General features: G+C 45.5%; 73 protein-coding genes. 25 read left to right on the forward strand and 48 right to left on the reverse strand.

What is annotated here, in order from left to right:
• From Q0600_RS03085 to Q0600_RS03135, 11 genes are all read left to right on the forward strand, one after another.
• The coding region (locus Q0600_RS03085; protein WP_298756778.1) for a hypothetical protein at window positions 1-335 on the forward strand (335 nt) is incomplete at its 5' end.
• A 713-nt stretch (window positions 336-1,048) separates the two neighbouring features.
• Window positions 1,049-1,750 (forward strand): cytochrome-c oxidase, encoded by a 702-nt coding sequence (locus Q0600_RS03090; protein ID WP_298756780.1) that lies wholly within the window; start codon window positions 1,049-1,051, stop codon window positions 1,748-1,750.
• A gap of 412 nt (window positions 1,751-2,162) precedes the next feature.
• Complete coding sequence (locus Q0600_RS03095; protein WP_298756783.1) at window positions 2,163-3,398, forward strand: hypothetical protein; 1,236 nt, start codon at window positions 2,163-2,165, stop codon at window positions 3,396-3,398.
• A 252-nt stretch (window positions 3,399-3,650) separates the two neighbouring features.
• Window positions 3,651-4,013: a hypothetical protein gene (locus Q0600_RS03100; RefSeq protein ID WP_298756786.1), complete on the forward strand. Its 363-nt coding sequence runs from the start codon at window positions 3,651-3,653 to the stop codon at window positions 4,011-4,013.
• Window positions 4,014-4,097: 84 nt separating this feature from the next.
• Window positions 4,098-5,537 carry a hypothetical protein gene (locus Q0600_RS03105; protein WP_298756788.1) on the forward strand — a complete coding sequence of 480 codons (1,440 nt, stop codon included), beginning with the start codon at window positions 4,098-4,100 and terminating at the stop codon, window positions 5,535-5,537.
• 16 nt (window positions 5,538-5,553) lie between these two features.
• Window positions 5,554-6,105, forward strand: a complete 552-nt coding sequence (locus Q0600_RS03110) for a hypothetical protein (protein ID WP_298756790.1) — start codon at window positions 5,554-5,556, stop codon at window positions 6,103-6,105.
• A 157-nt stretch (window positions 6,106-6,262) separates the two neighbouring features.
• A complete protein-coding gene (locus Q0600_RS03115; RefSeq protein WP_298756792.1) occupies window positions 6,263-6,610 on the forward strand; it encodes a hypothetical protein in 348 nt (115 codons plus the stop codon).
• Between the two features lie 253 nt (window positions 6,611-6,863).
• Window positions 6,864-7,577 (forward strand): hypothetical protein, encoded by a 714-nt coding sequence (locus Q0600_RS03120; protein ID WP_298756794.1) that lies wholly within the window; start codon window positions 6,864-6,866, stop codon window positions 7,575-7,577.
• A gap of 84 nt (window positions 7,578-7,661) precedes the next feature.
• A complete protein-coding gene (locus Q0600_RS03125) occupies window positions 7,662-8,087 on the forward strand; it encodes an ecotin family protein (RefSeq protein WP_298756797.1) in 426 nt (141 codons plus the stop codon).
• Window positions 8,088-8,272: 185 nt separating this feature from the next.
• A complete protein-coding gene (locus Q0600_RS03130; protein ID WP_298756800.1) occupies window positions 8,273-8,974 on the forward strand; it encodes a YbaK/EbsC family protein in 702 nt (233 codons plus the stop codon).
• 195 nt (window positions 8,975-9,169) lie between these two features.
• Complete coding sequence (locus Q0600_RS03135; RefSeq protein ID WP_298756803.1) at window positions 9,170-9,787, forward strand: hypothetical protein; 618 nt, start codon at window positions 9,170-9,172, stop codon at window positions 9,785-9,787.
• A gap of 460 nt (window positions 9,788-10,247) precedes the next feature.
• Here Q0600_RS03135 and Q0600_RS03140 read toward each other — a convergent pair whose 3' ends face one another.
• Window positions 10,248-10,538 carry a DUF5339 domain-containing protein gene (locus tag Q0600_RS03140; RefSeq protein WP_291936556.1) on the reverse strand — a complete coding sequence of 97 codons (291 nt, stop codon included), beginning with the start codon at window positions 10,536-10,538 and terminating at the stop codon, window positions 10,248-10,250.
• 257 nt (window positions 10,539-10,795) lie between these two features.
• Complete coding sequence (gene hisD, locus Q0600_RS03145; protein WP_298756805.1) at window positions 10,796-12,085, reverse strand: histidinol dehydrogenase; 1,290 nt, start codon at window positions 12,083-12,085, stop codon at window positions 10,796-10,798.
• A gap of 157 nt (window positions 12,086-12,242) precedes the next feature.
• Here hisD and Q0600_RS03150 point away from each other — a divergent pair, with 157 nt between their 5' ends.
• Entirely contained in the window at window positions 12,243-13,715 is a 1,473-nt protein-coding gene (locus tag Q0600_RS03150) for an SEL1-like repeat protein (RefSeq protein WP_298756808.1), read from the forward strand.
• A 337-nt stretch (window positions 13,716-14,052) separates the two neighbouring features.
• Here Q0600_RS03150 and Q0600_RS03155 read toward each other — a convergent pair whose 3' ends face one another.
• From Q0600_RS03155 to Q0600_RS03170, 4 genes are read right to left on the reverse strand one after another with little or no spacing between them, the layout of a single operon-like run.
• Window positions 14,053-15,075, reverse strand: a complete 1,023-nt coding sequence (locus Q0600_RS03155) for an OmpA family protein (RefSeq protein ID WP_298756810.1) — start codon at window positions 15,073-15,075, stop codon at window positions 14,053-14,055.
• Complete coding sequence (locus Q0600_RS03160; RefSeq protein ID WP_298756813.1) at window positions 15,062-16,351, reverse strand: MotA/TolQ/ExbB proton channel family protein; 1,290 nt, start codon at window positions 16,349-16,351, stop codon at window positions 15,062-15,064. The genes Q0600_RS03155 and Q0600_RS03160 overlap by 14 nt, the downstream gene beginning before the upstream one ends.
• A 1-nt stretch (window position 16,352) precedes the next feature.
• Window positions 16,353-17,417: a class II fructose-bisphosphate aldolase gene (gene fbaA / locus Q0600_RS03165; RefSeq protein ID WP_298756816.1), complete on the reverse strand. Its 1,065-nt coding sequence runs from the start codon at window positions 17,415-17,417 to the stop codon at window positions 16,353-16,355.
• A 14-nt stretch (window positions 17,418-17,431) separates the two neighbouring features.
• The gene (locus Q0600_RS03170; protein WP_298756819.1) at window positions 17,432-18,241 is read right to left on the reverse strand and encodes a peptidyl-prolyl cis-trans isomerase; all 810 of its coding nucleotides are present in this window, start codon (window positions 18,239-18,241) and stop codon (window positions 17,432-17,434) included.
• Between the two features lie 106 nt (window positions 18,242-18,347).
• Here Q0600_RS03170 and nth point away from each other — a divergent pair, with 106 nt between their 5' ends.
• Complete coding sequence (gene nth / locus Q0600_RS03175; RefSeq protein ID WP_298756822.1) at window positions 18,348-18,983, forward strand: endonuclease III; 636 nt, start codon at window positions 18,348-18,350, stop codon at window positions 18,981-18,983.
• A 412-nt stretch (window positions 18,984-19,395) separates the two neighbouring features.
• On the opposite strand, the gene Q0600_RS03180 is transcribed toward nth, so the two are convergent.
• From Q0600_RS03180 to Q0600_RS03210, 7 genes are all read right to left on the reverse strand, one after another.
• Window positions 19,396-19,764, reverse strand: a complete 369-nt coding sequence (locus Q0600_RS03180) for an ASCH domain-containing protein (protein WP_298756825.1) — start codon at window positions 19,762-19,764, stop codon at window positions 19,396-19,398.
• The gene (locus Q0600_RS03185; RefSeq protein WP_298756826.1) at window positions 19,742-20,770 is read right to left on the reverse strand and encodes a GNAT family N-acetyltransferase; all 1,029 of its coding nucleotides are present in this window, start codon (window positions 20,768-20,770) and stop codon (window positions 19,742-19,744) included. Before Q0600_RS03185 ends, Q0600_RS03180 begins: the two co-directional genes overlap by 23 nt.
• Before the next feature lie 141 nt (window positions 20,771-20,911).
• Entirely contained in the window at window positions 20,912-21,325 is a 414-nt protein-coding gene (locus Q0600_RS03190) for a DUF5675 family protein (protein WP_298756827.1), read from the reverse strand.
• A 10-nt stretch (window positions 21,326-21,335) separates the two neighbouring features.
• Entirely contained in the window at window positions 21,336-22,319 is a 984-nt protein-coding gene (locus tag Q0600_RS03195; RefSeq protein WP_298756829.1) for a phage tail protein, read from the reverse strand.
• The gene (locus tag Q0600_RS03200; protein ID WP_366517538.1) at window positions 22,313-22,510 is read right to left on the reverse strand and encodes a tail protein X; all 198 of its coding nucleotides are present in this window, start codon (window positions 22,508-22,510) and stop codon (window positions 22,313-22,315) included. The genes Q0600_RS03195 and Q0600_RS03200 overlap by 7 nt, the downstream gene beginning before the upstream one ends.
• 12 nt (window positions 22,511-22,522) lie before the next feature.
• Complete coding sequence (locus Q0600_RS03205) at window positions 22,523-22,906, reverse strand: phage tail protein (RefSeq protein ID WP_298756833.1); 384 nt, start codon at window positions 22,904-22,906, stop codon at window positions 22,523-22,525.
• A 3-nt stretch (window positions 22,907-22,909) separates the two neighbouring features.
• Entirely contained in the window at window positions 22,910-25,033 is a 2,124-nt protein-coding gene (locus Q0600_RS03210) for a phage tail tape measure protein (RefSeq protein WP_298756834.1), read from the reverse strand.
• A gap of 50 nt (window positions 25,034-25,083) precedes the next feature.
• On the opposite strand from Q0600_RS03210, the gene Q0600_RS03215 reads away from it, so the two are divergent.
• A complete protein-coding gene (locus Q0600_RS03215; protein WP_298756836.1) occupies window positions 25,084-25,263 on the forward strand; it encodes a hypothetical protein in 180 nt (59 codons plus the stop codon).
• A gap of 141 nt (window positions 25,264-25,404) precedes the next feature.
• Here Q0600_RS03215 and Q0600_RS03220 read toward each other — a convergent pair whose 3' ends face one another.
• From Q0600_RS03220 to Q0600_RS03295, 16 genes are read right to left on the reverse strand one after another with little or no spacing between them, the layout of a single operon-like run.
• Window positions 25,405-25,629 carry a phage tail assembly protein gene (locus Q0600_RS03220; RefSeq protein ID WP_298756837.1) on the reverse strand — a complete coding sequence of 75 codons (225 nt, stop codon included), beginning with the start codon at window positions 25,627-25,629 and terminating at the stop codon, window positions 25,405-25,407.
• 3 nt (window positions 25,630-25,632) lie between these two features.
• Window positions 25,633-26,142, reverse strand: coding sequence for a phage major tail tube protein (locus Q0600_RS03225; RefSeq protein WP_298756839.1), 510 nt, complete (start codon window positions 26,140-26,142; stop codon window positions 25,633-25,635).
• 33 nt (window positions 26,143-26,175) lie between these two features.
• The gene (locus Q0600_RS03230) at window positions 26,176-27,339 is read right to left on the reverse strand and encodes a phage tail sheath subtilisin-like domain-containing protein (protein WP_298756841.1); all 1,164 of its coding nucleotides are present in this window, start codon (window positions 27,337-27,339) and stop codon (window positions 26,176-26,178) included.
• Between the two features lie 14 nt (window positions 27,340-27,353).
• Window positions 27,354-27,893, reverse strand: coding sequence for a hypothetical protein (locus Q0600_RS03235; RefSeq protein ID WP_298756843.1), 540 nt, complete (start codon window positions 27,891-27,893; stop codon window positions 27,354-27,356).
• Window positions 27,894-27,895: 2 nt separating this feature from the next.
• Window positions 27,896-28,150: a hypothetical protein gene (locus Q0600_RS03240; RefSeq protein ID WP_298756845.1), complete on the reverse strand. Its 255-nt coding sequence runs from the start codon at window positions 28,148-28,150 to the stop codon at window positions 27,896-27,898.
• A gap of 9 nt (window positions 28,151-28,159) precedes the next feature.
• The gene (locus tag Q0600_RS03245) at window positions 28,160-28,708 is read right to left on the reverse strand and encodes a hypothetical protein (RefSeq protein ID WP_297897729.1); all 549 of its coding nucleotides are present in this window, start codon (window positions 28,706-28,708) and stop codon (window positions 28,160-28,162) included.
• Between the two features lie 10 nt (window positions 28,709-28,718).
• Window positions 28,719-29,468 carry a hypothetical protein gene (locus Q0600_RS03250; protein WP_298756847.1) on the reverse strand — a complete coding sequence of 250 codons (750 nt, stop codon included), beginning with the start codon at window positions 29,466-29,468 and terminating at the stop codon, window positions 28,719-28,721.
• A gap of 9 nt (window positions 29,469-29,477) precedes the next feature.
• A complete protein-coding gene (locus tag Q0600_RS03255; RefSeq protein ID WP_298756849.1) occupies window positions 29,478-30,023 on the reverse strand; it encodes a phage tail protein I in 546 nt (181 codons plus the stop codon).
• Complete coding sequence (locus Q0600_RS03260) at window positions 30,020-31,105, reverse strand: baseplate J/gp47 family protein (protein ID WP_298756851.1); 1,086 nt, start codon at window positions 31,103-31,105, stop codon at window positions 30,020-30,022. Before Q0600_RS03260 ends, Q0600_RS03255 begins: the two co-directional genes overlap by 4 nt.
• On the reverse strand, window positions 31,102-31,386 hold the full coding sequence (locus Q0600_RS03265) for a GPW/gp25 family protein (RefSeq protein WP_298756853.1): 285 nt from the start codon (window positions 31,384-31,386) through the stop codon (window positions 31,102-31,104). Before Q0600_RS03265 ends, Q0600_RS03260 begins: the two co-directional genes overlap by 4 nt.
• Before the next feature lies 1 nt (window position 31,387).
• Window positions 31,388-31,993: a phage baseplate assembly protein V gene (locus Q0600_RS03270; RefSeq protein WP_298756855.1), complete on the reverse strand. Its 606-nt coding sequence runs from the start codon at window positions 31,991-31,993 to the stop codon at window positions 31,388-31,390.
• On the reverse strand, window positions 31,983-32,276 hold the full coding sequence (locus tag Q0600_RS03275; RefSeq protein WP_298756857.1) for a hypothetical protein: 294 nt from the start codon (window positions 32,274-32,276) through the stop codon (window positions 31,983-31,985). Before Q0600_RS03275 ends, Q0600_RS03270 begins: the two co-directional genes overlap by 11 nt.
• A 3-nt stretch (window positions 32,277-32,279) precedes the next feature.
• Entirely contained in the window at window positions 32,280-32,462 is a 183-nt protein-coding gene (locus Q0600_RS03280) for a hypothetical protein (protein ID WP_298756859.1), read from the reverse strand.
• Window positions 32,462-32,593 (reverse strand): hypothetical protein, encoded by a 132-nt coding sequence (locus tag Q0600_RS03285; protein WP_298756861.1) that lies wholly within the window; start codon window positions 32,591-32,593, stop codon window positions 32,462-32,464. Before Q0600_RS03285 ends, Q0600_RS03280 begins: the two co-directional genes overlap by 1 nt.
• 55 nt (window positions 32,594-32,648) lie before the next feature.
• Window positions 32,649-32,957 carry a hypothetical protein gene (locus Q0600_RS03290; protein ID WP_298756863.1) on the reverse strand — a complete coding sequence of 103 codons (309 nt, stop codon included), beginning with the start codon at window positions 32,955-32,957 and terminating at the stop codon, window positions 32,649-32,651.
• Window positions 32,938-33,378 (reverse strand): glycoside hydrolase family protein, encoded by a 441-nt coding sequence (locus tag Q0600_RS03295; protein ID WP_298756865.1) that lies wholly within the window; start codon window positions 33,376-33,378, stop codon window positions 32,938-32,940. Before Q0600_RS03295 ends, Q0600_RS03290 begins: the two co-directional genes overlap by 20 nt.
• Window positions 33,379-33,557: 179 nt before the next feature.
• Here Q0600_RS03295 and Q0600_RS03300 point away from each other — a divergent pair, with 179 nt between their 5' ends.
• The 10 genes from Q0600_RS03300 (at window position 33,558) to Q0600_RS03345 (ending at window position 42,038) form a co-directional block, all read left to right on the forward strand.
• A complete protein-coding gene (locus Q0600_RS03300; RefSeq protein WP_297894844.1) occupies window positions 33,558-34,001 on the forward strand; it encodes a hypothetical protein in 444 nt (147 codons plus the stop codon).
• 38 nt (window positions 34,002-34,039) lie between these two features.
• Window positions 34,040-34,873, forward strand: coding sequence for a phage protease (locus Q0600_RS03305; RefSeq protein ID WP_297915377.1), 834 nt, complete (start codon window positions 34,040-34,042; stop codon window positions 34,871-34,873).
• A 1-nt stretch (window position 34,874) separates the two neighbouring features.
• Window positions 34,875-35,201 carry a hypothetical protein gene (locus Q0600_RS03310; protein WP_297893903.1) on the forward strand — a complete coding sequence of 109 codons (327 nt, stop codon included), beginning with the start codon at window positions 34,875-34,877 and terminating at the stop codon, window positions 35,199-35,201.
• Between the two features lie 12 nt (window positions 35,202-35,213).
• Window positions 35,214-36,185 (forward strand): major capsid protein, encoded by a 972-nt coding sequence (locus Q0600_RS03315; protein ID WP_298756870.1) that lies wholly within the window; start codon window positions 35,214-35,216, stop codon window positions 36,183-36,185.
• 130 nt (window positions 36,186-36,315) lie between these two features.
• On the forward strand, window positions 36,316-36,711 hold the full coding sequence (locus tag Q0600_RS03320) for a phage protein Gp36 family protein (protein ID WP_297893908.1): 396 nt from the start codon (window positions 36,316-36,318) through the stop codon (window positions 36,709-36,711).
• Window positions 36,704-37,186 (forward strand): DUF1804 family protein, encoded by a 483-nt coding sequence (locus Q0600_RS03325; RefSeq protein WP_297893911.1) that lies wholly within the window; start codon window positions 36,704-36,706, stop codon window positions 37,184-37,186. The genes Q0600_RS03320 and Q0600_RS03325 overlap by 8 nt, the downstream gene beginning before the upstream one ends.
• Before the next feature lie 8 nt (window positions 37,187-37,194).
• Window positions 37,195-38,838, forward strand: coding sequence for a phage terminase large subunit (terL, locus tag Q0600_RS03330; protein WP_298756874.1), 1,644 nt, complete (start codon window positions 37,195-37,197; stop codon window positions 38,836-38,838).
• Window positions 38,835-40,187, forward strand: coding sequence for a DUF935 family protein (locus Q0600_RS03335; protein ID WP_297893914.1), 1,353 nt, complete (start codon window positions 38,835-38,837; stop codon window positions 40,185-40,187). Before terL ends, Q0600_RS03335 begins: the two co-directional genes overlap by 4 nt.
• Window positions 40,180-41,439: a phage minor head protein gene (locus tag Q0600_RS03340; protein WP_298756877.1), complete on the forward strand. Its 1,260-nt coding sequence runs from the start codon at window positions 40,180-40,182 to the stop codon at window positions 41,437-41,439. Before Q0600_RS03335 ends, Q0600_RS03340 begins: the two co-directional genes overlap by 8 nt.
• 119 nt (window positions 41,440-41,558) lie before the next feature.
• Window positions 41,559-42,038 (forward strand): phage virion morphogenesis protein, encoded by a 480-nt coding sequence (locus Q0600_RS03345; RefSeq protein WP_297893918.1) that lies wholly within the window; start codon window positions 41,559-41,561, stop codon window positions 42,036-42,038.
• A 27-nt stretch (window positions 42,039-42,065) separates the two neighbouring features.
• Here Q0600_RS03345 and Q0600_RS03350 read toward each other — a convergent pair whose 3' ends face one another.
• The 19 genes from Q0600_RS03350 to Q0600_RS03440 all read right to left on the reverse strand — a co-directional run bounded on the left by Q0600_RS03350 (window position 42,066) and on the right by Q0600_RS03440 (window position 52,283).
• Window positions 42,066-42,698: a phage minor head protein gene (locus Q0600_RS03350; RefSeq protein ID WP_297893921.1), complete on the reverse strand. Its 633-nt coding sequence runs from the start codon at window positions 42,696-42,698 to the stop codon at window positions 42,066-42,068.
• A 51-nt stretch (window positions 42,699-42,749) separates the two neighbouring features.
• Window positions 42,750-43,028: a Mor transcription activator family protein gene (locus Q0600_RS03355; protein ID WP_297893923.1), complete on the reverse strand. Its 279-nt coding sequence runs from the start codon at window positions 43,026-43,028 to the stop codon at window positions 42,750-42,752.
• Window positions 43,015-43,500, reverse strand: a complete 486-nt coding sequence (locus Q0600_RS03360) for a phage protein GemA/Gp16 family protein (RefSeq protein WP_297893925.1) — start codon at window positions 43,498-43,500, stop codon at window positions 43,015-43,017. Before Q0600_RS03360 ends, Q0600_RS03355 begins: the two co-directional genes overlap by 14 nt.
• Window positions 43,487-44,458 carry an AAA family ATPase gene (locus tag Q0600_RS03365; RefSeq protein ID WP_298756881.1) on the reverse strand — a complete coding sequence of 324 codons (972 nt, stop codon included), beginning with the start codon at window positions 44,456-44,458 and terminating at the stop codon, window positions 43,487-43,489. Before Q0600_RS03365 ends, Q0600_RS03360 begins: the two co-directional genes overlap by 14 nt.
• Before the next feature lie 103 nt (window positions 44,459-44,561).
• Complete coding sequence (locus Q0600_RS03370; protein ID WP_298756884.1) at window positions 44,562-44,981, reverse strand: YopX family protein; 420 nt, start codon at window positions 44,979-44,981, stop codon at window positions 44,562-44,564.
• 10 nt (window positions 44,982-44,991) lie between these two features.
• Entirely contained in the window at window positions 44,992-45,783 is a 792-nt protein-coding gene (locus tag Q0600_RS03375) for a phosphoadenosine phosphosulfate reductase family protein (protein WP_298756887.1), read from the reverse strand.
• A gap of 82 nt (window positions 45,784-45,865) precedes the next feature.
• Window positions 45,866-46,336 (reverse strand): hypothetical protein, encoded by a 471-nt coding sequence (locus Q0600_RS03380; protein WP_297916034.1) that lies wholly within the window; start codon window positions 46,334-46,336, stop codon window positions 45,866-45,868.
• 50 nt (window positions 46,337-46,386) lie between these two features.
• Window positions 46,387-46,530, reverse strand: a complete 144-nt coding sequence (locus tag Q0600_RS03385; RefSeq protein WP_297916036.1) for a hypothetical protein — start codon at window positions 46,528-46,530, stop codon at window positions 46,387-46,389.
• 12 nt (window positions 46,531-46,542) lie between these two features.
• Complete coding sequence (locus tag Q0600_RS03390) at window positions 46,543-47,031, reverse strand: host-nuclease inhibitor Gam family protein (RefSeq protein ID WP_298756890.1); 489 nt, start codon at window positions 47,029-47,031, stop codon at window positions 46,543-46,545.
• A complete protein-coding gene (locus Q0600_RS03395) occupies window positions 47,018-47,434 on the reverse strand; it encodes a hypothetical protein (protein ID WP_298756893.1) in 417 nt (138 codons plus the stop codon). The genes Q0600_RS03390 and Q0600_RS03395 overlap by 14 nt, the downstream gene beginning before the upstream one ends.
• The gene (locus Q0600_RS03400) at window positions 47,401-47,544 is read right to left on the reverse strand and encodes a hypothetical protein (protein ID WP_298756896.1); all 144 of its coding nucleotides are present in this window, start codon (window positions 47,542-47,544) and stop codon (window positions 47,401-47,403) included. Before Q0600_RS03400 ends, Q0600_RS03395 begins: the two co-directional genes overlap by 34 nt.
• A gap of 10 nt (window positions 47,545-47,554) precedes the next feature.
• A complete protein-coding gene (locus tag Q0600_RS03405; protein WP_298756899.1) occupies window positions 47,555-47,908 on the reverse strand; it encodes a hypothetical protein in 354 nt (117 codons plus the stop codon).
• 75 nt (window positions 47,909-47,983) lie between these two features.
• Entirely contained in the window at window positions 47,984-48,316 is a 333-nt protein-coding gene (locus Q0600_RS03410; RefSeq protein WP_298756903.1) for a hypothetical protein, read from the reverse strand.
• A complete protein-coding gene (locus Q0600_RS03415; protein WP_298756906.1) occupies window positions 48,289-48,546 on the reverse strand; it encodes a sigma factor-like helix-turn-helix DNA-binding protein in 258 nt (85 codons plus the stop codon). Before Q0600_RS03415 ends, Q0600_RS03410 begins: the two co-directional genes overlap by 28 nt.
• Entirely contained in the window at window positions 48,527-48,691 is a 165-nt protein-coding gene (gene nrdD / locus Q0600_RS03420) for an anaerobic ribonucleoside-triphosphate reductase (protein WP_298756909.1), read from the reverse strand. Before nrdD ends, Q0600_RS03415 begins: the two co-directional genes overlap by 20 nt.
• 63 nt (window positions 48,692-48,754) lie before the next feature.
• Window positions 48,755-48,943, reverse strand: coding sequence for a hypothetical protein (locus tag Q0600_RS03425; RefSeq protein WP_298756912.1), 189 nt, complete (start codon window positions 48,941-48,943; stop codon window positions 48,755-48,757).
• 28 nt (window positions 48,944-48,971) lie between these two features.
• A complete protein-coding gene (locus tag Q0600_RS03430) occupies window positions 48,972-49,901 on the reverse strand; it encodes an AAA family ATPase (protein ID WP_298756915.1) in 930 nt (309 codons plus the stop codon).
• Between the two features lie 85 nt (window positions 49,902-49,986).
• Window positions 49,987-52,050 carry a DDE-type integrase/transposase/recombinase gene (locus tag Q0600_RS03435; protein ID WP_298756918.1) on the reverse strand — a complete coding sequence of 688 codons (2,064 nt, stop codon included), beginning with the start codon at window positions 52,048-52,050 and terminating at the stop codon, window positions 49,987-49,989.
• The gene (locus Q0600_RS03440) at window positions 52,050-52,283 is read right to left on the reverse strand and encodes a hypothetical protein (protein WP_297916870.1); all 234 of its coding nucleotides are present in this window, start codon (window positions 52,281-52,283) and stop codon (window positions 52,050-52,052) included. Before Q0600_RS03440 ends, Q0600_RS03435 begins: the two co-directional genes overlap by 1 nt.
• Window positions 52,284-52,478: 195 nt before the next feature.
• On the opposite strand from Q0600_RS03440, the gene Q0600_RS03445 reads away from it, so the two are divergent.
• Window positions 52,479-53,102 (forward strand): S24 family peptidase, encoded by a 624-nt coding sequence (locus tag Q0600_RS03445; protein ID WP_297893821.1) that lies wholly within the window; start codon window positions 52,479-52,481, stop codon window positions 53,100-53,102.
• Window positions 53,103-53,275: the final 173 nt, after the last annotated feature.

The following is a 53,275-nucleotide window of genomic DNA, read 5'->3' on the forward strand; positions in this document are numbered from 1 at the left end:
CTTGGGATATATTTTGTTTTTATGGGATTCAGTATATTGAACTGTTTAAAAACGAAAAAGCTGATTTTGGTGTTGGATTTTTCCTAAGCGGAGATAAAAAATTTATTAATGATTATATAAAATTCTCAAAAAGACGAATAGTAGTAATAAACCATAGAGAAAAAACATTTCAAGCCATTGCAGACATAAAAGAGCTAGATAAGTTATTATACGAAAATTGCTTTAACAATACTCTACCTCCAGGGTATGTTAAGCATAAAAATCTTATAGCATTATCGCTTATATTAAAAGAATATGCTGAAAAGAGAGTAAAAGAATTGAAGCTGGCATTATAACTAACTAAGTTACTAGCGATTAGTTGTGCATTTCTACAAATCACTATGTGCTTTATAGCAAAAGCGATAGAGGTAAATAAGCTTTTATAAAATTCATATTATAAGAAGTTTTTTGTGCAGTCTATTACAAAGCAAATCAAAAGTCCTACGAGTATGAGTGTGTATTTGTCTGCAATTGCTGCTCAATGAATATTTAGGCGACTGTGATATATTACTCTATTAAGGCGGCGACTTTTATTTCGCGCGGATTAAGAACCGGCACGCGAACATTTATGCCTTTGATTTCATGGCTCACCGCGGACTGGCAAATTTTCTTGTTCGATACCGCACGGCGCGCCACGGCCAGTTTATAGCCGCATTCAGCGATAAATGACTAGCATACGATGCTTAAAAGCAGGAGGAACTACAGGTACTCTAAGTACTGGAAGTATAAATGACTAGCATACGATGCTTAAAAGGGCGAAATTTTAAAATTTTAGTAAGCGCTTTGAGCGATTTCATGCGATCTAAATTATGAGCTAAATTTTGCGACTAATGGCATTAAATTTAGCTGCGTAAAGCGTCGCGATAAAGCCGAATAAAAAGAAAATAGAGCCGCGCCTCAAAAATTAAAATTCCGCAAAAATATATTCGTTAAAAATCAAGCTCGTGCTCTTAAAATTTAAGGGTATAATTACGAAGAGAATTTATAAAATTTAACCGAAGGAGAGACCATGAAAAAATTTCGCTCACTGCTGCTCTGTGCGGCGGCGGCTGCGACTTTGAGCGCCCAGGGTGAGGATAAAGTGGAAAAAATCACTTCGATCGACATCTATGTTTCGCCGTTTTATTCGGCTAAAGAGGGTAAGCCCGAATACGTGCATGTTTACGAGCCGATCGACGATCTGTTGATGAAAAACGACGTGGCGAGCCTAAAAAAGGCGATCAAAATCATCGAAGACGCCCCGGATATGGTCGCTCCGACCACGCTGATGACGATCGCGGCGCGCGCTTATGATCTGGGGCTTAAGGACGACGCGGTATTTTGGTTCTACGCGGGCAAAAATCGATTCCTAACCTTCGCTCGCGTCATCGACATCAAGGACGAGATGTTTCATGAGACCGAGTCCGCGAACGCGGCGTTTTTACAGCTCGTCGGCAACGTGGTAAATCCATACGCATTCTGCGATCTCGCTAAACAGCGCGATGCGGCGGCACGCGCCAGGGACTGGGTCAAGGCGCACCCGTATAAAGCGATATTTGATGAGAAATTTCCATCGCACTTCGTAGATCGCGCCGCTGCGCTCAAGGCAGCCGAGGACAAAATGGACGCCGCGCTGCTTAGGCAGGACGAGTTTTTCGCAGACCCCGCTAAAAAGGCGGACTTTCTAGCCAAGCGCAAAGCAAATAACGCAGATGAGCGCTTCTGCGATTAGTGTCGCTTAACCAGCGGCACTTTTGAAAAATCGGCATTATTTGAAATTTTGAGCTATCAAAAATTTAGTACCACATTTTCATCTTTTCAAGTAGATCTGCGCGTGAATTTAAAATTTTATTACGTAGAATTTTATCACTAACGGCACGCAGTGAAGCTTTGATATAAATCAGACTAGATCTGTTTAAAATTTAGCAGAAGCTCGCACGCAATTCTATTTCGCATAAATTCTATCAACAACTAACACAAAATCAGATCAAAATATTACTAAAATTCCAGCAGTTTGGCGACGTAAAATTTCACCGCTACCGCCTAAAAATCGAAGTTTTTTAAATTTAGCCGCGCGGCGAAATTTTATCCGTTTTTATATACGAACATTATATAATTATCAAAATTTTTTCCAAGGAGAGAGGATGAAAAAGCTCGCTACGATACTTGCTCTGCTCTGTGCGGCAGCGTTTGCCAAGGAGTATGAGTATATGGTGCAAAGTATGAGCTACGGCTCACTCGGAGGGCGCAAGGAGAGCACGCATCTAAGCTACGACGCGGCGGCGCGCAAGCTGGAGCAGATAAGAGATACGAACTCCTCCGACGGCCTAGGCTCTAGCTACAAAGAGATCAGCTACTTTGACGAAAAGGGGGATATGGTCAAATTTGAAGTATTTAACCTCGATCTTAAAAGCGGCAAGTGGAAAAAAATAGAAGACTACACGGAAAGCGTAAAGGGTAACGTCACGACGCGCGAGAGCAATTCGATAGTGGATGACGGCACGCGCAATGCGAGCAAAACCGTCTCCAGCTACGACGGTAACGCGACGCAGGACGTGAGATATAAGTTTGTAAAGGGCAAATGGCAGAAAGAGAGCATGAACAGATCCGTAAAAAACGCGTGGGATAAGGAGGAGCTTACGATAAGCTTCAAATGGGACGGCAAGAGCTGGCAGCCCAAAGATAAGATCGAAATTTTCTACGACGCCTCAGGAGAGATGAGCGGATACGTGAGCTACGAGTTTGTAAACGGCGCGTGGCAAAACAGCGAGCGAGAGATGCTTAACGGCGATCGAAACGGCAGCTACGAGCAGATCCGCAGCACTTTTAGGGGCGGCGCGTGGCAAAACGCGACGATGAGTAAGCACGAGCTTGATGCCGCGAAAGGCGAGGGGATCGTTACGAGCTTCATCTGGAACGACGAGAAGGGCGCGTGGGATAATATGAGCAAACAAACCGTTATCAAGAAGGGGGCGGATCTTAATATGACCTCGTATCTGTGGGACGAGCGGCTTAAAGATTGGGTCAAAAGCTACTCAAACGGCGAAATTTACGACAAATCGGGCGAGCGCCCGCTCGTGCAAAGCCACGAATCAAATTCCAGTAGCGGCAAATACGTCTATAGCTACGACGAGCACGGCAGCAATACGGCGATGGATATCTACAAGCTTGACGCGAGCGGCAAATGGGTGCAAACCGGGCGCTCGGAGGCCACTTACGATACCGCAATCCCGGCTGATAGCGTGGGATACGGAGCCGCGCTGATGATGTTTGAGATGCCTAGCATTTACGCGATAACGAGCTTTAAGGAATTTAAGCTTAAAGACGGCAAGTCCGAGCTCATAACGGAGCAGACGTGGAAATATAAAAAGATAAAGTAGCGTTTGAAGATGCGTCGGTAAAATTTCGCGGCTAAATTTTACCTGCGCGGCGTTGTACGCGTACTGCGGTTAAATTTTATCGGCGTGGCGTTTAAATTTAACAGGCGCGGCGACCCGCGAGCTATGCGGTTAAATTTAGCTAGCGCAGAGATATTCGTGCGCCGCGTAAATTTTAAAATTTAAATCCTACGCCGCGGCAAGTCCGTACGCAGCGACAGCAAAAGAAAAGGTTGAAAAACGGTTTTAATCAGAGTGATAAGAACGGCTATTTCGGCTTTAATTTCGGCGAGTATCTGTTTTACCGCCGTAGAAGCGCAAGATCGCGGCGCGGCAAGCGGACAAAAACAGACGATAGGGGGCGGCGGGAGAGATGATCGGACGCCCGCAGGCAAGCAAAGTAGCGAAATAAGCGCAACAAAGCACGCAGACGAGCAAGGCGACGAGGCGCAAAATTTTAAAATCAAAAGGCACTATTTTCGCAGCTGTTCGTGCCTGCATAAACAAAAATCAAAGGAGCCCGCCCGCCTCTACGATGAAATTTCGCAAGAGCAGGCCCGAAAGATCGGCGGCCTATTTCATCGGCTATTTCAAAGAGGGCAAGCTAAGCCGCTATGAGAAAATTTACGAAGGCGAGAGAGCTTTTTCGAGCAAGGATATAAAGCGGTAGACGCGATTTAAAATTCAGATAAAGGAGCGGTCATGAGAGGTATTTTTAAAATTTCGCCCGAGGAGGATGCGGCAAATTTTGCGGCGCTAAATTTAAAGGCGCGAGCGATTATTTCGGCGGGCGCTTTTGGGGAGCAGACGGCAGTTTTGGCAGACAAGCTTCGAGTGCGATCGGCAGTTTTAGCAGGCTCTATTTTAGCGGCGACATTAACGCTTGCGATGCCTGCGGGCGCGACCGAGGCGAGTGCGACAGCAACGAAACATGCGGCACCTGATAAAATTTGCCTACAAAAGACGAGTTATAAAACAGAGGGCGGCGCCGTGCCGCGCTACGAATATGAAGTGAGCCAAAACTACGACGCTAAAACCCACCGTCTAGAAAAAATCTACAAAAAGAGCGGCGAAGAGGGGGTGTCCGTATCGAAAAGCTTTAGCAAATTTGACGAAAGCGGCGAGCGCGAGATCGAAAATATCGAATACGACTGGGACGCAGATGCAAATAAATTTCGCGAAACGGCGATAAGCAAGCAGGAGATCGCAAAGGACGGCTCGAAAATTTATTTTAGTCTGCAAAAGGACGGCAAGCCATACGAGGGTGAAAAAGCCGTCGAAAAGCGCGAGGGCAAAACAGAAATTTTACAAAATTTCACGCTAAAAAAGGGCAGATGGACGCCGACGCACCTTACTAAAAGAATTATCGACGAAAACGACAGAAACAATTTCGTAGCGACCTATGAATGGAACGCCAAAGCGAAAAAATGGATGCCCTACGAAAAATCGATATACCACTACAACGGCGACGCTTACGCGGGCTCAGAAGGCTACGCGTGGCGCGGCAAATGGGTGCCGCTTACAAAACACACGGTCTTTACGGCCGCGGACGGGACGCGCAGCGAGATAAATTTTATATGGAAGGACGACACATGGCAGCGCGATGAAAAGATCTTGCGCAAGATCGAGCCTAAGTATAGGCGCTTTAGCGAGCTAAGATCGCGCTGGGACGCCGCAAAAAACGAGTGGAGGGAATACTACAAAAACGTGCACGAGGAGACCGAGGAGAGTAGGCCTCTACGCGAGCGAACCGTGCTTTGGCGCGAGGAATCGCAACGCTGGGAGGTCGTGTTTGAAAACGAGTTTAGCTACGACGCGCGCGGCAACGTGATAAAAAATCGCGCGGCTTCCGATGGCAAGCAGTACGAGTATATTTACGGCTACGACGAAGCGGGCAACAACATCTCGATCATCCTGCGCGAGCCTGATGAGAGCGGCAAATGGCACGAGACGCAAAGGACGCAAAACGTCTTTGAGCCTGAAATTTTAGCGCACGACGTCCTGGATCGCGGCTTCATCGGCGACTACATAGCCGCGGGCAAAAACGCGATCAAAAGCAGCAAGCAGTATTTTCTAAAGGACGGCGAGTTTAAGCTAAACGAAACTCGCGAGTGGATTTACGGCAAATGCGAGCCGCAATAAAATTTAGAAAAGCCTCATGAACGAGCCTTATATCGTTAAAATTTCAGATAGCGACGCGATGATGTTCGGCTGCGAAGCGGACGAGCGGGTGCGCGAATTTGTCGCTAAATTTGACGGCCGGGAGTACGAAAGCGAGTTTGAGCGGACCAGCTATCTGCTCGGCACGGACGTTTTTATCGAGGTCGCGAGCGAGGAGAGCTTAAATGAAGGCACCTTGCGCGCTCAAATTTCAAACGAAAAGGCTTTGGACGCTGACGGCGGCACGACGTTTTTGAGCCTGCGCGAATGGGACGGCAAAGAGCATTGGCGAGTTCGCGCGAGCGATGAAATTTTACGCGCCATCAGCGAGGATGAGGACGGCGGCGCAGCGTATCTGCTTCTTAGCCCGCGACATATCGCCGCAGAGGAGCTGCGAGGCGCCTTTGCGGACAAGCCGCCGCAGGAGTTTGCGCGCATTATCGAGGCTTTGGAAGCCAAATACGATTGCAAAGACCGAATGCTCTGCTACGTCGTTTGCTATTTTACGCCGAGGGGCAAAGAGGGGATGCGGGCAGACTTCGGCGTCTGAATTTGAAGCGCGACGGATTAAATTTAAATTTGACCGCGCAGCGCACTCATGCCAGATAGCGAGAGTTTGATTTTGCGCGTAAGACCTGCGCCGTATGGGGCAAGTGAAATTTAAGCGACGAATTTAAAAATGCTGCGACTAGTGGAATGGGGTCAAAATGATAAAATCCATAAAATTTGAGGGCGAAAGCATCGAGGAGCTGGAAGTTTGGTACTACGCCCCAAAGCACGAATGTAGCGCGGCGGAGTTCGCGAGAGAGTGCGGCAAGCTCGTGCGCGCGGACTTTGGGCTCGCCTCCCTTTACGAGATAAAATTTGAAAAATTCAAGTCCTGCGAGCTAGATGATTTTATGAAAGAGCGAATAACGGCAGCTTTGAGCGCGGCGGCTCTATCGGACGAGCCTCAAAATTTCGCAATGGGCGGCGAGAACGACTGGGACTGGCAGGAGTGCTCGTTTGAGGCGAGCGGGCAGCGATTTTTACGCGTCTGGGCGACATCGGCTTGATAAATTTAGCCGTAAATTTACTGGCTTTGCGCGTCCGAGGTTTCGGGCGGATTTGCTGCAAAGCGCTTGCAAAAGATGCCTAGCGACGTTAAAATTCCGCGCTACCGCTTATCTCGCGCGATTTATGTGTGTTTAGATGCGGTAGCGCAATCAAGCCCGCAGAGTGAGCTAGCGCGCCCTATTTCGCGCAAATTTACGCACAGAGGCGCAGCGGGCGCCTTACTCTGAGCCAAAATTTATTTGAAGGGAAAATATGAAAAACCTATTTCTAGTCGCGCTTGCGGCATTAGCGCTTAGCGGCTGCGCGGGCTTAAAATGCGGCGCAAAGGACGGGCGAGACGTCGCTGAGATCGACGTGCCCGAAGATGGCTGGACGAGATACCTAGGTACCGACGGCGAGATCAAAGAGGTCGCATTTTTCACGGCGTTTTTCTCCAAGCAGTTCCGCCCGCACCCAAAAGACGGCGAAAAGATCGGCTTCGTGCTTACCAAAAAGAGCGGCGAACGCATACCGATAAGGCTCGGCAATATGTATAAGGCGGCAGACGGCGCATTTGCGCTCGCGGATCTTGACGCGCAGAGCGACGTATGGCACGGAGCTCGGGAGCTACGAGGAGCAAAACGGGTGAAATTTTACAAATTTCAAGAAGGCAGCGTCAAAGTAACGGACTATGAGGCGCAAGGCGGGCTTTGCGAGGCGTTTTACGCAGGCGAAAAGATAAGCATCAAAAGCGTGCTAAGCCGCCATGCAAATAAGGCAGACGGGGCTAGCGGCGAAATTTCCACCGTGCAGACGCAGGGCGAAATATCGCGCGATGCCGTCAAAGCTTTAAACGCGCGGGAAAAGTCCTCGCTGCAAAGCTCTAACAAAAATTTAGCTAACAAAAAGAACGTCGCGCAAAAAACCGATAGCGAGGCGTTAAAAACGGAGACGGAGGCGCTAAAAAATATTATCTGCTACAGATAAAAACGAAGTCGATTGAAATTTCAGTTTAATGAGTGAAAATTTTGCTAAAATTTTAAATAAAAATATCTTTTCAAGGAGTAAAAAATGAGAAAAAGCGTTTTATTTTTCCTATTGCCGCTGTTTTTGTTTGGCGGCGAGGCGCAGAAGCAGCTAAACGTCTTTGAGCTAACGCCGTCAAAGATGCCGCCGCAGCAATTTAAAGTCGAAGCGATCTTTTCGAAAGAGATCAAAGCCGATTGCAACGACGCGTATCTGATCGGCGGCAAAATAGAGCAAAAAGAGGGCTCGGACGGGCTTTATTACGAGTTTAGCGGCGGCGATGAGCTTGCTCAAACGCTGATGCTATGCGACGGCAAGAAGCAAAAGAAGCGGATCTATTACGAGCTCACGCATCCATTCGCCTACGACGGCGGTGAAATTAGAATTTTAGCGCCCAAAGACGTTAAGATCGAGCTTAAAATTTACGAGCTCGTAGAGAGCAAAGAGCCTAAAATCCGCAAGATGAAATAATTTCGCAAAAAAGCGCGATGAACCGAGCTTCTGCGTGACCGAATTTCCGCCGCGCAATAGATCTTTCATCGCGCGATGGGTTTGCGCGCAGGCGAGATAAATTCTACGGCGAAGAATGGAATTTCGGTATCGATGGGTCGTTTGGTTAAAATTTCAGTATAATTTCGCAAAAACAAGGAGAGAGCATGTCAGAGAGAATTTTTGAAAGTCTAAAAGAGCTTTTGACGCAGCAGGGGGCGCGCTTCCGCGTCGTAGCTCACGAAAGCGCGGGCACATCCGCCGAGGTCGCCAAAATCCGCGGCACGCAGCTAGGGCAAGGCGCAAAGGCGCTGGTTTGCACGATCAAGGGCTTTAAGGACGGGCAAATTTCTTTCGCGCAAAATTTAAATTTAGTAAGCGCCGATGACGCACAAAATCTCGACGTCTCCGCCATTGCGAGCGCTCAAGGCTGCGAAAACGGCGCCTGCGCGGGAAATTTAACTTTAACCGCCGATCAAATTTGCGCAAACGTGCCGCAGCAGCTGAAGCTTCCTAGCGACAAACCCGCGGGCAGAAACGGCAGGATCTACGTCCTAGCGGTCTTTGCAGCCGATCACAAAACCGATCTCAAGCGCTTGGCAGAGGGGCTCGGCGGCACTAAAGCATCGCTCGTAAGCCCCGATGAAGTGGGCGATCTCACGGACTGCGTCATCGGCTCGGTACCGCCGTTTAGCTTCCACGACAAATTGCTGCTAATCGCCGATCCGTCGCTGTTCAGACGCTTTGATGAGATCGCTTTCAACGCGGGCTTGCTCGATCACTCGATCATCCTAAACGTGCAGGATTACGCGCGCATCGCAGCTCCCCGCATCGTTAGCTTCACTGAAAAGGCTACGGAAGACGAATAGCAGCGCATCGTCCGTTTCACACAAGAGGAAGATTCGGATTAAATTAACCCAAAAGCAAGGGCAGAAAAAGACAGCGCGAGAGTGGTTGTAAAAAGGGTGCTTTGATTTTTGATCTTTTTTCTTCATATTAAGGCTTTAAAATTTGCAGTATGATCAGGAGCAAAGAGATCGTGACCGAAACGAGGGGGAAATGTTATGAAGCAGGTGTGGATATTTTTGCTGTGCCTACTTGCGCTATGCGGCATGGAAAATGCCGCGGTCAAGGAAGACGATGCGCCGCAGCCAGAGATTTATCAGAGTATGAAAGATATTTACGACGATCTACCGATCGCGCAACTGCCGATTCGCTATCCGGGAGAAATTTCGCCCTTAGCAGCTATCGATAAAAATTTACTTGATAAAAATGAGCTGTTTTCGTTCGCAAAGGAGAATTTTTTAATCGACAATCTAAGCGCGTATTGGGAGAGGATCAAAGACATAAGGGCTTGTCGTTTGCCAAAAAAGAGCGCCAAAACAATTCTGCTAAGGCTTTATCTGGGGGATTTCCAAGATAGCAAGCACGGGCACGAATATGTTTTTATGTGCCTTTTAAACGACGCATTTCGTATAAGTGATTGTCGCGAAATTTACGCCGATTACGTGCACTGCGGTAAAAGCAAGCCGCCGATGCGCGCCAAGCAGGAGTTCGTCATCGACGCCGATTTACGCTGCACAGTAACAACGCACTACTATACTTTAGATAGCGATAAAGAGCTGCACAGAAATGTCTGCGTGCACGAAATACAAAACGGCGCGATCGTTACTAAGGATTAAAATCCAAGGCGATCTTGCGAGATGTTTTTGGCCGTAAAGCCGTAAATTTCATAAGCATAGCCGCAAACTGAGACGCGAATTTGCTCTATCTATGAGCCCAGCTATTTCAAATCGCGATAAAATAACGCTTAGACCGAGCCTCGAATTCATCATATTGATGAGGCGCTGTTTCGAGCCGCGCCAAAACGGCTCGTAAATCTTTGGTGCACCGCAGCGTCCCACTAAGATGCATCGCCTTACGGAGCATTTTAACGACGCGAGCGCTTTATTGGTTTTGACTTCCTGCAATAAGCTAAATATCAAATCTGAAATTCTTAACAAGCCCCGAAAGCAGCGAGGATAAAACATCCAAATTTTAAAATTTAAAAATTTTTAAAAAAATGTGAGATTAAAGAGAATTAATCGCGACGATATCGCATCGCCGCGACTGAAGAGGGCATCATCGTGCCCGCGAAGGTATTTATTTCATAGCGCCTTGTTGTTTCATCTGATCCATCATCTGCTTAAATATCTCTTTAGCTTGTTTGCAAGTGGCCTCTTGCTGCTCTTTAGGAAGTGCGCTGATCTGATCCATAGACTGCTTTTTTTGATCCTCATACATCTTGACCTGCTGCTCTTGACCCGCTTGTTTGTAGGTATCAACCATCTTATCAAGATCTGCGAAGTACTCCTTGCAGCTATCTGAAAGATCTGCGGCGCTAAGACTTAGCGCAAAGCCAAAACTAGCCAAAACTAAAAGTGATTTTTTCATTTTTCTCTCCTTGTAAAAAATCAGCGAAAGTATATCATTTCGCTTAGTAAATTTGCCTTAAATTTTAATCAAATACGGCTGTTTTTTTAAATTTATAGCGCTTTTGAAATTTTAAAATTTCACTCTCGCCGCGACGCTTACATTTTTTAAAATTTAACTCATCTTTAAATTTTAAAATTTTGGCTCTTGGTTTCGCAACTGCCGCCGGTGCTTTTTAAAATTCGGTCCTCGCCGCCTCTTGGGGCTGCAGCGTAAAATCACTTCTCATCAAATCTGATCTGCACCGATTTTTTGTGTGCGCCGAGCCCCTCTGCGTCCGCTAGCGCCATGCACGCGCCTCCGAGCTCATCTATGGCGCACTTATTTAGCGCTATGATCGAGCTTCGTTTGATGAAGTTATAAACCCCCAAAGGCGAAAAAAATCGCGCGCTTCCGCCAGTCGGCAGCGTGTGGTTAGGGCCTGCGAGATAATCGCCCATCGCCTCGGGCGTATAGTGGCCCAAAAATATTGCGCCTGCGTGGCGTATGCGTGGAAGCAGCTCGTAGGCGTTCTCGGTCGCGATCTCGAGGTGCTCGACCGCAAGCTCGTTCATCAGCTCAACGCACTCATTCATATCGCGTGCGATGATGATTGCGCCCTTGTTTTGGATGCTGGCGCGAGCGATCGGCTCACGCGCGAGCGTAGGAAGCTCGCGTTCTATATGTTCAGCGACGCAAAGAGCAAATTTTTCATCGTCGCTTATCAAAAAGCTGCTTGCGATCTCGTCGTGCTCGGCTTGGCTGAGTAGATCCACGGCGATGTTGCGCGGATTTGCCGCGGCGTTTGCGATGATGCCCACTTCGCTAGGGCCCGCGATCATATCGATATTCACATCGCCGAACACGAGCTTTTTAGCAGTCGCTACGAAGATATTCCCGGGGCCTGTGATGACGTCGACCTTGTCGATCGTGCGCGTGCCGTATGCCATCGCCGCGATCGCGCTTGCGCCGCCCACCTTGTAGGCCTTTTTGATCCCCAGCACATGCATCGCCGCAAGCAGTAGCTCGTTTACGACGCCGCCCACGGCGGGGGTGCAGACGCTGATATCCTCTACGCCCGCGACGATTGCGGGGATCGCGTTCATCAGAAGCGAGCTCGGATACGCTGCCTTGCCCCCCGGGATATACAGCCCCGCGCGATCCACGGGCGTGATCTTTTGTCCGAGCATCGCACCGCTTGGATCGAAGCTAAACCAGCTTCTCTCAAGCTGCTTTTCGTGATAGGCGTAGATGCGCTCGTATGCGACTTGTAGCGCGTTTTTTAGCTCTGCGGTTAAGCCTTCATACGCGAGGCTCATCTGCTCGCGAGTGATAGCCAGATCACCCTGTACGCGCCATCTGTCAAATTTCTCTATCTGTTCAGCTAGCGCCTCATCGCCGCGCTCTCTGATATCTTCGATGATACCGCTTACGACGGGCATTACCGATCTCATATCCGTCTCGCCGCGGCGCACCAGCCTTGCAAACTCCTCTTTGAAATTTGCCTTCGTGCTTTTTAAAATTTTCATTTTTGCTCCTTGTAATGCTTGGAATTTTAACGTTTTTTGCTAAATTTCGCCTTTAAGCTCGCGGCTGTATAAATTTAAAGACCCTTTGGGCCCGCCGATTTTCAAAAGATTAAGCGAAAATGAAATAAAATAGCCGAAATTTTAAATGGAGCGATGTATGAAAAAGATATTTTTAGCGCTGATCGCCACGGCGGCTTTATCGCTAGCAGAAGCCACGGCTTTGCCATCGGCGGAACAAGAAGATCCCGGTATAAGCAGATTACAAAGCGAATGCGATAGCAACAATACCTTAGCATGCGTGAATCTCGCCATGGCATACTATTCAGGGGATGGCGTGAAGCAGGATTATGAGAAAGCAAAAGAGCTAAATTCTAAAGCCTGTAATTTGGGAGACGGCTGGGGTTGCACCACCTTAGGGGCGTCATATGAATACGGCAAGGGCGTAGAACAAGATTATAAAAAAGCGACCGAACTATATTCTAAGGCCTGCGACTTAAAAAATAGCATAGCTTGCGGCAATCTGGGTGTTTTATACTACTCAGGCAAAGGAGTAAAGCAAGATTACAAAAAAGCAACCGAACTGCTTTCCAAGGCTTGCGATTTGCAAGAAGGTGACGGATGCTACAATCTCGGGCTTTTATATGCCTCGGGTGAAGGCGTAAAGCAGGATTATAAAAAAGCGAGCGAGCTATATTCTAAAGCTTGCGATTTAAAACATGGCGAAAGCTGCCATAATCTTGGAATTTTATATGAAAAAGGGGAAGGCGTAAAACAAAGCTACCAAAAAGCGGATCAATTCTATTCTAAAGCTTGCGATTTAGAAGTTGCCGAAGGATGTTACAATCTTGGAGCTTCATACTATTTAGGCAATCATACAAAGCAGGACTATAAGAAAGCAAATGAATTGTTTTCTAGGACTTGTGATTTAGGATATAGCATAGGATGCTATGCTCTAGGGTTTTGGTATGCCTCAGGCGAAGGCATAGAACAAGACTTTGAAAAAGCAATAAATTTATATTCTAGAGCTTGCGATTTGGGGCATAACACAGGATGCTATAATCTAGGAGTTTTGTATAGTTCCAGCGAAGGTGTAAAGCGGGACTATAAGAAAGCGAGCGAACTATATTCCAAAGCTTGCAATTTGGGGAACGGGCTAGGATGTAGTGATCTAGGAGTTTTATATGAACAAGGGGAAGTCATAGAGCAAAACTATAACAAAGCAAATGAGCTATATTCTAAAGCTTGCGATTTGGATGTCGGTGAAGGTTGCAATAGTCTCGGGGTTCTATATGAGTCTGGTAAAGGTGTAAAACAAGACTTTGAAAAAGCAAAAGACCTGTATTCTAAAGCTTGCAATCTTGGAGATGGACTAGGATGTGTCAACTTAGGAGCTTTATATGAACAAGGAAAAGGTGTAAAACAAGATTACCAAATAGCAAATAAATTATTTTCCAAGGCTTGTGATTTAGAAATTGCCGAAGGGTGCAATAATCTTGGATATTTATATGAATCCGGCAAAGGGGTAAAAAAAGATAAGAGTATGGCGAAAAAATACTATGGTAAAGCCTGCGATCTAGGGATTAAACGCAGTTGCTACACCTATAAAAAACTAAACGAGCAAGGTTTTTGATCCATTTAAATTTTAAGCCGCCCGTTAAGCCCGTTTAAATTTGTGGCTTAAATTTAAAGGTCTAAATTTAAACCATATTATCCGCGCGGCGGTACTAAAAGCGCGCAAAATGCGCGGACTTAAAATTTAAACCCATTCCCGCCGCGGCAGATGCTGCGTAAGCGGTGTGTAAAATTTAGTGAGCCGCCAAATTACAACGACATTCGCGCCAAAATAAAAGGATACGTTCCGCCACCGTTAAAATTTCAGATGAGACGTTAATTCTTTAGGAATTTTAAAATTTTAAGCCCTCTTTTTTGCGGGCTAAAATTTCGAGCGAGCCGTTAAGGGTGAGCCACTAATTCGTAGCGTTCGCGTCGAACTGCAAAAATTTCCTGATCTCCTCCATCGCTTCTTTGTTTGAAAGGGTAAATTTGATCTCGATGCGGCGGCTGGCGTCTTTGTCCTCGACGCCTCTGCGCATCACGGGCTGCGTGTAGCTGCGACCGCTGGCGATGAGATATTTTTGCAGTCGCTCATCTTTATTCCACGAGTTGATGAAATCCATCACAGCAAACGCCCTATTTTGCGAGAGCTCGAGATTGTACAAATACCCGCCGTCGCTGTCCGTGTGCCCTTCGATGATGATCTGATCTAAATTTTCGCGAATTTCATCATTATCCAAAAGCGCGGCGAAATAGCTCTGCAGCGTCGAGCGGAGTGTCTCTTTGGCGCCCTCTTTCAGCTCGCTTGAGCCCTTGTCGAAAAGGATCGACGAGCTTAGCGTCATCGCGCCGCTTTCGTTGTCGATGCGGATCTTGCCGCCCAGCTTCTCCTTCAGATCGGCGATGATCTTAACCTTCATTCCGGTGAGGTTGCGGATGCGGTTTTTCGTGACGTTGAGGTCCTGTAAAATTTTATTAAAATCGCTCTGCTTCTGCGTGAGCTGATCGAGCAAAAAGGCGATTTTAAGCTCGTTTTGGCTGATCGTAGCGTTGGCATCGTCGCGCGCTTTTTGCAGAAGCGAGTTGATGTCTAAATTCTCTTTTTTCAGCTTCTCGGCCATATCGGTTAGATCTTCGATCTGTATGAAATAGATGGAATTTTGCTTGCGAAGGTCGGTGTTTTCGATGTTTAGCTTCTCTAGCTGATCGCTAAAAATTTTATTCAGCGCTTCAAGCTCGGCGCTTTTTTTCTCCTGGCTTTGAAGGCTTGCTAGAGCGCTTGAAATTTGGCTTTCTTTCTCCTGCAGGTTGCTTTGCGTGAGGAAGTATTTGACGATGATGCCGCCTACTAAAAGCACGAAAACAAAAAGCAGTCCCGCCATCAAATCGGCGTACGCGATCCAAAAGGTCTCTTTTTCTTCGTTATTCGTTTTCATCTAAAAGTGCTTTTTCATCGATGCTCGCAAGCGTTTTGCGAAGCTCTTCGATGATGCTTTCGTTGCTCGTCCGCGCAGCGCCCTCTCCAGCTAAAAGTGCCTTCAAATCCGCGCTTAGTCCCTTAAAGCTAGCGTCAATTTTAGCGGCGCAAGCATTCTGCGAACTTGAAATTTCGCCCGCAAACCCGCCCAAGGAAGCATTTAGGCTCTTGATTTGAGCGCTTAATGCACTCGTAATGTTAGCCAGCTCGCCTTGCCCGTCCGTTAAAGTCTTAGACTGGCTTAGATACTGCGCGGAAATTCCGTTTTGAATTTCGATTAGGCTTGCAGACACGGACTTGAGCGCAGATAAAATTTGAGCGAAGCTCTTATCTAACTCGCCGTGAGCGAGATTTGTCCTTTGGATCATCTCTCCTGCTTTTTCAAGCTCTTCTTGTGTAATCGCCATACTTCGCTTCTCGGCTTCCATCACGCTTTCAAAAGCGCCGATTTTTTCATCGATTAGGCGGTTTAGTCTTTCGGTAAAATTCGTAGAGCTCATCATCGCAAATGAGCGCGAAATTTCAGAATTAGCGTTTAAAATTTCACTCAGATAGCCCTGTGTTATTTCGTCTTTGTTCCAGAAAAAATTTTTAGTGGAATTTTTGTATTTGATGAGCAGACGCTCATATTTGCTAATGCCTTTTTTCTCAAAATATATCCACCAAAGCGCTAAGAAAATTCCATAGATCGAGACGTAAAACGCTGTGCCCACGCCGCCTAGAAGCTGCGCGATCTCGGTTTCGAGCCCATCGATATTGCTTGAGGAAAAGTGCGGCATCGAAATCGCAATCGAGATGAAAGTTCCTAAAATTCCAAGCATCGGAAAGACTGCCGACGCGACGGAAGCGTAGTTTTGATTACGCAGCGAGTAGCCGTATTCGTCCACAAAAAGATCAAAGCTGGCATCGGATTTTTTCTTGCCGCCGATACTTAAGAGATTGGCGACGATGTAATTCTTTAGCTCGCGCTTGAAATCATCGATATTATTTTGAAAATTTAAGCAGCCATATTCTGCATTATGACGAGCTAAAATTAGTGCAATAATGAGCAAAACCGCAAGCATCAGGATCGAGTGCGTCTCTACCTTCAGCCCGATAAGCCCCAAATAGCCCAGCAAAAACACCACAAAAACCGCGATCGGCAGAGCTGCGATCTTAAAAAAAACGCCCGCTAGCGAGCGCTCCTTCGCCTCAGGTAGCGTAATATCGAGCACTTCGTTATTTGGGCGATCCATATTAGTTCCTATTTAGGCAATTTAGATTGTCAAATGCGACCTGCAAGCGCGCCACCATACTCTGCTCGCCTGCTCTCAGCCATTTGCGAGGATCGTAGAATTTTTTATTTGGCTTGTCCTCGCCTTCCGGATTGCCGATTTGAGCTTGCAAATAGCCGCGATTTTTGGCCTCATAAGCGCGCACGCCGTCCCAAAATGCCCACTGCGTGTCGGTGTCGATATTCATCTTAACTACACCGTAGCTTACGGCTGCCTTGATGTCGGAGGTCTCGCTTCCACTGCCACCGTGAAAGACGAAATTTACGGGTTTTTCAGATTGCAGATTAAATTTCTCGCGCACGAATTTTTGCGAATTTTTCAAAATTTCAGGTCTCAGCACAACATTGCCCGGCTTATACACGCCGTGGACGTTACCGAAGCTTGCTGCTATGCTGAATCTATCGCTGATTTTGCTTAGCCGCTCGTAGGCGAGCGCGACATCTGCGGGCTGGGTGTAAAGCCGCGCGTTATCGACGCTCGTATTATCGACGCCGTCCTCTTCGCCGCCTGTGACGCCAAGCTCGATCTCAAGCGAAATTCCAAGATCGCTTAAAATTTCCAAATACTTCTCGCAGGTCGCTAAATTTAACTCCAAATCATCCTCGCTAAGATCAAGCATGTGCGAGCTAAACAGCGGCACGCCGTGAGCTTTTTTATGAGTGATATTAGCTTTGATAAGCTCGTCAATCCACGGGAGCAGCTTCCTTGCGGCATGATCGGTATGTAAAATCACCGCAACGCCATAATGAGCCGCCAAAGCATGCACTTGATGTGCGCCTGCAATAGCGCCTAAAACTGCGGCATTAGGGCAAGTAGCGCCCGCATAAAACGCCGCGCCGCCGTTGCTAAACTGAATTATTACGGGCGAATTTGCGATTTTAGCGCTTTCCAAGACGGCGTTTATGGAATTTGATCCCACTACGTTTACCGCAGGGATCGCAAAGCCTTGCTGCTTCGCATACGCATAGACCTTACTTACGTCATCGCCACTTAAAACGCCCGGTTTTACTATATCTAAAACGCCCATCTTTAGCTCCTATATTATTTATACTCGATTTTAGCGTTTTTGTGAAGATCTGCCGCTTTTTGCTCGACTACTTTCGCCGCTTTTTGCTGTCTAAGCACGCGCTCAATAAAAGGCTTTGCCTCGCTTTGGCTTAGCTGCTTTTTAGCTTGAGACTCCTCTTTTAACACGACGTGATATCCAACCCTGCTTCTAATCGCTTTAGTAGTGATTTGACCATCTTTTATCTTAGAGATCGCATCGGCAAAAGGCTTGACCTGATCGCTAGGCATCCAGCCTAGCTCGCCGCCGGTTTGTTTAGCCTGCGGATCGATAGATTTAGCTTTGGCAAGCTCTGCAAATTTAGTAAATAGTGCACTGTCGCTAAGCCCTTTTAACTGCTTAATAATATCGTTTGCCTCAGCTTCGGTTTTAACGACGATCTGAGCCGCTTTGATTCTCGCAGGCTCGGTAAAGCGCGCTTTGTTTTTGTTATAAAAATCGCCTATTTCTTTATCGTCGATATTTATTTTGCTGGCTTCTTTAGCCTGCCATACACGAAGTGCTAAGTTATCTTTTACGATTTCAAGCTCTTTTTTATAAACGTCTTCGTCCATAACGCCCGATTTTTTAGCCTCATCCGTTAGCAGCATCAGATCGATACCTTTATCGATAAGCTCCTTCTTTTGATCCGCGTTAAGAGCAGCGATATCTACATTGCCTATGCCTTGAAGTAGCGGAGCAAGCTCTTTTTCGGTTACGTCTTTGCCATTTACGGTAGCATAAACGGTAGCGTTAAGGCTGATAGCGGCAGCCAAACTAAGTGCTGTAAATAAAACTTTTTTCATCACAATTCCTTAAAAAAATTTTAACGGCGATTATAACTCAAAGTTGTTAACAATCAAACTGTACTTTTAGAATTTTAGGGTAGAATTCCGCCTTGAGGAAATACAAATGAGAAGTAAAAAAGATATTTTAGAGATAAAAAAGAGAATTTTGCAAAACTTCGCAGAAGAGCGCAGCGAGCTGAAATTTAAAGACACCTATCAGCTTTTGGTCTGCGTGATGCTAAGCGCGCAGTGTACCGACAAGCGTGTAAATTTGATCACGCCGCGCTTTTTTGCGGAATTCCCTAGCGTTGCAGAGCTTGCAAAAGCCAATCTGGCAAGCGTTAAACTGCTAATTAGCTCGTGCAATTTCTACAACAACAAAGCGGTAAATTTAATCAAAATGGCGCAAGCGGTGGTTCGCGACTTTGACGGCGTCGTGCCGCTTGATGAAGCGGGGCTAAAATCTCTTGCGGGCGTGGGGCAAAAGACCGCTCACGTCGTGCTTTTGGAGGGCGCGGGCGCAAACGTGATGGCGGTGGATACGCACGTATTTCGCGTTGCGCATCGCTTGGGGCTGAGCCGTGCAAAGACGCCTGAGCTTACGGAGCGCGATCTTAGCGAAGCTTTTAAGACGGACCTCGGCAAGCTGCACCAAGGCATGGTGCTTTTCGGCCGCTACACCTGTAAAGCGATAAAGCCAAACTGCAAAGAGTGCTTTTTAAACGAGCTGTGCAGCAGCAAGGATAAGAATTTTCCGTAAAATTTTAGCCTGCAAATGCGGGTTTAAATTTACGCACTTAAATTTGACGGAATTTTAAAATTTTGACGCCTTGCTTAAAGCCGCTTTACGACAGATGTTCGGCTTTATGGCGCAAAAAATTTAGATTGAAATTTTATAAATGCCTCTTTTGATTTTTATCTTTTAGCAAAATTTAAAATTTTGTTTTCGGAGCCTACTGCTTTGCCAGCCAAGACCGGTAGCCTTCGCTTTTAATCACGTCCGCGATACTTTTTGTTACCGCGCATTTAAAACGATAGTATCCTGCATTTAAAATGAGAGTGAGACCGAAACCACTATCATTCTAAATGCAATATACACCTTTAAATAGCTTTTAAAAACATCATTAATATGGTATAGATCGCATAGATTGAGGGTTTAATTTCTTCGTTTTCTAAATATACATAAACGATTGCGGTGCAACGAAATTCGGATACTCCGAGTAAGGACAGATAGGCCTTTGGTATCTTTTTGTCGATTTGATTTTAATAGCAAACCCTACATCTCTGCCGGTAAAATACCTTAAGTACCTATTTTTATCTATGCCTGCATACGTTTGCGTTTTATCCCATAATTTTTCCGGAGTATCCTCTAAAATATCATCGATTATAAATTCTCCAATAATCTTTCCTATTGGTTTCGTGGCATAAACTTTGATCTTATTGACTTTTTTTTTGAAATTTACTTTTCTGAATTCGAATCTTTTTGTTCCGTTGAAGATGGCCTCTGCGAATTCGGGCTTAATTGATAATAATGCGGTCATCGACCAGTCCCTCTCTTAATATATTGAAGAAACTATTATCTGTTAATCGAACAAAGCCCCAATATGATGGTTCTCCCCCCAAAATCTCCCTAATAACACCTAAAATAACGCGTTTTTTAAAGGAGACATTATAGGTCATTTTTATTACTTTTGGATAAGTCTTTTTTTCAAAGAACCGTTCTAGCTCCGAATTTGTAAATATATTATGCGGTTTACAATACTCTACAAATTCGTTTACATTGCCGAAACTAGATAAATCACGATATTCCTCTACAACACATAATGAGGTTGCCACCGACGAATAATTTGCGTTTGACGCATTCTCACCCTTGGTTCTATATACGATGAGGCAATCGCCTTTTCTTAATTGTTCAACGCCATCCATTTTCGTAATATATACCTTGTGTATACTATTTGACTCGGACATGTCTCTTAATATATCATAATTTTCTGTTTTAAGTATAGAATCAGAAAACATACCAGTATGATATTTTGGCCAAATACCCAAAATATATTTATTTGCATTCGTCGTTATAACTGCCGGATAGTCTAGCAATATATCGCCTCTTGTATCTTGTCTGCGTGTCGGTATATTTTTAATCAGAACAATTTCTTCATTTTTTTTACCATATTCAACAAAACCGTACCTTTTTAATAAGGCTATTAACGGGGTTTGTTTTGCAAAAGAGGTAACATAAACATCGTAAATATTTTTTGATACCGCAAAATCGAAGACTCTCTTTATGAGACGTTCGCCCAGTTTAGTTCCATGAGCTTCTATCTTCATAGTTCCTATTTTTAGCCATGGATGGCCAGTATCAAGCTTAGGATCTATATTTGTGTTATCTACTGGATTTTCTACCTTTAAGTATAAAAAAGCCACTATCCGATTATCGTCAAATAGAACATAAGCCTTTTCACCAGATAAAGCCTTTCTCTCAATCCATGCGTCAAATCCATCGTAATCGCTCCTTAATGAATCAAAAAAAAGGATTTGATATGTCAATATCCTTTATATATTTTTCTTCAATATTTGACATTTTAGACTCCCGATATTTTTATACAATTATATCAAAAAATATCCGACTCCGTTCTCTAAAATTTCTGAAGATATAAATCATAAATATTTATTGACGGTATGCGAAAGTCAAAGCTGTAAATTAGATATTTGCACTGCAAATTCTTGCCCTTTTACGGCGGTAAGCAGCGCGCTCAAAGCCGCACGGGAGTCTTTCACTCCGTGCGCGCCCAAAGATGAACCCAGTAGCACGCAGCCCTCGGTATTACGCCCGGTATTGCCGGAGTGGATCAAGATGCAGCGAGTTTTTGGCACCAGCTCATTCCATAAAAGCGGCAGACGAACTCTAAATTTCGGACTATCGTGCCAGGCTATTTGATACTTTCCTTGCGGTATGCGTCTATCCATACCGCTCTGCGTGGTATCGGGGCCCGCAGGCTCGCAGGTATATCCTTTTAGCACTTCCTTTTCGCCGTCGCGCAATACGAAGCGCCCCAGCGTCATATCGTCAATCTCCTTGAACCTGGTAATTTCCAAGACCATTTTTACTCCTTTACCCTTCAAATTCTATCTCTATATTGTAGGCTGACGGCTCTAGCGTATGCGAAACCGATTTTACGCTAAATTTAAGATCCTCAAGCCCTGCAGCGCCTTTAAATTTAATTTGTGCGCCCGCGACGATATTGGCGCCCATACACGAGCACCGCCCGTTAATACCGCCCTTTTTTAGCTCATTTAGCTTGCTTTGCGCCAGCTTATAGGCCTCGGCATCGCTTTTCGGCTCCGGGATCTGCATCTTATAGGTCTGTTTGCCTTTGCCTACTTTGATCTGCTTGCGTTTCCCGCTTTCTACGTCCTGCCATTCGCAAGTAACCGATCCGTATGCATTGCGATTCGCTTCGGTGACATTTAAAGACTCGAGTTCGCTTAAGTTTAGCTCTATTTGCGGCAGTCCGCTCTCTGTCTTTGCTTCGCCTGCTTCATCATCCCCGCTTTTTGGCGCTAGGATCAGAGTATCGTTTTTGGTGGCGGCTAGATAACCTAGCTCTTTACTAAGCGAGTATAAAAACTCCAAATCACTCACCCCGTCTTGTAGGCGCGATCTGATCGCCATATCCTCTCCGCTTGTTTTTAGGCGCAGGGCGTTTTCGTCCGCGATCTTGCCGGCAATGGCAAAAAGCGTGGTATTTTCCCAGCTGCGGCGCTTTTTAGTCTTGATCTCGCCGGCAAAATCTACGGCGGTCGCACGCACCTCGGTGCTTTGCTCTTTGTAATCTCGCTCGCAGGTCTGCACGGCGAATTTACCGCACAGCCACATATTATCAGCGCCTCCTTCACCTTCGCCCGCCCAACCCAGCCAGAGCTCGAGTTTATCGCCGAAAGCGGGTTTTGTATAGAGGCCGTGCACCTTGAAATTGATCTCGTCGCTTTTAAAGCCCTCTTTGTCGTCAAAGCCGAGCGAGATTAAATTTTGCCTGAGCGTTTCGGTAATATCTTTGCCGTTTGCTTCAAGTTTGAAGATCGGTTTTCTCACCATAACGCCGCCTGCTTTTGTGGGATTTTTTCTTCGCTCAATTCCGGCAGGGTTACGCTATCGCCTGCTTTTAAAACGACCTCTAGCTTCGGATTCAATTCCAGCACGCTTTCAAAATACCTTAAATGCCCATAATGTTGATAAACGATCTGGTCCAACCGCTCGCCGTCTTTTGCCTTATAAATCATATTTATGCCTCTGTTTGATTAAATTTCGTCCGCATCGTAATCCCTTCTAAGCGTAAGGCTGAATGTCTGCGTGAAAAACGCTCCATTTGGAGCGAATACGGATCTGTTTTCGCTGATCTTTTCTATCGCAAATTTACCCAGATACTTACCCCGCCCCGTAACGAGCGGCAGGCTTTGTCGCAACTCGGCCAAAGCATAAAGCGGTTTTAACGCCTCTTGCCCGTCCTGTGCGAAAGGTAAGGTTTGCCCGTTTAAATTTATGCTTTGGCTGCCGAGTTTTGCACTCAAAAGGGCTTCAAAGTTTGCGATGCGCTCCTGCGAGGTAATGCCGAATTCCGTTTCTACCGCTATTTCGCTTGTCTGCTTCCACTCAAATTTAAAGCCACCCAAATTTAACACCATATCTTAATCCCTCACATCGGTATTTTTAGCATTTCGCTCATTTCGCCTGATAGCCTCTTGCACGTCTTTTGAAATCTGCCGCTTAAAGGCTTCCGTATCGATACTCTGCCCGTGAGTATCTATCTTAAAATCGCCGTTAAAAACGACGTTTGTATTGCCCCCGGCGCGGCTTGAGCTAAGAGTGCTGAGTGCTTCGCCCATAGGACGATTCGGTGCAGGCGTAAAATTTCGATCGGCATTAGCATAAGCAGGCGCCGTAACCGGCGCACTACTATCTCCAAAGCCGAAAAACTCTCCTACGCTTTTTATGTTGCTAAGCACCCAATCGATCTTTTCGCCTATCCAGCCGAAAAAGTCCGCAAATAGATCCTTCCACCACGCTACCGTCTCATCAAATACGCTACTGAAAGCTTCTACCCAGCTATCCAGCCAGCTCTTAAAGTTCTCCCATTCCGGCTTGATTTTTTGCCAAAAGTTTTGAAAAAAGGCTTTTACTCGATCCCAATTCTCATACAGCCACACTGCGGCCGTAGCAAGCCCCACGACTATGGCACCGATGCCCGTAGTGATTAGAGCCAGCTTCATTATGCGAAAACCCACAGCCGCTGCGATGCTTGCGCCTCGCAATATAGCCATAGCGGCGGCGGCAGCCTTACTTGCTACGGCGTGAGCAATCAGGGCGGCTTTTTGCGCCACAAGTGCGATGTTTGTGCGAAGCGTGGCGGCAGTAAGCGCCCACATCCCTTTGACCATCAGGGCAATGATATGATAAGCCGTTCTAAACGGCGCAAAAGCAAGCATAAGGCCCGCAAAGCCTATTTTAACGCCGCTGATCGCTACTCCAAGAGCTATGAAGCCGCCTACCGCACCGGTCAGAAGTTTGGCGAGCGTAGGAAATTTTTCGTTAAATTTTCGCAGTGCGTTTCCGAAAGCCGCAAATAGTTTCGCTGCGCTATCTACGACGGGTAAAAAAGTTTCGCCGATTTGTGAAGCTAAATTGATCCAGCTTTGATGCAATCTGTCTAATGCCGAGGCGGTAGTATTGAGCTTAACTTGCAACTCTTTTTCCATAGAGCCCTTGGCTTCGGCAGAACGCGCCATAGCGATATTTGCTTTAAGCTCGTCTATGTTCTGCACTAGAGATGCTATCTCATCATTATAGTTGCCGCCTACGAGGTCATAGAGAATTCCAGCTTGCGCATCTTTAGGCGCAGCCTTGATCCTTTCTAAGAAATCCACCATCGCGGCGGTAGAGTCTTTGTTCAGATTTTCTTTGAGTGTTTGGGCATCCAGCCCGATCTGTTTCAGGGCTTCGTGGAATTTCTTCGGTTGTTTTTCCGCGCTTGCTAATGTCGTAAAAAAATCATTCAGCGAAGTGCCTACTACGCTCGTAGCTTTGCCCGTGCTAAGCAGGGTAGAGGCGAATGCAGCCGTAGTCTTGCCGTCTAAATCTATCATCCTCGCCGTAGCGGCAAGCAAAGAGGTAGCCTCTAAAATTTGATCGGCGTTAGCGTTTTTTACCTTATTGTCGAGTAGATTTATGGTGTCGAAAAGCTCCTCGATACCTTGGGTGTTTTTGATACCAAAGCCTACAAACATATTGTTCGTAGCTTTACCGACATCGTTTGCACTCATGGCAAAGGCACTCATTGCGGTAGTGGTGAGCCTGACGTATTTGATAAGCTCCTCGCCGCTTAAATTTGCTTTGCCACCCTCCGAGGCGATAGCCGCCACGTCGCTGAAGCTTTTGCCGAAGCTTGCGCTCAGATTTCTGAGTTCGCCTTTAAGTTTTGCCATCTCCTCATCGGTGCCGTCTACATATTTTTTCACGTCGGCAAAGGCCGCTTCATCGTCTATGGCAAATTTTATCGGTACGGCAAGGCTTGCAGTTTTTGCAAGAGTGCCCGCAAGATTTCCTATTTCATCCGAAATTGTTTGTTTGTAGCGAGCTATATCCTTGCTTACGCCCTTTAGTCCGCGCAAATTTTCACTTATGCTTTTTACGCTTACGCCGGCGTTTTTTGCACTACGCGCAAGCCCTTTTATTGCGTTATCAGCAGATTTGACGCTAGAAAGTCCTTTCAAAACCAGCCCTATACTTATGCCGAGCGTAGTTTGATTATCCATTTTACCTCCTTTCCTGCTGCAAATTTTAAAATTTATGTTAGAATACAGCTATGAACTATTCAAGATTAGTAGATATTTATAGCTGTTTCATAACGGCTGCCGTGCTTATCTTCAGCGTGATTTTCGGGTTAGAGTTCAACCCCATTTTAGTGGTTTTTGTCGTAGTACCGCTAGTCATGCTATTTTTAGATCCGCTTCACAAGACGCTTAAGCGCTTATTTAGGCTTTGAGCGCTCCACTTTGCGCTTTTAAAATTTTAATACTTATAGCCACAAATTCACTAAAATCGATCATATTCATATCTAAAATTTCACCATAGCCGAAATGGAGCACGTAGCCTAATAGCGCAATGTTTTCATTATCCGGCGCTGCTAAACGTCCAAAAAACTCTGTACCGCCTTTTGTAAAACGTTGAAGTCGGCGATATCGAGCTCCTCGATCTGCGCCGGGGTTTTGTTGGCGCAAGCGGCGCAGAGCTTTATACTTTGCTCGATTTCGGTCTTTTCGGCCGAAACCGCTTTAAAAGTTTTTACGCTCGGCGCAAAAACCTCTACCTCTTCGCCGCAGACCGGCAAATTTACTTTGATATTTCTCATTTTTTACTCTCCTAAATTTGATCTTACTTTCGCCATATAATCCACCCCACCGATCAAAAGGATCATATTTTCGGCATCTTTTAACACTATTGGCGTCTTATCGATATTGATATCTACGAAATGAGCCTGAAGCGTGATCGTAACTTCCATCTCCGAGCCGCTTTCAAAATCTGCGAATTCAATCTTTGTAATATCGCCGGTAAAAGCTGCGCTAAACGGCTTAGGCTCGCCTGATGCTTGATAGATCGAGGCGGTGAAAAGAAACGGCACGCGTGAGCTAAAGGCATTTAGCCCCATAGCAAGCCATGTGTTTCTATCTGCAATGCGGATCGTGAAGCTTACCTCGGTCGCAGCCAAAATGCCGCTGCTATAATTTGCGCTCAGCGCACCTTTGGCCTCTATCGTCTCAAACTCCATAGTAGGAAGTTTGAGCGTTTTTGTAACGCCTAAATAGCCCTGGCCGTTGATGAATACGTTGCATTCTTGCACCGCTTGAGGGATAATTCTTTTCATACTTTTCTCCTTGTTTTAAAATTCCCCGTCTCTCTATCTGCTGAGTGCATCCATTAGCACTTTTCCGTATGTATCTACGTAGATGAAATCTAGCGTTAGTTGCTTTACAATCGGATTGTTTTGCATACGCACGTCTAAGTAAAATTTACCAGCCGTGATGTTCGCGAGGGTATTTTTTGCGCTCCAGCTAAGCTCATATCCGAGTAGTACTCTAGCTCCTACGAGGGCCCGCAATAGCTCGTCTACGCTTCTTTTTGCGTGATAGAGTTGATCTGCTTTGCGATCTATCGCGAAAAACACCCCTTTTTGGCAAGCCTGCGAAATACGATCAAAAATTCTCCCTCTAGCAAGATCCTGCCAAATGCTATCGACGTCGCTAGTCTCTCCGCCCCAAGCCCTGAAGCCTTGTTCGCGAATGACCGTGCTGATATGAGCCGCCCTAAGCTCATCTGCCGTGCAGGTCTCTCCCATCTCAAAGTCTACGTCTATCGCCGTGCCGCTGATGCCGCCCATCACTCGGTTAGAGTAGCTATCGGAATAGCCGAATTCGCTAAGACCGTCTACATAGGCGATCATTCCGGCGATACGAGCTGATTGAGGGCTCATCACATAGCCGTTCGTTTCGTCATCCCAGGTTTTGACGAAAGGATAGGCGGCAAGCAGGCGAGAGGTGCCGAAGCTTCCCATCTTTGTGATAGCTTCGCTTGCGCTTGAAGCTTTGAGATCAACGATACCGGTGGCTTTGAGCCTTGTGGCCATAGCTTCGAGTGCTGATTTGATTGCGTCCTCTCCGCTAAACTCTGGGGCGATTAGCAAATTCGGACGATAGCCGGTAGCGGACTTTGCATTTTTGAAAGCCTCTATAGCAGCCTTGCAAGCCGTGATATCGTCGCTATCATCATTATTATCGGTGCGGGTAAAAACCGATAAGATAATTTGCGTTTGCACCGCTTGATCAGCTATAGCTTTTAGTGCGCGGTAGATTGAGCCTTTTTTAAACTGCTCGCTCGCCTTCTTTTTTGCCTCGTAAATTTCCTCGAGTGCGGTGATCGCCTTGTCGGTCGTCATATAGAAATGTATGCCGTTTTCCAGCACCTCTTCATATCCTGCGATCCCGATGGGTGTAGTACTCTCTACGCTTATCGGTCGCGCCGCCTCTGCCGAAACGGTTATGTTTACTCCAAATTTTGCAGCCATCTTTTCTCCTTTGTTTAAAATTTCGATATCAAATATATGGCGATAAACGCCAAGTCCTGCATTGCACCGTAAAAGAGCTCCTGCCTAGCCCATGCCGTGTTTACTTCAAATTTCTTAAAAGTGAAGATAAATTTCGTGCAGTATCCCAACTCGCAAGCAAGCGGAAAACCTACCGCAAGAGCTACGGCTAGAAGCGGCGCGGCGTAAAGACCCGCAAAGGCTAGCGGCACGAATACCGGCAGCCACCAAAGTAGCCCGCGCAGAAAGAGGCAAAGCCTGCAATAGCCTAGCCAATGCGCGCGCGGATCGAAAAGCTTCGCGGCGATGCACTCGATAAATTTCACTTCGCGTTCGTCGGTATAACTGCCGTGGGTTACGAGCGCGCCGACCCATACGCCCCAGCCTTTCGCCTCGCCCAGCAAATACCCAAGCCCGCAGATGATCGCAAGGTAAAAATTTCCCAAAAATGCAAATATTAGCAGAGCCACTACCAAAGCGTTCACTTTGGCGAAGTAGGCGTATCGCCCGCGTAGTCTGTTGAGTATCGCAAACATCATCAATCCTTTGGTCTTGTTTTTACGATGTCAGCGAATTCATCGCTACCTAGATACCAGAAAGGCTTTGAGCCGTCCTCGTAGCGAAATTTCATGAAATCATTGGGATGAGTTGCAAGGTGCGCGATCACGCGAAAGATATTCATCATATTGGAATGATCCCACTGATCGCACTTTCTAGCACGCAAGAAAATTACTATCGGGCAAGCCAAAATCCCAAGAATAAAGCTCGTCAGAAAAAGAATAAAATATCCCATTTGTTTCTCCTATACTTCAATCGTGTCCGTAAATTTGATAGCCTCAAGCTCCTTTGCGGTTTTTGCCTTCTCGATTGCGGTTTCATAGCCCCATTTCAGCACGTGGAGCTTCTGCCCCGCAATCTGAATGGCGCGCTTAATCTTTTTGAGATCCTCCTGCCCGTTTATCTTTTTCATCGTATTGTCATACATCCTAAAGCCCCGCACCTCGAGGCTATCAAATATATCGATCATACTTCCGATATTCAGTAGATATTTATATCCGCCGTTGACGGCTCCAAAGTCTTTGATCTCAACCTTGCAGCTCTCGCCCATTGCGTTCACCCACGAAGCGAGCTCCGTGGTCTTTGCTTCGCGAAGTTGCTCGATAGGAGGCTCCTCTATTTTTATGCTGGTCTCAAGCGTTTTTGGATTGATATGAGTAGCGCCCATATTGACAGCTTTTGTCCATTGCTCCTCGCTTATCTCTACGTTAGGTGCAGGTATGTTTTCGTGTATTTCGCTATCATAATACCCCAGTATTTCGTTTGTCTTTTTGTCGTAGTGAACATATTTCATCTATTCTCCTTTAGTAGCCTACCGCAAACCAGTAGAATTTAAAGTAATCCGGCGGGGACCCCGCTATGCGCCTTACACCTATTTCAAAGCCGGTATTGCTAATATTTTGGTCTAAAGCTTCGCCTACGACGCTTACGGCAAATTCGCACTCGTTTTCCGCAGAGGTTAACGAAACGTTTAGCCTTTTGTTAAAAGCGATAGGAAAAATAACATTAGTTGAAGTTGTAGCTCCCCATTGAAGTATTAAACCATTTGGCAACTTTGTGTAGCCGTTTTGTTGTTTTGAGCTTAAAAAGCCTGCAGAAAATACATCGGATACCGCTTTCTCGCTTACTGCCGTGTCGCTCAAGCTTCCTGTGATGGAATTTTTAAGTTTTACGATGCCGGCCTCTATCTCTGTAGCGGCTGACGGAATGTCGGTTTTTTGGGCGAATTTATCCGCAGCGACGCCGCCGAGTTTTGCGCTATCTGCGGCTTGCTCGTCTTTGCCGAGCTTACCTGCAATAGTCGTACCCATAGAGGTAAATTTTTTATCCATCTCTGATTTTGAATAGCTATCGCTTACATCGCGCTTTGTTGCAAGCGCGAGATCCGCGCCGGACTTATTATCCTCGACTTGCTTCTTAAGATAGCTCGTGCGGTTTGCCAGCTGCTTAGCTTGCTTGTTCGAAATACCATCCACCCCGCCCACTACGGGATCGGTCGTTTCAATCTGATATATTCCGTTTTCCCACCTGACTTCCTCGGTTACATTTGCCATTATCCCTCCTTAATATGTTCCGTAGTTAAATTCGGCGTTATAAGTCGCGTTGCCGTTATATAGCAGCTCGCCTCTGCTATCGACGCTTACGAGCACGCAACGCGCGGGCGCAACTTTGGCCGTACGCCTTCTAATTTGCGATGCACGAGCTACATCCAAGCTCATGCTCGATATAATTGAATACTCTGCCCAGTGGTTGTTTGAGCCATACCTACGCGCGCCGTCATATTTTAAGGAGCTATCATATTTTTGGCTCAAATTTCCCTCTATGATCGCAGCGCCGCTATCGACTGCTTGCACGGCCGTTCTTACCGAGTAGAGCGTCCCCTTTAAGCGTTTGATCTCAAAAGCCCTACATATGAGCTCGCGAGCTTTATATTCGCTCAGCCCCTCTATATCTACATCAAAGCTTGCCGCCAGATGGGGCAAGATACTTGCGGGCGCGGTATGAGCGAGGATATTGATCGTGCCGATATCCAGTCCGTCTAAACGCACGCCAAAAAGATCGTCAAGCTTCTTGTCAAATTTAGGCTTTCCGATCGGTAGGATACTCATAGATTAGCCTTTGCAAAGCTGAGCTCAAAACTCATCACGATATACTCGTGCTTATCCGCTTTTATATCGGCAGTGGGCGAGCTCAAGCCTACCCGATATACGCCGTTTTGATGAAGGGTGCTATAGATGCGGCTTAGGTTCAAATCCTCGCCTAAAGGCAGGCTTTTTTGCACCGCATCGATAGCGTTTTGGATCTCCGCCTGCAAAAAAAGATCCGTTAATTCCAGCTGTGCTTTTATATTTACCGCCTTTTTGGTGGCATTTGCAACGATGACGGTATCGGTTAGCGGGCGCACTTTTTCGTCGTTTAGCGCAGTACGCACCGACTCAAGCACCGCTTCGCTTTCGTCGCTGCTTTTGACATACACTTTTACGATGCCGGGCCCGCCGTTAAGCGCTATGGCTTCTATCACCTTTGCGTTGGCTGTAAGGGCGTGATAGACGTATGTGCTCGCTGCCCCTGCGGTGCTAAATCGCTCTAGACTTAGCACGGCGCGCTCGCGTAGCCGCTCGTCGTCCTCTACTTCAGCGCCGCCGCCGAAGCTTCCTTCTTGTTTTGCTTGCAATACGAAAGGCAGCGGGGTTTGGATGAGCTCGCATTTGGCCGCACTCTCTTTTACGAATGCATCTAATATGCTGATGCCGGTTATACTCGTTTGTCCCGCCTTGATTTGCAAACTCTCTTTGAGTTTCGCAGTTTGTCCGTCCTGCGATGCGAGCACCAATCCCGCAGGGATCAGCACATCGTAACTAAGTGCGGCAGAGAGGCTAAATTTTACGCTCGCCACCGGTCTTTCGCCCTTTAGCCGTTCTATACCGTACATCGCAACGATATTGTCAAGATCAGCCCCCTGCGCGAAAGGTAGCAGCATAGATTTTACGGCGCTATTTATGCGGGCTCGCAAAAGTAGCTCTCGATATGCGAGCGTTTCAAGCAGAGCCGAAAAGCGGTCGCTTTCAAGAAGCGAAATTTCATCGTCATTTAAAGAGCCTTTAAAGAGACTTTTAACGGCTTTTAAAATTTCATCGTAGCTCAACTGCTCGATAACGTTCGGATAGGGTAAATTTTTTAAAAAGCTCATATCTCTACTCCGATCTCTTTGCCGTTTGTTAGCACAATTTTAAAGCTGAGCTTGTGATCTTTAAAGCTTATGAGCTTCACTTCGTCGACCTGCACCCGCTTTTCCCAGCGCTGCACCGCTTCGATGACGAAGTAGCTCAAATCGGCGTGAAACTCATCATTGACCCGCCTATCGATCAGCTCAAAAAGGCGGCTGCCATATTCGGGCAGCATTACCCGCGAGCCGATAGGAGTGCTTAGAATATCTTTTATGCTATCTTCTACGCTTACTAGGTATTTCATCTCAATCCCTCGCTACTCCGCCGTTGGTATGGCTCCAAAGCGAGCCCCTGCCATCGCCTATATCGCCGCTTGCCTTGAGCGAGCCTGTGATATTGAGATCTCCGTTGATAAAAAAGCTTCCGCTTCCTCCGCCGCTTCCCGCGGTCGAGATTGATCCTTGAATGACCGTATTTCCCAAAAGCTTGATATTTCCGCTTTGCACGGTCGTATCGTCCGCTTTCACATTCACCGATTTTGCGGTCAAGCTTGCGTTTTCGCAGGCGATATTGATCTGCTTTGGGCTTGAAATTTCAAGGCTGGAGTTAGCCGTATCGTAGCTCATCCTTACGCCGTCTTCAAAGCTTGCGTGGATCTTCGTATCGGTCGGGTTCGCTTTGTGGGCGGTCTGATAGATACCGCGCAGGATCATGCCTGCATTGAGCTCGCCGCGTACCGGCAGCACCAATACCTGCTCGCCCACGCGGATCGGTGCAAAGCTTACGGCGAAGGAATTGGCGAGGGGCTGGAATACGGGCAAGAAGTCGGTGACCATATCGCCGATCGCAACCCTTGCGCGATCCCCGCCTACTTCACTGACGATGCCGATCTCGTTTAGGTTATTGCTCATATTGTTCGTCCTTGTTTCTATCATCTAGATCAAATTTATTTCTTATAAATCCGACTGCCAAATCCAAAATTCCGCTGCCTTTAAAGGCACCGATCCCGCAGATCGCAAGGCTCAGGCGCATATCTTTGCAGAAAAAGAAAGATATTTCATAAACGATGTATGCGCTAAAACAGCCATCCAATACTCGTTTGATAAAATTGCCCGCGCCACGCTCGCCATACTTCAAAAAGGCCGTTACGCTGCCCGCAAAGCCTGCAGCTAATATATAGAGCAGATACTCCATGGCTCATACTCTAAAGGTTTTATATAGCGACGCAGGCGAAAAAAGAGCGCCCGCAACGCCTATACAAAGCGACCAAAGAAGGAGCACTAAATTTTCGCTTCGTATAAAGTTGTCAAAGACTACGTAAAGCTCAAGGTTAAATACCACCAAGACAAAAGCTCTAAGCAGATAAATCAAAGTTTTCATTACTCGCTCCTCGTGCAGTCTTTGGCTATCTCTTCGCATCTCAAAAAATACCTCACAAGCTCTTTATACGCTTCAAAGCTGCCGTTTGCCGCAGGCTTGAGCGGCATTTTAAGATTACAGCGTACAGGCACATAGACTTGCTTTATTTGTGGCTCTTTATCTGCGCAGCCGCATAAACAAAGTACGCTAAAAAGCGCTATCAAGAAGTTTTTTATATGCATTGAGTTGTGCCTCGCAACTTTTATCTTTGACGTAAATTTTTGAAACGTTTTTGATCTTATCCTCGTTGCGGCGGCTTGCATTCACCTCAAGGGATTTGATCGCGGCGTTTTGCAAGCTTAGGTTTAGCTCGCATTGCTGCAACTGTATCTTGAGCTTTGCATTTTCGGTGCTTAGCTGCGAAATATCGCTTTTTAGCAGCGCTATATAGACCCCGCACGCAGCCAGCGTCGCCGCAAAGGCGATGCCGATAAGCTTAATGTTTAAGAAGCCCATTTAACACCTTCTTTGCACGATTTGGAGTTTGCTGCGCCCAAAGGCTACGAAGCCCGTTTGCGATAGCCTTTTCATATTCGCCCGTGCGGATATAATGAAGCGTCGTAACGAATTTTTTAACCTTGTTAACGTCCATCTGATAGCACATCTCTATCACTACATCCTGCACGTTTTGCGGTTTGTCTTGAAGCCAGGCAAAGGCTTCAAATACCCTAGGCTTTAACTTTTTTAATTTCAGCTCTAAAATTTGATCCGCCGCCGCGCGGCCCATCGGCTCTATCTTTCCGCCGTTTAGTGCTAGCTCGTCTTTGCTTAGCGCCGAAACTAAAAAGCCGTAGCCGATAGTTTTGTAACCTCTTGTGTCTTCATAAATTTCACCGCAAAAGCCTTCGTTTTCTTTGATGTTTGCGATTAGGCTCATATTCGCTCCTCGTTTTTTTGCGGCAATCATACGGATTTTTTCGCTCAAAATCTATCAAAGGATTTTGTCAAAGAATTTTGTCAAAAAACTGTGACAAAGAATTGTGTCAAAGAATTTTGATAGATTTTGAGATCTCTTTCGCGCTATAGTTGCGAAAAATGGCGAGAGCAGGAGATGGAATGCTTGTAGAGTTTGAAAAAGAGTTGATCGAAACCATCAAAGAGGTTTGTAAAAATACTTCGCCCTATCTCGGTGAGCTTGAGAATAAGGACGAAATGGAGCTGCTTATAAAAGGCGGAGATAGCTTTGTGTTCGTAGAGTTTCTAAGCGAGAGATATGAAAACGTGGTGAGCAAAATAGGCACCTTCAACATTCACATTTTAAGCACAACGTCTAGCAAGCAGCAAAGCTATAGGCAAGAAAATATATATAGGGCCATCGATCTTTGTGAAAAAATCGACAAAAAGCTCAGGACGTCTGAGCTCAATAATGAATTTCGAATTGAGCCGAAAACCTTGAAAGTGACACATAATAGCATAACCGATTACGGGTATATGTATGTTTTGACGCGAGAAATTCAGACTGAGTTTCTTGAAAAAAGCGAATGGCTCAAAGAGGGCTAGGTTGTAAGGTTGTAACGATTGTATCGAAAGAGGAATAGATGAGATTTCAAGCAAATTTAATATCGCTTAAGAGCGAGAACACGGGCGATGATCTTGTAGAGTTGCTACTAGCGGTTCCGGGTGAATGGAAAGGGCATTATAGCGGAGTATTTCGTATCGATAGCGCAGATTTAGAAAAGATGAAGCTTAATTTTGATGCTCGCAAGATAGATCTCGTAATTGACTACGAGCATCAAACCCTTATGGGTTGTGAAGCGCCTGCGGCGGGCTGGATCAAAGAGATGCATATAAGAGACGGCAAGCTTTATGGAATGGCGAGTTGGACCGCAAAAGCGAAAGAATACATCAAAAACGGCGAATACAGATATCTAAGCCCGGTATTCAATTTTGAAGCGGTCGACAAAAAGACGGGAGCGTGGATAGGCTGCGAGATCGAAAGCGTCGCGTTAACAAATACGCCGTTTCTTGATGAGCTTGAAGAGATAAGAGCAAATAAAAATTTTATGGCAAAGGAGAAAAATATGCCTGAAAACGAAAAAAATGGTGCGGATGTCGCTGCGCTAAAAGCGCAATACGACGCGCAAATCACTGCTTTAAAAGCGGAGCTTGAGACAAGCAGGAGCGAGGTTGCAGCGCTAAGCGAGCAGCTTGCGGAGAGTGCGGTAGAGGGTGCCATCATTGCAAATAAGCTTCCCGAGGGACAAAAGCAGTGGGCGCTAAGCTATGCAAAGACCGATTTAAACGGCTTTAAAGAGTTTTTAAAGGGCGTTACGCCGCCTCAAAAAACAGACTTGCCGAAGAACGATCTGTTTGCCAATAAAAACCAACCCCAAAACGACATCGACGTCGTAAAATTTGCATTAGGAGAATGAAATGCCAAACGAAGGAAAGAAACCAAATACCATCGGAGACATAGTCGTAAACAAAATACTCGGCGTCAACGCGAAAGTGGAGACCACCAAAGCTTTGGAGTGCGGAGCCGTACTATTTAGCATTAATGGCGGCGAAAGCTTCGCTGCGGTAACAAGCGACAACCAAACCGCTACTATCGCAAATGCCGCTGCGGTATTCGGCGTGCTCTGCGATGGCGTAGAAGCTACCGGGAATGCCGACGTGCTGGTACTCGGCGAAGTTAAGCTTGCGGATGTAGCCGCAGAGCTAAAAACCGCGCTATTTAAGCAAAAAATAGTAGTGAGATAAGGAGAGAAGACAATGGACGAACTTTTAAAATACTTCACAGTTGATGTGATGACTGAGATCGTCAATCAGGTCAAAGCGGACCAAAGCTTTATTATGGACACATTTTTTAAAACATGGACGCCGACGCTTTCAAATTCGCACAATATCATCATCGAAAAAGGTGCGGGCGTAATCCTTGAGAGCGTCAGCGAAAACGGCGAGCATTTGGTGACGAAAAACCCGGATCAAACGATAGTATCCGTGCCGCTTCCTCGCTTTCCGCAATACGATACGCTTCCGGCAAGCGAGATGAATTTGCTGAAAACGCTCAATACCCAAAAAGAGCAATTGAAGTCCCTTTCGGCGGCTATCGGTAAAAAGCTTGCGAAGCAAAAAAGCAACGTTACCAATACGCTTGAGTATATGGCGGCAGGAGCCATATTCGGCAAGGTAATGGACGGCAAAGGTAACGTGCTTCTTTCTTTGACCGCAAACCGCAAAAAGATCACGATCGGAAGCACTACGAAGCTAATGACGCTGCTCAACGACATAGAGGCCGCTCAAGTCGACGTATTGGGGGCCGCGAAGCCGTATATAGCATTGGTAACCAGAGAGCTTTATGCGGAACTGCTTGCCCTTGTAGAAAAAGAGGAGCTTCTCAAGTCAAATTCGGCAAAAATTACCGATAAAAACAACGTATTGACACTTGAGCTTTTCGGCAAAACCTTTATGCCTTACGATGCGACCTATGACAATACCAAGGGCAAGCCTACGCGTTATATGAGCGGCAAAAAAGGGGTAGTCGTACCGCTTGACGACAATATGTTCGAAGTGATTTATACGAGGGCTAATCATACCGCGGCTATCGGCAAGGCTCCGACCAAATTCTTTGCGGCGGCTCCGGAGGTGCTCGACAAAGGTTCAGGCTGGGGCATCGTGAGCGAGAGCAGGCCGATTCCAGTTTGTAATAGGCTTGATGCGATCGTTGAGCTTGAATTTGCATAAAAATCAATTTAAAAGGGCTCTAAGCCCTTTTAAATTAAAAACGACCGAACACACGTAAAAAATGTTTTAAACGTTTTAACATGCTTTTAATGCGCGTTAAAAGGCTTAAAAGATTTAAGGATAAAGCCCAATGATAACAAACGATGATCTACTTGAAGAAGTTTCGCACAAAGAGCTGCTGGAGCTTAGCGATTTTGAGGGAAGCGGCAGCATAAATCAAAGCATCATAGACGATAGCCTAAACGATGCGCTAGCATTCATCGCATCGTTTATAAGGATCCCGGCCAATCCCACCAAGCTTCTAAAAGATATCTGCGTCGATCTCACGATAATCGAGTTAAAAAAGCGCAACAACTTTCCGAAAGACACTCTAGCCGAGCAGATCGAAAAGATCGAGGGGCTGCTTTTGAAAATGGCTGCGGGTAAAATTCCGACCGATGAGAAGAAAGATGATACGCCGAGGCTTGCTTCAAGGGCATTCAGACACTACGAAAAACGAATGGATCTAAAGGACCTAAATGGCTGAGAAACCAAATATCAAAGATTTAGCACGAGAGTTATATCTGAAGGGCTTTAGCGTTGAGCGAATAGCTGAAATTTTAAATAAAAACGTAAAGACGATTAAGAACTACAAAGCCGGCAGTAATTGGGATGAGCTCAAAACCGCGAGCTATCTGAACCGCGGCGGCGAAGAGAAACAAAATATCTATCAAAATTTCATCGAAGAGATGCGCCTGGCGGTCAAAGATATCAGAGAGAGCGAACTGCCCGCGGGCAAAAAGGCCGAGGCGCTTTCAAAAATAGGCGACAGTTTCGTCAAGATGACCAAAGTAGCAAGCTACGAAAATCCGGCGGCATACCGCCTAAGCATCGCTAAAAAGGTCATTATGCTAGTAGTAGATAAATTTAAAGACGACGAGAACAAAGAGTGTATCAAAAAACTCGTCGAGCTCATCGAGAGCGAGAAATTTGTCAAAGCCATAGAAGAGCTTGACGTTTAGGATGATGTATGCTTTTTTCAAGAGATGAGCTAGATAGCTTTTTGGAAGACAGCAGAGAAGCGCACAAACAAGCCGGCGCCGTAGAACCCGAGCTTGGCAAGCTGACGCGCAAAGACTTCTACGACTGGCTGGAGGAGCTTAGCGGCGAGCTAAAAGAGCAGATTCATCTAAATAGCCCACTATCCCCCAAAGATAGAGCCGCTAGACTAAAGCGCGCCGAGCACGATTTTCTATATTTCGCAAAAACCTATTTTCCGCACTATTTTAGCATCGATAGCTCTTGTGCGCTTCACGAGGATCTAGCACAAATTTTTGAAGCTATGACGCAAAACGCAAGCGGCGACAAATATGTTCGAGCCGCGCCGCGCGGGCATGCAAAAACCACGTATTGCTCGCAGCTCTTTCCGCTTTGGTGCATTTGCTTTGCCAAAAAGCGCTTTATAGTCGAAATTTCAGATGCCGTGGAATTAGTGGAGGGCTGCCTTGAAGCGATCAAGGCAGAGCTTGAGGACAATGCCAATCTAAAAATGGATTTCCCGCATGTCTGCGGCGCAAGCAAGAATTGGAAGATAGGCGAGTTTATATCCAAAAACGGTGTGAAGCTTAAAGCATTCGGCTCCGGAAAGAGGCTACGCGGCGTGAAATTCGGCGTGTACCGCCCCGACCTAGTCGTCCTTGATGATTTGGAAAACGACACCAACGTGCGCAGCAAAGATCAGCGCGATAAGCTCGAGGAGTGGCTCGATGAGGCGGTGCTAAATTTAGGCAGCGTAGACGGAAGCTTAGATGTACTTTACATCGGTACCATCTTGCATGCAGATAGCGTGCTGGCGCGAAAGTTAAAGCTTAAATTCTGGAACGCCAAAAAATATCAGTCCGTGATAAATTTCCCAAGGCGAATGGATCTATGGGAGCAATGGAGCGAGCTGTATCGCAATATCTCAAAGGACTCCAGCGACGAGTTTTATATGCGGCATAAAAAACAAATGGATGAGGGCTCACTGGTGCTCTGGCCCGATGCGCTACCGATTTTAAAGCTTATGCAAAAGCGCGCTGAGAACCTAAAATCATTCAACAAAGAGCAGCAAAACGATCCGCGAAACGAAGCTCAAATATTCACAAAAGAGGCTATGCATTTTTATCGCGAGCTTCCGAGATGCGATTATTTCGTTATGTATATTGATCCTGCGGGCGAAAAGAAAAAGAGCGACTATACGGCTATTACGGTGCTGGGCGTCAGCAAGATAGAAGCTAAAATTTACGTAGCCGAAAGCATTGTAGAGGTCATGAAGAGCAAGAAAACGATCAAAGAGATCCTTCGCCTAAACGGGATATATCGTCCAAGAATGTGCGCGATCGAAAGCAACGGCGGGCAGGAGTTTTTTAGGCAATGGATCAGAGAGAAGGCCTTTGAGGTGGGTGCGAAGCTGTCGCTAAAGGGAGTGAATAATACGGCCGCTAAGGGGCAGAGGATAGAGGAACTCGAGGTGCCGATCGATGACGGAGAGATAGTATTCCATCAAAGCCAAAGCTTGCTTATAGAGCAGCTTTGCGAATACCCGGAAGGCAAGCACGACGACGCACCCGACTCTTTGGCGGGAGCATACGAGCTTACAAAACTCAAAAGAAAGATAAAAAGGCGCAGTAGATGATATTTGAGAAACTTTTTAAGAATAAAACCGAGCAACCGCAGCGTAAAAAAACGGCAGTTGTGGCCCAAAACAGCACGCTGATCGATCTGATAATCAACACCGGCGTTTCCAGCATAAGCGATAGCGATATGGATATGATCCTAACAGATCTTACGGTTACGCAGTGCGACGTCAGTCGTAAATCCGTCACCGAGAAAAAAGAGATCCAAATCATTTGCGATGATGAGGAGATTGCCAAAAATTTCAAAACCATTTTTAACCCGGATATCGTTAGCCAAATTTTAGAGACCTATCTTTACGGGCTCAATGTTTTTGAGGTCAACTACAAAGAAAAGGACGGATTAATTTACCCACGTCTCGTGCAGAGGGATTTTCGGCAGTTTAAATTTAACGATGCGGGTGAGTTTGTATTCGTAGCCAGCGGAAGCGAACAAGAGATCCCGCCGTTTAAAGTCGTTTATGCTCTAAATCGCGCAAATTTTAGAAAAACTTACGGTGATGGGCTTATTAAAAAGCTCTATTTCCCCGTTAAGATGAAAAATGCGAGCTTAAAATTTTGGTTTAGGTTTTTGGAGCGTTTCGGCTCACCATGGGCGGTTGCAAAAACAAGCTTCGATCCGGACGAGCTGGCAAACGAAGTACAGGCTATGCTTAGCGGCGACAGCGCAGTCATCGATACCGAGGAAGAATTGACGCTTATTCAGCCAAGTACGAATGTAGATTTTACGAGGCTTCCGACGTACCTAGACAATCAAATCAGCAAGGCGATTTTAGGGGCAAATTTGACGAGCGACATCAAAGAGGGTAGCTACGCCGCCGCTAAAACGCACAACGAAATCAGAGAGGATCTAGCCGCAAATGACGGCAAAATTTTAGAGTTCGTGATGAATAAGACGATCGACTTTTTTAAGGAGATCAATAACTATAAAGGCGAAATCGAAGCGAAAATTTACGACGAGGACGCCCCGAATGCGGAGCGCGCAAGCAGAGATAAGACGCTATTTGATATGGGCTTTGTGCCGACCGCAAAATACATCAGCAAAATTTATAATATAGAGCTGGACGAAAAGGCTATTAAAGAGCGTTTAAGCAGTGATTTAAAGGTGAATAAACGGGTTTTAAAGAACGCAAATAAGCCGATAGATCGCTTCGAAAAGGCTACTAGCGAATTAAAAATCGATGACGGCGAGATAGAGGCTGCATTAAACGAATTGATCGCGCAAAGCGAAACCTACGAGCAGGCGTTTGATAGGCTTTATGAGCTTTACGATCTGCCTTTTGATGAGCTTGAAAAATATATGTTTCGAGCTATTGCAAACGCAGAAATGATCGGATATGCGGATGAATAGCGGCTTTAGCTTTCAAAAAGAGCCTACGGCGGTATATGAGTATCTGCAAGGCAAAAACGCTGAGATCCATTTTGATTATGATGAGATCATGCACGATGCGCATAAAAAAACGTTTACGATCGCAAAGATGACCGATTTAGATCTTCTAAAAGATATGCAAAACTCGCTCGCTCAAGCTTTTAAAAATGGAATCTCGTTTGAGGAGTGGAAGCAAAGCGTAAAGCCTATACTAGCCAAAAAGGGCTGGCTCGGTAGGATCAAGGTCAAAGATCCTAAAAGCGGCGAGGAAAAAGAAATTTATGTGGGCAACCGCAGACTAAAAACTATCTACGATACTAATATGAGGACCGCATACGCAAAAGCCCGCTATGAAAGCCAAATGAAAAGCTCGGGGGAGTATTTTCGCTACACGGCGGTTCTTGATAGCAAAACAAGGCCTGCGCACCGAAAGCTGCACGGTACCACGCTTCCAAAAAATGATAAATTTTGGGATACGAACTACCCGCCAAACGGCTGGAATTGTCGCTGCAAAGTGCAAGTCCTTACGGAAGCCGAAGTACGAGCGCGCGGCATTACGCCGCTTGCAGACGGCTCGTTTTTGCCAAGCGTAGCGCAGGATGATTTTGCTTACAACCCAGGCAAAATGGATCATTTGGATGAAATTTTTATCGAAAAGAAACAAGAGGCGCTAGGCGCCGTTACTGCGGAGACTGCGCGACAAAAGTTAAAAGAGCGTTTAGCGGGCTTTGGACACGAAAGAGATCTGCATGTATGGAGAAGCGGGCTTGAGGATGCGATAGATGAGATCATCGTAAAAGACAATCCAAAAACGCCGATCAATATGGTGCAGGTGGGCTTTTTGAATGCTTTTTTAGCAAAGAAAGCAAGCGAAATTTTAGGCGCAGATGTGCAAAGCGGCGGCATAATCATCACAAAAAAGCATCTGTCCCACGCAGCCCCGAAGCGTAAAGAGGGCTACGATCATGCCCTTAGGATAGAGGAGATGCGCGAGATAGTTTCGGTGCTGGATAACGAAAACAACGCTTATACGGATCTACGCAAAAAGCACAAAAATATTCTGTTTATTTTTGAGGACAAAAAAGACGGCTCAAAGATAAATTTAATCCCCATCGAAATAAGTAAAATAATTAAGAAATTCAAGCAAAGCAACTACGTAATAACGCTTGATAAAAATGATAAAAAAACGATTGAGGATCTAATTGAAAAGGGTGAAATCAAAAAGATAAAGTAGCTCGGCGGGAGTCGAACCCGCGATAACCGCTATGCCAACGCATAACGTCCGTCTACGCACACTGACGCCATCGAGGCTACTTTTACGGGTATTATAATAAATTTTAAAGGCAAAGTCAAATGATAGAGATTACGGGCTTAGAGGCGGTGCAAAGGAAGTTAAAGGGATTGTCCGAATTGGGGCACAATACCGAGCCTTTGATGCACACGATCGGCAATATCATCGCAAATTCTATCGAGGATAGCTTCGAGGATGAAAAAAGTCCGTTCGGGCAAAAATGGGCTGCACTTAAACCGAGTACCGTCGCGCAAAAGAAGCGAAAAGGCAAGTCCGATAAAATTCTACGTCGTGACGGATATTTGGCGGATAAATGGGTAGTGGACGCAACTAGCAAAAGAGTGATCGTATCAAACAACTCAAAGCACAAAGGTTTTGCTTATGGGCTGGTGCATCAATTCGGCACCCATAAAGCGGGGCGCAGCAAAAACATTTTTATACCGGCTCGCCCGTTTTTGCCCGTCAGTAAGGGCGGCAAGCTTCAAAGCGATATACAAAAAATCATCAAAACGCAGATGATAAATTTCATCAAAAAAATTTAACGGAGAGTACGAAACAAGGAGTTAGGCCTATTTTAAGGGAATATAATCAAGCTCACAAATTTGTATAAAAGGCTCTATCAGATCCACTTTCAATCCGAGCTTACCAAAATTTTCTGCAAAAAATTCGCTTTCAAGTATCTCGTCGGTATTTAAATTTGAACTATCTGTAGTGATGGTGTATCCTTTTGCGGCTACCTCGGTATCCGTTAAAACCTGAACTTGGCATCTGCATTTTAACCCGTTCGGCGGATAAAATCTATCCCAAAATGGATCCATTTTAGGTAAAATAATGTTATGGATACTTGCATGCGCTTGATTTGTTAAATTATCTATAACGGCTACGTATCGAAAATATTTTCCGAGACTTTTCATTTGGCTATCATAGCGTCTTTTCGCATAATATAATCTATTGGCGAAATTAAATAATATTTCTAGTCCGTCTTGAAAAATAAGTTTTTGTTTGGATTTCCCATTCTTTTGCATTATTTTTATATCTTTTACGAAACCAAGAAACGAAAGTAGAGCAATCTCCTTCTTTATCCACTCGTCAAAACCGATATCATCATCTATTGCATACATAAAGGATTGAGCAAGAGTGCTCGCTTTTCTCTGTTTCGCATCAAATTTACTTTTTAATTTATTTTCCTCGTATTTGTCCACGGGCAATCCTTAAATTTTTCCCGTAGATTATATACTGTTTGAAGTTCGGCGTCAAATTTCGCGTATTGCTGCTTCTCTTATTATGCTACAGACACCATTGTAGCTTAGCCCATATTTAGCGGCGATCTCTCGGATTATTACGGCGCTTTGCTTTCCTGCGGCCACTCCCTCTTCATACTCCTTGATGATGTCGCGATTACGGAATGTGCTTTTATAGCTTGGAACGTAAATATTGGCTCCGCCGTATTCTTTGAGCACGTCGGCCATACTTTCGCTCTCTTTGACGCAATTATAAAATTCAACGAATAGATCGAAATTATTTATTATCAAAGTACGCTCCTTGCATCTTTCGCAGAGCGATAATCACGTCCGTGGCTTCCTGGCGGCTGAGATACCATAGGCAAAATACCAGCCTACCGGTTATTCTCTCGATAAAAAGTCGCAACGCAAGCCCCGTTTTCACTCTTGCGATCCTATTCCAAATACCCACGATAGTATCAAGCTGTTTTTGCGTAGCCTTTAGGGGGTCTTTCTTAGCGATTTCCCTTGGCACTCCGCCCGTTTGCGCGGTGGTATCTTTAGCGCCGTTTCGCCTGAATTTGGGCTCAAATTTGCTTTTATAACCGACTACTTCCAAAACCTTTCTGAGCTCATCGATATTGAGATCTTTCAGGCTATCTTTGCCGAATTCGGCCCGTAGATACACTTTGCGGCACTCATCATCCACGAAATAGTTATGCTTGAGCGTGTGGATCATTTTGATGTAGTATTTTTTTAGCTCGTCTTTCTTATTTATCTTCATCGAAAAGCCCCCTATTAGCCTTAGTTGTAATAGTTGTATCGGTTGTAGCCGGTGGCCTGCAACTATATATTACGCTCTTGCCAGCCTTGCGGCTATACCACAATTTGCCGTCAAATTTATCCAAGCAATCGCGGGCGGTTTTATCGTCCTTTGCATAGCCGGCGCTACCGAGAAGCTCGGTTTTATTTAGCTCCCCAAGCTCCAGCGCGCGCCTGATCTCAGCGGTAAAGCCGAGCTCGTATTCGCTCATCCTCGCAAGCTGCAGATCAAGCTCTTTTAGCTGCAAACTTGCTAGATCCACGCAAAAGCCGCCGTCTTTTACCCCCGCGCGCTCTTTTGCTACTTCGCATAAAAAATTTAGCTCGTTTTGCTGGCTGGGGCGCTTGATGAGATGATACATTACATCGAGCGAATTTCTGATATGGTTGCTGCCTTGGTAGTTGCGCCCATCCTTATTTGAGTGATGCAGAATCAAGATCGTAGCGCCGGCTTCGCGCAAATTTTTAAGTGCTGCAAATAGCCTATTTACGCGGTTATCGTTATTTATATCCACGAAATCGCGCAGGCTATCAAGTATGAAAACGCAGCCCTCATACGCTTTGCCGATCGCGTTTTGTTCCAGCTTCATCACGAGCTCGAAGCCGTCCATTTCGATACTTGAGCGCTGAATGTAGCTGAGATTTGGAAAGCGATTTATGAGGAGTCGGTCTACTCCGCGCTGCTTTAGTACTCCGACGGGATTATCGTAATCAATGAAAAACACTCTCTGGCTTTCCTCGCAGAGCCTTTTAGCTAGCGCGAATGCCATGTAGCTTTTGCCTGTGCCGCCGTCAGCATAAATCAACGTAATAAGTCGCTTAACCAAAAAATCCTCTATCAAAAATTCGATTTTCTCGTTAAAGCTTTCACTTTTTAGACTCGAGCTTTGTAAAAAGTCGAATATATCGTTTTCGTTCATATCGGTGTCCGTCTTTCTTAATCTTTCAGTATTATTAGCGCTACTATCGCCGTGATGCTAAGTGTGATAAATATCGTGCTCTCAAATATCAAAAAGAGCTGCATTATTTAATCTCCAAATTTGGGTTCTCGTAGATGTTCCCGACAATCTCAAACTCATCTGAAGCGTTTTTGAATTCCTTAGTAATTGGATAATCCGGGTTTATTTTGCTTAAGTCGTGCATATAAAATCCGCAATCAAAGCAAATTTTATAAGTGCGCAATCCCCATCTAACGAAGAAGCCCGTATAAATTTCCATGCCGTTTTTGTCATTTACACCTGTATATTGCATTAGCTCGATTTTACGGAAAGAAACCTCGAAGCAGGTTTGCTCTTTTTCGCTCCAAAGCGTAGCTATTTCATTCGCGAAATTTAGATCCATTACTTCATATATTCCTTTTGGAATTTTCTCATATCCAAGCGTTATTCCGTTTGCCAGTCTCTGACTGCAACGCAAAAATACCTTAAATTTAATCTCTCTCATCGCCTATCCTCTAAATTTTACAGAAGCAATCTTTCAGAGGCTCATCGCCAAACGCCAAAGAGCCTTGCTTATCTATGCGGCTAAATTCTGCCTCCATATCCGCGCAGGTTAAATTCCCTGCAAACCACGATGTATTAAGCACGTGCTCGCCGCTATCTTGCATAGCCAAAAGCTCAGCTTCGATCCGCTTCATATACTCCCATTCGGGCTTGAAATTTTTCCATACTTGATAGAAGGCACGCTTTGACTGTGCAGGACAAAAATAGCAGCCCGTGCAGCTGAAGTATCGATATAGCGGGTTTTCCATCTCACGCTCTTTCAGATACGCCGTGCAGTCTGCTTCGCTCATATTGTAGTCGTCGATGAGCGGATACAAAAACTCATTGCCGTCCATTCTGCGACGGGTTTCGTCTGTGGTGTAGCCGATATAGATCTTATACTCGTCAAAGCTCTGGGCCTTGAGCCAACGCTCGAATGGCGCAACTTTCGCCTCTCTCCGCCACGCACAAAAGCCCTGCGTCTGCGGAGCCGGCAGACCCCTAATAGCACCTTTATTTTCGCCTCTGCTTATGCGTCCAAAAACGCACTCCTCAAAGCTCATCGCAGGTCTTAGTATCGTGATCTCCTTGCCGTAGCGCGCCTTGAAATACTCGCCGAGCTTGGCGATGTATTCATACATAGCCGCAAATTCGTGCAAAGTATCATAAAAAACGATATGATCGAGCGGCTTTTTGTCGCGCAGTAACAAATCTAGCATCGCCGTACTATCCTTGCCGCCCGAAAGCGTTGCGATATGGGTCATCCTTTTCCTTTAAATTTAAACTCTTTAACAAGCCTTTTAACCAGCTTTAAAGACTTGTTAAAGGGCTTAAAGCCCTTTAAAATTATTTATTTGCCAGCCTAAACCCAAGCGCGTAAAGAGGAGTAGCAGTCGAAGGATCTTTAAGATATTCTTTTAGCGCTTCTTTCGTATATCTGCGAGGCGTTGTGTTCCACTTGCCATCAGATTCTTGGTACTCCCAAAACCAAAGGACGTCATCTGACTTGATGAAATTGCTATTGAGGTATTCTTCATCAAAGCAAACTTTTATACCGCTTTCGATTTCGAGCGTGAATTTATCGGTTATTTTAATTATTTGGTGGATATCGCATCTTCCAAGAGGTTTGCATCCATACTCTAGCCTAACGAGCACGTCACCTATTTTGAATTTCGGCTGTTTTTCTTTTGGCTTGATACGAAGCTTAAAATTTTCCCAAACCCAAAATGGATATTTTATTTCCTTCCAGTCCTCTTTTTCGTTTTCCTTTATTTCTATCTCCTCACCTCTCTCGTAGGCTTGCATAATCTCGATCATTTCTGTCCTCGTCATTTTATATTCTCCCATTAGACATTTTTATAAAGGGCTTAACGCCCTTTAACAAAGTTTTGGAGCTTTGCTCTTCTTACGTATCTAGGCAAAAGCCTATTTTTATTATCTCTTGAGCCTTTAAATTTGCTCCAGTATATTTGAAACATGCTCTCTTTTGAAGTTAGCGAGTCGTTTTTCATCTGCTATCCTTTTTAGACATTTGCGCTTTGCAAATTCTCTATCTTAGTCTCTATGCGGAAGTTATCTTTTACCGTGCGCTTTAGACCTAGTTTAACGAGGCTTGCGTCATCAAGCTCGCAGATCGCGTCTTTGTTTATAGTCTCTTCGTAGGATATGCAATCATCAAGCTTATAGCTCTTTAACGCTTTGATGAGCTTCTCGACCTTTTCTTTGATGCGCGGCAAGCTTACGCTTTTACTGAGCTTATAGCCTATCTTACCGAAGGTGAAATCCCTACTGCGCTTTTCGGCGAATTCTGCTTTATTACTCTCACAAAATGCGGTGATTTGAGCTTCGATATATTTCTTTTCGCTGTCCAGCTTCTCGACCCGGGCTTTTTGCGCGTCCTTGATCTCGTTGCACTTTAGCGTTATTTCGCCATTAATATCAGCTAATGCCACCTCAAGCTCACATACTCGCTTTAGCGCGTTATCGACATCTGCAAAATTATTTATCTGCATCTTTTTCTCCTTCTTTTAAATTTTTGATTTTTTCAAGCATGCTTTTATAGGCATGTATTGAACCGTCCATTCGCATTTGAATGAGTGCTATTCGCATTTGAATGAATGCTAACGGAGCATTCGAAAAGACATCCGCGGGCTCGTAATGATATCGCTCGTCCGCCTCGATTTCCGCTATCTCGCCTTTCACGAATTTTTCAAGTTCACCAATCGTCTCTTCTTCCTCTGCTTTGAGACTATTTAGGATTTTACCGGCCGTCTCTATGGTGGCATCTGCTGCCGCCTGTGCTACTGCAAGCACAGGATCATCATCGTATGGCGGCTCTACTCTAGCGCTAGCGTAGCCGTGGCTGAGTTCTGCTTCATTTATCATGCGCCATATAAGCTTTTTTGTTGCTTCCATATCTTTTCCTTTCTAAAAATTTTAAATCTTTTGGCTAGTCCGTATTTTATGACGTAGCCGTATCGTAGGCAGATCGGAAGGTTATTTTTATTCTTCTTTACGATCCGCACCGCATGCCTTTCACTCATCGAAAAGACTAAATTTCAGCTCCCTTACGCCGAGCTTTTTTGCAAGCTCTCGCTCGTATGCCATGCCCTTGCTATTTTCGCTGCCTTCGCAGGCAAAAAAGTAGTAGTAGCTGCATACCGAGAGGAGCTCCTCGCAGTTTTTCATTATACGATCTCGCTCCAGCTCGCTATACACCCCCATCCATGCAAGCACGGGCGAGATGGGCTCGTAGCCGTTGGCGCGCACGATGGCGCAGGCCTGCTCGGCAAGCTTGCGCGCGTAGTAGTCGCGGTCTCGATCATGCTTGCATTTGATACTTGCATACGGCGAGCTTACGAAACAAAGCCTTGCCGTTCGTTTGTCCATTATCTTTTGCTCCTTTGTTTTAAAATTTAAGCTTTAGCGCTTATATAGGCTCTTGCAAAAAGAGCCCGATAAAAGCTACGCCTCTCTTAGATATCTTAAAATTTTCTCAATATAAGGATCTGCCGCCATCGTCTCATCGGCGCAGATGTGAAGCCTACCGAAGCTCGCAATTTCCGCGCAGGGCTTTTTAGAGCCATAACAGAAGCTCACGTAAAATGCCCAGCCCTTTACAAGCTGCCCGCCCTTTATTTCATCGCGACGCACCGAGCGCAGACCTACGCTTACCATAGCAGGCACGGCGGCGCTCATCTTTGCATGTAGTTCGCGAAGTGAGCTCGCGCTGTAGTTTTCGACGCTTAGATTGATTAGATCCTTTAGCTTCAACTTTTTGTCCCCTTTAACGTCCAACCGCTGCCGAGCCTTTGAGCTCTGCATTTTTCTATCTCTGCGATCGTCTCAAATATCGCCATCCACTTCCCACGATTTCTAGGGTGCTTGAGTTTCGCAAGTGCCGCCCGCTCTATGGCAGCTACGCGCTCTACGCTGATGCCGAATATCGCCGCAAGCTCTTTATAGCTCGTCTCGGCATCATCTCTTAGCTCTCTCGCGCTTTCGCGCCTACTTAGTGCGGCTACCATCTTTCTTCTCTTCAAAGAGTACGCGCTGCTTGTGCTCGCCCACTTTACCAATATTGAAGCTCTCGACCGGGCGCAGGTAGCCCATCACGCGAGTATAGACGATGCACTTGGTGCGTTTTGCTTCAAGCTCTTTTGGAAATTTCATACTTCATCCTTTAAATTTGACTTTATAAGACGCCCGCACGGGGCGCCATTTAAAATCAAAGTCTTAGCTCCAGATTGTTCCGAATCCGCGGCGGAAGTGCGGCACCGGCACCGCTATGCTCTCACGTCGTCTCCTCTTTGAGATCCAACCTCGCGGGGTGTGAAATAGAATGAATGAGTGCGCGATGATGATCTCGTCTTTGCAAGCTTTTAGATCGCTCATTTTCATATTTGTATCTTTTGAAATTTTCATTTTTTACTCCTTACAACCATTACAACTATTACAACAAAAGCATCTTCGTAGCTTCTTTTACTACGTCTTCGTTTATCGTGCCGCCGCCGTATTCGCAAAGCATCTTCGAGCGCCTTAAAAGCTTTTCGGTTTTTCTGAAATTTCCCTTTGCAAGCCTTTGTATCAGCCCTACACAGTCCCTATCTTCTACGCCGAAGCTTTTGCAAACCTCTTTCAGATCATCTGATATGATCTGATTATCGTCGTTCAGATAGCTCAAGCCGCCCAATATCCATTTGTTACCGACGCGTGAGCTGAGCTGCTCTAAAGCGTCGCCGCTTCGCGAAGAGGTCAAATTTAGCTGCAATTTGTTTGTGCCGACAAGCACTAGCGGCGCACGGCTAAAATCGTGCATCCTTCTTAGGCTCTCCAGTGCACGATACGGAAGGTGCTCAGCCTCGTCTATGATGATCGTTTTACTGAGCTTTTTAAGCTCGGCCGCACTACGACGGATCAGATCATCGATGCACCCCTTGCTCTCTATCCCAAGCTCGCCGGCTAAAATTTTAAAAAGGCTCTTTGCCGACGTATTGATCGTAGCTTCAATCAGGATACTATCGGGGTGCGTACGGACGTATTCCCTAATAGCTCTCGTCTTACCGCTACCCGCCGCTCCGCTAATCATTGCCATATCGCGATCTTTTACCGCCCAGCTTATGACTGCATGGATGCTTTTTGCATCGCGGGTTTTGATGAAAGGCAGCTCGTCTTGCAAAACATCGACTTTTTTGATAAAATTGTCAATGTAGTTTTTTGCGGGTCCTTCTACTTTGTGTGCATATTTGTAGGAGGATCCCTCCTTAATATATCCCGAAATATACGCGGGATTAATCCCCAAAAGCTTTGCGAATTTGTTTTGGCTCATACCGCTTTTTTCGTTTTCTTTGATGAACCGCACTATGTCGTTTGCCAGCTTCATTTTTTATCCTTTCTCTTAAATTTAGAGCCTTTAAAATCCGTTTAAAGCCCTTTAAAAAGCACTTTTAAAATGCTTTTTGAAAAGCTTATTCGCCGCTTGCCATCTCTATGGCGTCATCGAGGCTAAATTTAGCCCTCTGTTTCGCTACACTCACCTCCAAACTCTCATAATTAAACGCTTTGGCGCTGATTTCGTTTATCTCTTTTTGAGTTTTAATCGTTTCCTTTACGGCTTTTACCCGATCGTTATCCTCATAAACAAAATTTTCAGGCTTTAGGGCTTCTTTATGCGCCGCAAGCATTACCTCGAGGTCATAATCGACATTCAGTCTCGTAAACTCGCTGAATTCTGCGCGCTTAATGACAGATCGAATAGCCTTCATCTCGTCTTTAAAGACCTTTTTGACCATCTTATACATCTCGGCGCTCATCGGGCAAATATTTTTATCTCTTGCTTCGCAGATGAAATTTCCATCCTTATCAAATACAAATACGCTGCTTACGTCATCGATATTCTCGCTTATGAATACCTCCGTGCCTACGCTCGGCAAAAATTGGCTGACAAATTGCATCGCCTCATAATTGATACCTTTCTTGCCGACCACTCTTCGCTCTAAGCCTCCCGCATGAAGCATAAATTCATCTAGCCTTACTCCCTTTAACGGCGTATCGTCGGCATTCCATCTATTTATCGGGCTGTTTCTCTTTCTTCCTACGCTCATTAGATCCCAGGTCAGCACCTCGGTTTCAAATCTATCCCGCACCTGCTGCAGGGTTAGCAGGTATTTTAAATTCGTCTTTTTAGGTAGTCCGTTTTCATCTTTGGCGTGCCTTTCTTTTTTAGGCGTACGCTGCTCTACCGCCTCGCGCATTGCGAGATTAAATCCGATATAGCCCGGCGTTTGTGAAATCCCGCCGTGCTGGAGCGTGCCGAAATGTCTTTCCACAAATCCCTTCTCGTCGCCGCTGTATGCGATAGCTCTGTCGTAATCGATCCCTAGCCCGTTTAATAGGTGCTGAAATTGATCGCTTAGATAATCCTTGCCGTTATCACCCTTGATAAAGTCCGGCTTTCCAAATTTGCTTAGAGCTTTCCACATCAACCGAATTAGCCCTAAAGCGTTTGATTTTCGCTCGATACTCGCTACGCAGCGACCGCTATAAACATCGACTATACTTAGCACGTTTGCACGTATTGCTTCGCCTTTTTCGCCGTCGCGCACCATCACGTCAAGCGGCGAGCTATCTATCTGCCAGCATTGATTTCTGCGCGTGATGATCTCGCCTTGATCTCCCATGGCAGGCTGCATATAGCTTTTTGCCTTATCTTCGCCCTTGGTTATCATCACGTATTCGAGCCGATTGGCGGGGTCGGCGTAATAATTATCCAAATACCTTTTTACGACGCCCGCATCAAAGAGCGGCTTTATGGTACCGCATAAAAATTTAGGATAATTTTGCGGCTCACCGCGACGGCTAAAATATTCTTTATGTAGATCTCGCCAAAGCTGAGCGACATTTAGACCGCCCGCGCCGTAAGCGCGAAATTTATCAAGCACGAACTCGCTCATCCACGGCTCAAGCTTGCTTTCGCTCTTTCTGTGTTTACCGCGATTATCTACCAAAGCGACCGCGCCGCCTGCCTTATACGCTCTTTGCCATCTAAAAAGGTTTGCTTCGCTCACACCGAAGCTTTCGCAAAACTTTTTAGAGGGCACGTTGCTCTTCTTCGCCTCTTCCCACTCTTTGAGAATTTTAATCTTCTCGCTTGCCTTGCTTTTATCTGCAGGGCTTAGCATCGCATAGCTTGAACCGCCCGGCTCGTCCGTTCCGCTTTTTTGCTCTCTTACATCTTGTGCGCCGTGATTGCTTTTTATGTCGCTAAATTTCATCTGTTTTACTCCGTTTTCAGAAGCGGTATCGCTTAGCCATACGTTTATATTTTTGTCGATTTTTTCGCGCTTGATAGCAGCGTCAATATCTGCGATGCCGACCTCAAAAAGCAGCTTTACCCCGCCGCGGCTTCTAGCGCCGACGTTTTGAAGGCGGATGAATGGGTATTTGAGGGAGTGGCGACGCGAAGCTTCCTTTAATGCGCTCGAAGAGACGCTAAAAATCTTAGCTGCCGCCGTAGTCTCGACATACAACATCAACTAGCCTTTTTATCCGCTTCTTCGTCTTGTTTTTTGATAAATCCTGCAGGCATCTGTTTGATTATGCCCTCGCTCAAAAGCGCTTCGAATACCTTTTTCGACGTCTTAAAATTCTTATTTCCGAGCACTTCGCCGTTGATTACCATATAGGTAGTACGCTCGCTTAGATTATGCTTTTTCGCCCACTGCCTAATGCTTATGCAGTTATTTTTAAAATAATCCCTTATCACCTAGCAACTCCTTCCATCTAGATTTTCATTGTTAAAAATAGAAATCTAAAACTTTTTTTACAAACCTTTGAAAGTTTTAATCCCGAATGGGGTATAATTCTTTTTCAAAGATTTGAAAGTATTATATAGTATTTTTACCTTATTGTCAAGGTTAAAATACCTTATAAAATAAAATTTTTAATCGAAGGGGCGGAAATGGGCACTCAAAGGGATAAAATCATATTTGAAAATATGAAAAAATTTTTTAAAGTTGACAGCCTCGAAGATGTGGCGGAAAGGCTCGGATACTCTAGGAATACGGCTGCTACATGGCGCTCAAAAGGAATAACCTCAACGGCAAAATTAAAATTTGCTAATTTGAGCGCCAACAAGGTTAATAAACCATATAACGACCACGCCTATTTAAGATATTTCGAAGATGTAACGGCGAGTGCTGGTTATGGCTCAAACAACGACACGCAAAATTACTCTATAATCCCTATCGGTAGAGATTTCATGGAGCAAGTGTTAAAAATACCTCTTAAAAATTACGATGTAATCAAAGTTTATGGAGATAGTATGGAGCCATTCGCCCAAGATGGCGACGCTGTAGTGGTTGATTTGGACGCAGAGGTAAAAAATGGCGATATCGTCATAGCAAATATCGGCGGAGATGCATATATGAAAAAATTTTTAAGAGATAATATACACAAAGAAATAAAACTAACATCGTTAAATAGCTTTTATCAAGACATTGTTTTAAAGGGGGCAGAAATAGATCAGCTAAAAATAGTGGGCAAGGTTCAGTGCAAATTTAATATCAATGTAAAAATATTTTAAAATATAAAAATAACCTTAATATGTGTCTTAATCAAGAAACGAATTTTTAAGTTTGCGGTTGTCTTTGTGTTGTTTTTTTGTATGTGTCTTAATCGTAAAGCTTAGAATGAGGTATTTTGATGATGATTAAGACACTTTAAGCTTTATTAAGACACATATTTTTGATTTTTATG

Source organism: uncultured Campylobacter sp., from assembly GCF_938041645.1.
Classification (GTDB): domain Bacteria; phylum Campylobacterota; class Campylobacteria; order Campylobacterales; family Campylobacteraceae; genus Campylobacter_B.

Coding starts and splice junctions, on each gene's coding strand:
- Q0600_RS03230 (WP_298756841.1), bottom strand. CDS start 27,339: ATGGCTGCAAAATTTGGAGTAAACATAACCGTTTCGGCAGAGGCGGCG.
- Q0600_RS03255 (WP_298756849.1), bottom strand. CDS start 30,023: ATGAGTATCCTACCGATCGGAAAGCCTAAATTTGACAAGAAGCTTGAC.
- Q0600_RS03305 (WP_297915377.1), top strand. CDS start 34,040: ATGAGATTTCAAGCAAATTTAATATCGCTTAAGAGCGAGAACACGGGC.
- Q0600_RS03390 (WP_298756890.1), bottom strand. CDS start 47,031: ATGCAGATAAATAATTTTGCAGATGTCGATAACGCGCTAAAGCGAGTA.
- Q0600_RS03300 (WP_297894844.1), top strand. CDS start 33,558: ATGCTTGTAGAGTTTGAAAAAGAGTTGATCGAAACCATCAAAGAGGTT.
- Q0600_RS03235 (WP_298756843.1), bottom strand. CDS start 27,893: ATGTTTGCGATACTCAACAGACTACGCGGGCGATACGCCTACTTCGCC.
- Q0600_RS03295 (WP_298756865.1), bottom strand. CDS start 33,378: ATGAGCCTAATCGCAAACATCAAAGAAAACGAAGGCTTTTGCGGTGAA.
- Q0600_RS03445 (WP_297893821.1), top strand. CDS start 52,479: ATGGGCACTCAAAGGGATAAAATCATATTTGAAAATATGAAAAAATTT.
- Q0600_RS03215 (WP_298756836.1), top strand. CDS start 25,084: ATGAACTATTCAAGATTAGTAGATATTTATAGCTGTTTCATAACGGCT.
- Q0600_RS03380 (WP_297916034.1), bottom strand. CDS start 46,336: ATGATCGAGATTATGCAAGCCTACGAGAGAGGTGAGGAGATAGAAATA.
- Q0600_RS03365 (WP_298756881.1), bottom strand. CDS start 44,458: ATGAACGAAAACGATATATTCGACTTTTTACAAAGCTCGAGTCTAAAA.
- hisD (WP_298756805.1), bottom strand. CDS start 12,085: ATGAAAATTTTAAAAAGCACGAAGGCAAATTTCAAAGAGGAGTTTGCA.
- Q0600_RS03260 (WP_298756851.1), bottom strand. CDS start 31,105: ATGAGCTTTTTAAAAAATTTACCCTATCCGAACGTTATCGAGCAGTTG.
- Q0600_RS03415 (WP_298756906.1), bottom strand. CDS start 48,546: ATGGTAGCCGCACTAAGTAGGCGCGAAAGCGCGAGAGAGCTAAGAGAT.
- Q0600_RS03195 (WP_298756829.1), bottom strand. CDS start 22,319: ATGGTGAGAAAACCGATCTTCAAACTTGAAGCAAACGGCAAAGATATT.
- Q0600_RS03250 (WP_298756847.1), bottom strand. CDS start 29,468: ATGGCAAATGTAACCGAGGAAGTCAGGTGGGAAAACGGAATATATCAG.
- Q0600_RS03245 (WP_297897729.1), bottom strand. CDS start 28,708: ATGAAATATGTTCACTACGACAAAAAGACAAACGAAATACTGGGGTAT.
- Q0600_RS03210 (WP_298756834.1), bottom strand. CDS start 25,033: ATGGATAATCAAACTACGCTCGGCATAAGTATAGGGCTGGTTTTGAAA.
- Q0600_RS03115 (WP_298756792.1), top strand. CDS start 6,263: ATGATAAAATCCATAAAATTTGAGGGCGAAAGCATCGAGGAGCTGGAA.
- Q0600_RS03170 (WP_298756819.1), bottom strand. CDS start 18,241: ATGAAAAAAGTTTTATTTACAGCACTTAGTTTGGCTGCCGCTATCAGC.
- Q0600_RS03405 (WP_298756899.1), bottom strand. CDS start 47,908: ATGGACAAACGAACGGCAAGGCTTTGTTTCGTAAGCTCGCCGTATGCA.
- Q0600_RS03205 (WP_298756833.1), bottom strand. CDS start 22,906: ATGGTGTTAAATTTGGGTGGCTTTAAATTTGAGTGGAAGCAGACAAGC.
- Q0600_RS03290 (WP_298756863.1), bottom strand. CDS start 32,957: ATGGGCTTCTTAAACATTAAGCTTATCGGCATCGCCTTTGCGGCGACG.
- Q0600_RS03430 (WP_298756915.1), bottom strand. CDS start 49,901: ATGAAGCTGGCAAACGACATAGTGCGGTTCATCAAAGAAAACGAAAAA.
- Q0600_RS03130 (WP_298756800.1), top strand. CDS start 8,273: ATGTCAGAGAGAATTTTTGAAAGTCTAAAAGAGCTTTTGACGCAGCAG.
- Q0600_RS03280 (WP_298756859.1), bottom strand. CDS start 32,462: ATGAAAACTTTGATTTATCTGCTTAGAGCTTTTGTCTTGGTGGTATTT.
- Q0600_RS03225 (WP_298756839.1), bottom strand. CDS start 26,142: ATGAAAAGAATTATCCCTCAAGCGGTGCAAGAATGCAACGTATTCATC.
- Q0600_RS03120 (WP_298756794.1), top strand. CDS start 6,864: ATGAAAAACCTATTTCTAGTCGCGCTTGCGGCATTAGCGCTTAGCGGC.
- Q0600_RS03270 (WP_298756855.1), bottom strand. CDS start 31,993: ATGAGCAATAACCTAAACGAGATCGGCATCGTCAGTGAAGTAGGCGGG.
- Q0600_RS03435 (WP_298756918.1), bottom strand. CDS start 52,050: ATGTTGTATGTCGAGACTACGGCGGCAGCTAAGATTTTTAGCGTCTCT.
- Q0600_RS03265 (WP_298756853.1), bottom strand. CDS start 31,386: ATGAAATACCTAGTAAGCGTAGAAGATAGCATAAAAGATATTCTAAGC.
- Q0600_RS03220 (WP_298756837.1), bottom strand. CDS start 25,629: ATGAGAAATATCAAAGTAAATTTGCCGGTCTGCGGCGAAGAGGTAGAG.
- Q0600_RS03315 (WP_298756870.1), top strand. CDS start 35,214: ATGGACGAACTTTTAAAATACTTCACAGTTGATGTGATGACTGAGATC.
- Q0600_RS03095 (WP_298756783.1), top strand. CDS start 2,163: ATGAAAAAGCTCGCTACGATACTTGCTCTGCTCTGTGCGGCAGCGTTT.
- Q0600_RS03190 (WP_298756827.1), bottom strand. CDS start 21,325: ATGGTCTTGGAAATTACCAGGTTCAAGGAGATTGACGATATGACGCTG.
- Q0600_RS03150 (WP_298756808.1), top strand. CDS start 12,243: ATGAAAAAGATATTTTTAGCGCTGATCGCCACGGCGGCTTTATCGCTA.
- Q0600_RS03090 (WP_298756780.1), top strand. CDS start 1,049: ATGAAAAAATTTCGCTCACTGCTGCTCTGTGCGGCGGCGGCTGCGACT.
- fbaA (WP_298756816.1), bottom strand. CDS start 17,417: ATGGGCGTTTTAGATATAGTAAAACCGGGCGTTTTAAGTGGCGATGAC.
- Q0600_RS03155 (WP_298756810.1), bottom strand. CDS start 15,075: ATGAAAACGAATAACGAAGAAAAAGAGACCTTTTGGATCGCGTACGCC.
- Q0600_RS03125 (WP_298756797.1), top strand. CDS start 7,662: ATGAGAAAAAGCGTTTTATTTTTCCTATTGCCGCTGTTTTTGTTTGGC.
- Q0600_RS03425 (WP_298756912.1), bottom strand. CDS start 48,943: ATGAAAATTTCAAAAGATACAAATATGAAAATGAGCGATCTAAAAGCT.
- Q0600_RS03395 (WP_298756893.1), bottom strand. CDS start 47,434: ATGGAAGCAACAAAAAAGCTTATATGGCGCATGATAAATGAAGCAGAA.
- Q0600_RS03135 (WP_298756803.1), top strand. CDS start 9,170: ATGAAGCAGGTGTGGATATTTTTGCTGTGCCTACTTGCGCTATGCGGC.
- Q0600_RS03370 (WP_298756884.1), bottom strand. CDS start 44,981: ATGAGAGAGATTAAATTTAAGGTATTTTTGCGTTGCAGTCAGAGACTG.
- Q0600_RS03340 (WP_298756877.1), top strand. CDS start 40,180: ATGAATAGCGGCTTTAGCTTTCAAAAAGAGCCTACGGCGGTATATGAG.
- Q0600_RS03335 (WP_297893914.1), top strand. CDS start 38,835: ATGATATTTGAGAAACTTTTTAAGAATAAAACCGAGCAACCGCAGCGT.
- Q0600_RS03320 (WP_297893908.1), top strand. CDS start 36,316: ATGATAACAAACGATGATCTACTTGAAGAAGTTTCGCACAAAGAGCTG.
- nrdD (WP_298756909.1), bottom strand. CDS start 48,691: ATGAAATTTCCAAAAGAGCTTGAAGCAAAACGCACCAAGTGCATCGTC.
- Q0600_RS03310 (WP_297893903.1), top strand. CDS start 34,875: ATGCCAAACGAAGGAAAGAAACCAAATACCATCGGAGACATAGTCGTA.
- Q0600_RS03375 (WP_298756887.1), bottom strand. CDS start 45,783: ATGACCCATATCGCAACGCTTTCGGGCGGCAAGGATAGTACGGCGATG.
- Q0600_RS03275 (WP_298756857.1), bottom strand. CDS start 32,276: ATGGAGTATCTGCTCTATATATTAGCTGCAGGCTTTGCGGGCAGCGTA.
- Q0600_RS03140 (WP_291936556.1), bottom strand. CDS start 10,538: ATGAAAAAATCACTTTTAGTTTTGGCTAGTTTTGGCTTTGCGCTAAGT.
- Q0600_RS03105 (WP_298756788.1), top strand. CDS start 4,098: ATGAGAGGTATTTTTAAAATTTCGCCCGAGGAGGATGCGGCAAATTTT.
- Q0600_RS03360 (WP_297893925.1), bottom strand. CDS start 43,500: ATGAAGATAAATAAGAAAGACGAGCTAAAAAAATACTACATCAAAATG.
- Q0600_RS03385 (WP_297916036.1), bottom strand. CDS start 46,530: ATGAAAAACGACTCGCTAACTTCAAAAGAGAGCATGTTTCAAATATAC.
- Q0600_RS03180 (WP_298756825.1), bottom strand. CDS start 19,764: ATGACCGCATTATTATCAATTAAGCCCGAATTCGCAGAGGCCATCTTC.
- nth (WP_298756822.1), top strand. CDS start 18,348: ATGAGAAGTAAAAAAGATATTTTAGAGATAAAAAAGAGAATTTTGCAA.
- Q0600_RS03160 (WP_298756813.1), bottom strand. CDS start 16,351: ATGGATCGCCCAAATAACGAAGTGCTCGATATTACGCTACCTGAGGCG.
- Q0600_RS03110 (WP_298756790.1), top strand. CDS start 5,554: ATGAACGAGCCTTATATCGTTAAAATTTCAGATAGCGACGCGATGATG.
- Q0600_RS03325 (WP_297893911.1), top strand. CDS start 36,704: ATGGCTGAGAAACCAAATATCAAAGATTTAGCACGAGAGTTATATCTG.
- Q0600_RS03240 (WP_298756845.1), bottom strand. CDS start 28,150: ATGGGATATTTTATTCTTTTTCTGACGAGCTTTATTCTTGGGATTTTG.
- terL (WP_298756874.1), top strand. CDS start 37,195: ATGCTTTTTTCAAGAGATGAGCTAGATAGCTTTTTGGAAGACAGCAGA.
- Q0600_RS03345 (WP_297893918.1), top strand. CDS start 41,559: ATGATAGAGATTACGGGCTTAGAGGCGGTGCAAAGGAAGTTAAAGGGA.